We start from the raw sequence: 57,671 nt of genomic DNA on the forward strand, positions 1-57,671 counted from the left end.
ACACAATCTTCAGCACAAACAGCAGAGCAACTACGACGACGCACGGACTAAGGTCACGCAGACGCCCGGTGCCGATTTTCATTACGCAGTAGGAGATAAAGCCCAACGCGATACCTTCGGTAATCGAGAAGCTGAACGGCATCATCACCGCGGTAATAAACGCCGGAACAGATTCAGTGAGATCCTGCCATTTCACGCGAGCAAGACTTGAAGTCATCAGTACGCCAACGTAAATCAACGCCCCCGCCGCGGCGTAGCCAGGCACCATTCCCGCCAGCGGAGATAAGAAAATAACCAGCAGGAACAGCAGGCCGACAACCACTGCCGTCAGACCGGTACGTCCGCCAACGGAAACGCCGGAAGAGGACTCAATATACGCAGTAACGGAAGAAGTACCGATAAACGAACCTGTTACCGAGGAGATACTGTCAACATACAGTGCCTGCTTCATGCGCGGGAATTTACCTTTCTCATCCGCCAGCCCGGCTTTATCGGTTACACCAATCAACGTCCCCGAAGAGTCAAACAAGTTGACCAGCATGAAAGAGAAAATTACTCCTGCCAGGCCCAGGTTGAATGACCCGGCTAAATCTACATGACCCACAACTGTCATCACGCTCGGCGGCGCAGAGACAATGCCGTTGTAGTGCACGTCTCCCAACATCCAGCCCAGCAACGTCGTCACCACAATGGAAACCAGCACTGCCGCGTGGATATTTCGCGAGGCCAGAATCGCAATGATGAAGAAACCGAGGATCCCCAGCAGCACGCTGTGGGAAGTCAGGTTACCGATACTCACCAGCGTTTCCGGGTTAGCGACAATCACGCCCGCGTTTTTCAACCCCATCATGCCAATGAACAGGCCGATACCGCTGGTAATGCCCACACGCAGACTCACCGGAATGTTGGCAATCATCCAGTAGCGAACGCGGAAAATCGTCAGCAGCAGTAGCCCCATCGCGCCCCAGAAGATTGCACCCATCCCGACTTGCCACGGCAGCCCCATAGCCTGCACGACAACAAAAGCGAAGAACGCATTGAGGCCCATTGCCGGGGCAAGCGCAACGGGCAGGTTTGCAAACACCCCCATCAGGATGCTGCCAAATGCAGCAATCAGACAGGTCGTGACGAAGACGGCGCTGGTGTCCATGCCAGCGACGCCCAGAATTTGCGGGTTAACAAAAACGATGTAAACCATCGTCAGGAAGGTGGTAAAACCAGCGATCACTTCGGTCCGTGCCGTCGTGCCATGTTCGCGTAGTTTAAACACGCGTTCCAGCATCCCCTGACCAGAAGTCTGGGTAGTGTGTTGTTGACTCATTATCTATTTCCGAACAAGGAGGGAAAATCCGTCGCTATCGTATACCAAAATGAGACAATAGGGACGTTTGAAGATAACTTTTTTTCATTGTATTTGCTTATACGGCAACGATTGCGTCACGCAAATCAGCATGACGAAAACGTTAAACTAACGATAAAGGAAAGACATGTCACAGATAGAAGCAGTATTTTTCGACTGCGACGGTACGCTGGTCGATAGCGAGATCATTTGCTCTCGCGCCTATGTCACGATGTTCAAAGAATTCGGTATTAGCGTCTCCTTTGAAGAGATTTTCACCCGCTTTAAAGGCGTAAAGCTCTACGAAATTATTGAAATCATCAGTAAAGAACAGGGCGTAGAAATGGTCCGTGCTGATGCCGAACGCGTTTATCGCGCAGAGGTAGCGCGTCTGTTTGATACAGAACTGGAGATGATTGCGGGAGCAAATGATTTGCTGGAAAGCGTAAAAGTGCCGATGTGCGTCGTCTCAAACGGTCCGGTTAACAAAATGCAGCATTCACTTGGCAAACTCAACATGCTGCACTACTTCCCGGAAAAACTGTTCAGCGGCTACGACATTCAGCGTTGGAAACCTGATCCAGCATTAATGTTCCATGCTGCGAAAGCAATGAATGTGAATGTTGAAAACTGCATTCTGGTCGATGACTCAGTTGCCGGTGCACAATCTGGTATCGACGCAGGTATGGAAGTGTTCTACTTCTGCGCCGACCCGCACAATAAGCCGATCGTTCATCCGAAAGTCACTACCTTTACCGATTTGGCGCAGTTGCCTGCGCTCTGGAAGGCGCGGGGCTGGGATATTACCACATAACGTTTCTCTCTCCCTTCACTTACCCGCTTAATCTGGCGTTCAAAGGTAAGCAAAGGGAGTTTGACATCACGCATTGTATTTTGCGTTTTCAGGGCCGTAGGAGTTTTGGTCGCTATCATTCGAAAACAGACTTTTTAAATTAACCGTCACGCTCTATTTTGTTTTTAATTTCCACGAGCAGACAGGACGTTTTATGACTCATAACACCAGACCGTTACCCATTTTCAAATATCATCCGCAACCACTGGAAACAGGTGCATTTAAGCAGGATAAGACCGTAGAGTGCGATTGCTGTGAACAAGAAACATCTGTTTATTACTCCAGCCCGTTTTATTGCGTTGATGAAATTGAATATCTCTGCCCCTGGTGCATTGCGGACGGTTCTGCGGCAGAAAAGTTTGCAGGTAGTTTTCAGGATGATACAAGCATCGAAGGCGTTGAATTTGAGTATGATGAAGAGGACGAATTTGCCGGTATTAAGGACACATATCCTGCTGAAATGCTGAAAGAGTTGGTTGAACGCACGCCTGGCTATCATGGATGGCAGCAGGAATTCTGGCTGGCACATTGTGGCGATTTCTGTGCTTTTATCGGCTATGTGGGCTGGGATGAGATAAAAAACCGCCTTGATGAATTCGCCAACCTTGAAGAAAATTGTGAAAATTTCGGAATTAGAAGCTTGGATCTGGCGAAATGCCTGCAAAACGGCGGCCATTGTCAGGGTTATCTCTTCCGCTGTCTCCACTGCGGCAAGCTGAGACTATGGGGAGATTTTTCGTAAGACTATAAAGCCCGGTAAATATACTGGACACATTGCCGGATGCGGCGTAACGCCTTATCCGGCCTACGATTCGCGTTACTCTTTCGGATCTTTCCCCGCCAGCAGCTTATCCAGCTCATCACCACCAACGTGACGGAAATCCTGTCCCTTCACGTAGTAGAAAATGTATTCGCAGATATTCTGGCAGCGGTCGCCGATACGTTCGATAGAGCGCGCACAGAACAGCGCGGTAAGTACGCTCGGAATGGTCCGTGAATCTTCCATCATGTAGGTCATCAACTGACGAACAATCCCTTCGTACTCCTGATCGACTTTTTTATCTTCACGATAGATTCGTACGGCTTCGTCAATGTCCATGCGCGCGAACGCATCCAGCACGTCGTGCAGCATCTGAATAGTATGACGGCCCAGCGACTCCAGACTTACCAGCAATGGCTGATGCTGCTGGGAGAATTTCTCCAGCGCAGTACGGCAGATTTTATCCGCCACGTCACCAATACGCTCCAGCTCGGCAATGGTTTTACTGATTACCATCACCAGACGCAGGTCGCTCGCCGTCGGCTGACGTTTAGCGATAATGCGCACGCAGGCTTCATCGATCGCCACTTCCATCATGTTGACGTTTTTGTCGCCTTCGATGACTCGCTTCGCCAGCTCACTGTCCTGGTTATGCATCGCGGTGATGGCATCAGAAAGCTGCTGCTCCACCATGCCGCCCATGGTCATCACCTGCGTGCGGATGCTTTCCAGTTCGGCGTTGAACTGGCCGGAAATATGTTTATTAAGATTGAGACTGTCCATAACGCACTCCTGAATCAACCGTAACGACCGGTGATGTAGTCTTCTGTTTGTTTCTTCGCGGGCTTGGTGAACAGATCGTCCGTGTTGCTGAACTCAATCAACTCGCCCAGGTACATAAACGCCGTGTGATCGGAACAACGCGCAGCTTGCTGCATGTTGTGGGTGACGATCACCACGGTGTAATCCTGCTTCAGTTCGGTAATCAGCTCTTCAATACGCCCGGTAGATATAGGGTCGAGCGCCGAACACGGTTCGTCAAGCAGCAACACTTCCGGGCGAATGGCGATACCACGCGCAATACACAGACGCTGTTGCTGCCCCCCAGAGAGAGAGTAACCACTCTGGTGCAATTTATCTTTGGTTTCGTTCCACAATGCGGCTTTGGTCAATGCCCACTGCACGCGCTCGTCCATATCAGCACGGGAGAGTTTCTCAAACAGACGCACGCCAAAAGCGATGTTGTCATAGATGGACATCGGGAACGGCGTCGGTTTCTGGAACACCATGCCTACTTTCGCACGCAGCAGGGCGATATCCTGAGTGTTGGTCAGAATATTGTCGCCATCGAGCAAAATTTCACCTTCCGCACGCTGCTCTGGATACAGTTCAAACATTTTGTTGAAAGTACGCAGCAGCGTCGATTTACCGCAGCCGGACGGCCCGATAAACGCCGTAACCTGGTTTTTGGCGATATCCAGGTTGATGTTTTTCAGGGCATGGAATTTGCCGTAGTAGAAGTTCAAATTACGAACCTGAATTTTACTCGGGGCAGTTTCAACCATACTCATTGCAATCTTTTCCTCATCGTGCCTGATGCACTTCGCGAATCAGGCTTACCGTAGGCCGGATAAGACGTTCACGCCACATCCGGCAAAGTGTTAACCGTGTTTCTTCTTGGCAAAAACAACGCGCGCCAGAATGTTCAGCAGCAGGACGCACAGGGTAATAATCAACACCCCGGCCCAGGCCAGTTGCTGCCATTCCGCAAACGGGCTCATCGCAAACTTAAAGATCGTCACCGGCAGGTTGGCGATCGGCTGCATCATGTCCGTGCTCCAGAACTGGTTGGAAAGCGCGGTAAACAGCAGTGGCGCGGTTTCACCAGCAATACGGGCAATCGCCAGCAGGATACCAGTCATAATCCCGGACACCGACGCTTTCAGCGTAATCGCGGAGATCATCTTCCATTTCGGCGTGCCCAGCGCATAAGCCGCTTCACGCAGGCTGTCCGGCACCAGTTTCAGCATGTTCTCGGTGGTGCGGATAACAATCGGCACCTGCAACAGCGCCAGCGCAATCACGCCCGCCCAACCGGAGAAGTGCTCCATCTGCGCCACCACGATGGTGTAGACAAACAGACCAACCACAATCGACGGCGCGGAGAGCAAAATGTCGTTAATGAAGCGAATCACTTCTGCCAGCCAGGATTTACGGCCATATTCCGCCAGATAAATCCCCGCCATAATGCCCAGCGGCGTACCGAATACGGTGGCCCACAAAATTAACAGACCGCTACCCGCCAGGGCGTTCGCCAGACCACCGCCTTCTGTATTGGGCGGTGGTGTCATTTCGGTGAATAGCGCCAGCGACATACCGTCAATACCGCGGGTGATGGTGGACATTAAAATCCAGATCAGCCAGAACAGGCCGAAGGCCATCGTCGCCATTGAGAGCGTCAACGCAATACGGTTTTTGAGGCGGCGACGCGCTTGCATTTTGCGGCGGGATTCCGCCAGCGCCGCAGTGGTTTGCATTTCAACCATAGCCATTAGCGTGCCCCCTCATTCTTAGCCAGGCGCATAATCATCAACTTCGATGCGGCGAGGACGATGAAGGTAATCACAAACAGGATCAGACCCAGTTCCATCAGAGCAGCCACGTGCAGACCAGATTCTGCCTCGGCAAATTCGTTCGCCAGCGCAGAGGTGATACTGTTGCCCGGCATGTACAGCGAGGCGCTGTCGAGCTGGTAGGTGTTACCGATGATAAAGGTCACCGCCATGGTTTCACCGAGCGCGCGCCCCAGACCCAGCATAATGCCGCCGATAACGCCATTTTTGGTGAACGGAAGAACGATACGCCAGATAACTTCCCAGGTGGTGCAGCCAATACCGTAGGCCGACTCTTTCATCATCACCGGGGTTTGTTCGAATACATCGCGCATTACCGCCGCAATGTACGGAATGATCATGATGGCGAGGATCACGCCTGCCGCAAGGATACCGATGCCAAAGGCCGGGCCGGAGAACAGCGCGCCGACAATCGGGATATTCGACATGATATTGCCGACCGGCTCCTGGAAGTAAACGGCGAACAGCGGCGCAAAGATAAACAGGCCCCACATGCCGTACACGATACTTGGAATGGCTGCCAGCAGTTCAATGGCGATACCCAGCGGGCGCTTCAACCAGCCTGGCGCAAGCTCAGTCAGGAACAGGGCGATGCCGAAACTCACCGGAACGGCAATCAACAGCGCAATAAACGAGGTCACCAGCGTACCGTAGATTGGCACCAGCGCCCCGTAAATATCGTTCGGCGCATCCCACTCTTTGGTCCACAGGAAAGCCAGACCAAATTTCTGAATGCTCGGCCAGGAGGAGATGATCAGAGAGACAATAATGCCACCCAACATCAATAGCACAATCAGCGCCGCCAGTTTTACCAGCACGCTGAAAATTATGTCGCCCTTTTTACCCGGTGGGTTAAAAGCAGGCTTGGTTGCAGCCATAAGTTACTCTTCAGTTAAACGCGTTTACAAAGTCATTTTGTAATGCCGGATGCGGCGTTAACGCCTTATCCGGCCAGGTGTTTTATTAGTACAGCGGCTTACCGCTACTGTCTTTAATATTGGTCTTCCACGCAGCGCGAACCTGTTCAACGACGCTCTCCGGCAGGCTGGCATAATCCAGGTCGTTCGCCTGTTTAGCCCCGGTTTTGTACGCCCAGTCGAAGAACTTCAGCACTTCTACGCCCTGCTCTGGTTTCTTCTGATCTTTGTGGACCAGAATGAACGTGGTAGAGGTGATAGGCCACGCATCTTCGCCTTTCTGGTTAGTCAGATCCTGAGCAAATGTTTTGCTCCAGTCTGCGCCTTTTGCCGCATTCGCGAAGTTTTCTTCAGTCGGGGCGACAGGTTTACCATCAGCGGAGATCAGTTTGGTGTAGGCGAGATTGTTCTGCTTGGCGTAAGCATATTCAACGTAACCAATCGCCCCAGGCAGACGCTGAACAAACGCAGCGATACCATCGTTACCTTTACCACCCAGTCCCGTCGGCCAGTTTACGGTAGAGCCAGAACCGACTTTGTTTTTCCACTCTTCGTTCACTTTTGCCAGATAGCTGGTGAAGACGAAGGATGTACCGGAGCCATCAGCGCGGCGCACCACAGCAATGTTCTGTGAAGGCAGTTTCAGACCCGGGTTCAATTTGACGATAGCTTCATCATCCCACTTTTTGATTTTACCCAGATAGATATCGCCGAGGGTTTTACCATCCAGCACCAGTTCACCAGATTTCAGACCCGGCAGATTAACCGCCAGCACCACGCCGCCAATCACGGTCGGGAACTGGAACAGACCTTCCTGGGCCAGTTTTTCGTCAGACAGTGGCGCATCAGACGCACCAAAATCTACGGTGTTAGCGATAATCTGTTTTACGCCACCGGAAGAACCGATACCCTGGTAGTTAACTTTATTACCGGTTTCTTTCTGGTAAGTGTCAGCCCATTTGGCATACACCGGCGCAGGGAATGTTGCACCTGCGCCTGTCAGGCTCGCTTCTGCAAAAACAGAGAAAGCGCTCATCGATAAGGTCGCGGCGACAACAGTTGCGACGGTGGTACGCATAACTTTCATAATGTCTCCTGGGAGGATTCATAAAGCATTGTTTGTTGGCTACGAGAAGCAAAATAGGACAAACAGGTGACAGTTATATGTAAGGTTTATGACAGTTTTATGACACGAAAGAAAACTCTTTTCACCTTGTGAAAAATCAATAAGTTAGAAGTGAAAGTAACAATAGCCTGGCAGAAAAATTTTCTTTCTGTGACAGTTTAAAAATAGCTGAAGATGAGAGAGGGGATAGAAAAATGCCCTGCGAAAGCAGGGCATCAGATTGTTGACAAAGCGCGCGTTGTTCATGCCGGATGCGGCGTGAACGCCTTATCCGGCCTACAAAATCGTACAAATTCAATATATTGCAGTAACCTCGTAGGCCTGATAAGCGTAGCACATCAGACAGTTTTGCGTTTGTCAGCAGTCACATGCCCCGCTTACGCAGGGCATCTGTTAATTACTCAACCGTAACCGATTTCGCCAGGTTACGCGGCTGATCAACGTCGGTGCCTTTAATCAGCGCGACGTGGTAAGCCAGTAGCTGCAGCGGAACGGTGTAGAAGATCGGTGCAATCACCTCTTCCACATGCGGCATCTCGATGATGTGCATGTTATCGCTGCTGACAAAACCAGCGTCCTGATCGGCGAAGACATACAACTGACCGCCACGCGCACGAACTTCTTCAATGTTGGATTTCAGTTTTTCCAACAGTTCGTTATTCGGTGCAACAACGATAACCGGCATATCGGCGTCAATCAACGCCAGCGGACCGTGTTTCAGTTCACCCGCAGCGTAGGCTTCAGCATGAATGTAAGAGATCTCTTTCAGCTTCAATGCGCCTTCCAGCGCGATGGGGTACTGATCGCCACGGCCCAGGAACAGCGCGTGATGTTTGTCAGAGAAATCTTCCGCCAGGGCTTCGATACGTTTGTCCTGAGACAGCATCTGCTCAATACGGTTTGGCAGCGCCTGCAGACCGTGAACAATATCGTGCTCAATAGAAGCATCGAGGCCTTTCAGACGAGACAGTTTCGCCACCAGCATCAACAGTACGGTGAGCTGGGTAGTGAACGCTTTGGTCGATGCCACACCGATTTCCGTGCCAGCATTGGTCATCAGCGCCAGATCGGATTCACGTACCAGAGAGGAACCAGGCACGTTACAGATAGCCAGCGAGCCCAGATATCCCAGTTCTTTCGACAGACGCAGACCTGCCAGGGTATCCGCCGTTTCGCCAGACTGTGACAGAGTGATCATCAGGCTATTGCGGCGTACAGCGGATTTGCGATAGCGGAATTCAGAAGCGATTTCAACATCGCATGGAATGCCCGCCAGCGATTCAAACCAGTAGCGGGACACCATACCGGAGTTGTACGAAGTACCGCAGGCGAGGATCTGAATATGCTCAACCTTCGACAACAACTCGTCTGCTTTCGGGCCCAGCTCGCTAAAATCCACCTGACCGTGATTGATACGCCCGGTAAGGGTGTTTTTGATCGCGTTCGGCTGTTCATAGATCTCTTTCTGCATATAGTGGCGATAGATACCTTTATCACCTGCGTCATATTGCAGATTAGATTCGACATCCTGACGTTTCACTTCCGCGCCAGATTTATCGAAGATGTTTACCGAACGACGAGTAATTTCCGCAATATCGCCCTCTTCAAGGAAGATAAAGCGACGGGTCACTGGCAACAGCGCCAGCTGGTCAGAAGCGATAAAGTTTTCGCCCATACCGAGACCAATCACCAGCGGGCTACCAGAACGTGCCGCCAGCAGGGTATCCGGGTGGCGGGAGTCCATGATTACCGTACCGTACGCGCCACGCAGTTGCGGGATGGCACGCAGAACAGCTTCACGTAGAGTGCCGCCCTGTTTCAGTTCCCAGTTCACCAGGTGTGCAATTACTTCGGTGTCGGTTTCAGAAACGAAGGTATAACCACGCGCTTTTAACTCTTCACGCAGTGGTTCATGGTTTTCGATGATGCCGTTATGCACCACCACAATGTGTTCAGAAACATGCGGATGCGCATTCGCTTCTGAAGGTTCGCCGTGGGTCGCCCAGCGAGTGTGAGCAATACCGGTGCCGCCATGCAAAGGATGTTCTTCCGCGGCCTGGGCCAGCATCTGTACTTTACCGAGGCGACGCAAACGAGTCATATGACCTTCTGCATCAACCACTGCCAGACCAGCGGAATCATAACCGCGGTATTCCAGACGACGTAAACCTTCAAGAAGGATTTCAGCTACATCACGTTGCGCTATCGCGCCAACAATTCCACACATATTTTTTGATTCCGATTGATATCGTTGTCGGTCAACCTGTATGCCCGTTTTTTCGGGCGCCCCGAGCCTTGTAGAGAGTGGGGTTATTTTTATCGTTACTGCCTGTAGGTGGGAGATTATGTTATCTCCTCATCCCGAAAAGATCGGATTACCCGATCTCAATTACTTTTTCTTAACCGGACGACGCCAGCCTTCTTTTTGTGCCTGCGGCACACGGCTGATTGCCAGGGCATTTTCACCGACATTGCGCGTGACGGTGGTGCCAGCGGCAATCGTTGCGCCTTTACCCACCGTTACCGGAGCAACCAGTTGTGTATCAGAACCGACAAACACATCGTCGCCGATAATGGTCTTAAATTTGTTCGCGCCGTCGTAGTTGCAGGTAATGGTACCCGCGCCAATGTTAACGTTATCACCAATTTCAGCATCGCCCAGGTAAGTCAGATGACCGGCTTTAGAGCCTTTACCCAAACGCGCTTTTTTCATCTCAACGAAGTTACCGACGTGTGCGCCCTCCAGTAACTCAGCGCCAGGACGCAGACGGGCAAACGGGCCAATAGTACAGGCCGCCGCCAGATTCGCATCTTCCACGACGGTATATGGGCTAATTTCGCAATCATCGCCAATCACGCTGTTTTTAATCACGCAACCGGTGCCGATTTTCACACGATTGCCGAGAGTGACATTGCCTTCGATGATAACGTTAGTATCAATTTCAACATCACGCCCGTGAGTAAGCGAACCACGCAGATCAAAACGCGCCGGATCGCGCAGCATAACACCAGCCAGTAGCAGTTTTTCAGCCTGCTCAGACTGGTAAACGCGCTCCAGACGAGAGAGCTGCAGGCGGTTATTCACGCCTTCAACTTCGCTTAAACGTTGCGGATGAACAGCAACAATTTCACGCCCTTCCTGATACGCCAACGCAATAATGTCGGTGATGTAGTATTCGCCCTGCGCGTTATTGTTGGTCAACTTCGCCAGCCAGCGTTTCATATCCGCACCGTTGGCGATCAGAATACCGGTGTTGATCTCCTGAATCTGACGCTGCTCGTCGGTGGCATCTTTATGCTCAACAATGCCGGTAACTTTGCCGTTTTCACGCGTGATGCGACCATAGCCGGTCGGATCGTCGAGTTTCACCGTCAGAAGACCAATACCGCCCTGTGGTTTAGCGTCACGCAGGCGCTGGAGTGTTTCGACAGAGATCAGCGGCACATCGCCATAGAGCATTAAAATGTCTTCATCATCGGCAAAGAAAGGCGCGGCTTGCTGCATTGCATGGCCAGTACCCAATTGCTCTGCCTGAAGCACCCAGTTCAGGTTGTCATCTTTTAGCGTCTGTTTAAGCAGATCGCCGCCGTGGCCGTACACCAGGTGAACATGCGCTGCACCTAATTCATTCGCAGCATCAATGACATGCTGCACCATTGCTTTCCCGGCAAGGGTGTGCAGCACTTTCGGAAGATCGGAATACATGCGAGTGCCTTTGCCCGCGGCAAGGATCACTACGCTCATAGCATTATTCAACATACGCGTCCTGACTGTAATTTGAGAACGAATTTAAACCGCTTCACATTGAAAAAACTACATTTTTTTCATCGTGAAATGGACAGGGGATAAATTGTTCAATACTGGATTATCCCCGCCTGCAAAAGAGCCATTTTCGGCTATCGCCACGCCTTTTGTCTTCAGAAAAATAAGGCACGGCCTTCATTTAAGCGTCAGGCTGATGTTTTTGCTCTTATTTCGATCAATGAATAAACGGGAAAACCAGCGAATGATTTCGCTGGTTTATACAGACAGGTTTAATTGCGAGACATGAAAATACGCAGGACATACCAGAACATGGTAGCGATAGAAGCAAAGAGATGTAGCGCCGCGCCTGCCGGACGATCGGTGGGGTAATGATGAATAATGTTGGATGTGTCATACAGCACGAACCCGGCACACAACAGCACCATTGCCGCAGAGAACCAGACGCCCAGTGAGAAACCACAAATGATGCTGGCAATAATAGCCCCGAAAGCGATAAAGCCCGCCATAGTTAAAAAAGAGCGCATGAAAGAGAAATCTTTTTTGGTCGTAAAGGCTGTAAATGTCAAGCCGCCCACCAGCAGCCCTGTGGTAATGCTCGCCGCACCAATAATTGCCGGGTCAATATATACAGCCAGTCTCAACAAGGGAGCAAATATTAACGCTTCCGCTAAAACGTAAATCCCCAGACCAAGTAACTGCGTCCGATTCGACTCCACATTATCCGCCAGACGAGTCGCCAGCATGCTGACCACAATGAAAGCGCCAAGAACCACCAGCCAGCCAAACTGACCTCCATTCATCAAGATCCTGAGCAGCATTTTGCTGATACCGCTAAACAGGAATAATGCACTCAGGAAGATGAATCCCACTACCGCGCCAGCAAGATGCAGATAGGCCCGGCGGATAAAGGTGGCGCGATCGGTTATCTCAACCGGTTGGATCCATTCAAAAGATGGTTTAAAAGACATGTTTATGATCCCTCATATAATTACAACAAAAATAGTAACAAGAGGGACAATATCACTATGCAGAAAGGGAGACAATTAACGACCAGAAAAGACACTAATCTTTTGAAAATTGATAAAAAATTTATATATTTTTGCGTGATTCATCATTAAAAAAGCCAGCCTGTTTCCAGACTGGCTTTTGTGTTTTTCAAGCCGGTGTTACATCGCTTTTTTAGTCAACTCGATAACGCGCAACTGCGCGATCGCTTTGGCCAGTTCCGCAGACGCCTGAGCGTAATCTACGTCGCCGTGAGAGCTGTTAATGTGCTCTTCCGCTTTGCGTTTCGCTTCCATGGCTCGCGCTTCGTCGAGATCCTGGCCGCGAATTGCAGTGTCGGCCAGAACGGTCACGTTGCCGGGCTGCACTTCAAGAATGCCGCCAGACAGATAGATAAACTCTTCGTGACCGTGCTGTTTCACGATGCGAATCATACCAGGCTTAATGGCGGTGAGCAGCGGCGCGTGGCCCGGATAAATTCCCAGTTCACCTTCGCTACCCGTTACCTGGATTTTCTCGACCAGACCAGAGAACATTTGTTGCTCTGCGCTGACGACGTCCAGGTGGTAAGTCATTGCCATATCACCCTCCGATTAAGGCGTTAAAGTTTTTTGGCTTTTTCCACAGCTTCTTCGATGGAACCGACCATGTAGAACGCCTGCTCCGGCAGGTGATCGTATTCGCCTTCCATGATGCCTTTAAAGCCACGGATGGTGTCTTTCAGGGAGACGTATTTACCCGGAGAACCGGTGAATACTTCTGCCACGAAGAACGGCTGGGACAGGAAGCGCTGGATCTTACGAGCGCGTGCTACCACCAGTTTGTCTTCTTCAGACAGTTCATCCATACCCAGGATGGCGATGATATCTTTCAGTTCCTGATAACGTTGCAGGATGGACTGTACACCACGCGCGGTGTCGTAGTGTTCCTGACCAACCACCAGCGGGTCCAGCTGACGGCTGGTGGAGTCCAGCGGGTCAACGGCCGGGTAGATACCCAGAGACGCGATCTGACGGCTCAGTACCACGGTTGCGTCAAGGTGCGCAAAGGTGGTTGCCGGAGACGGGTCAGTCAAGTCATCCGCAGGTACGTATACCGCCTGTACGGAGGTGATAGAACCGGTTTTGGTGGAGGTGATACGTTCCTGCAGAACGCCCATCTCTTCCGCCAGGGTCGGCTGATAACCTACCGCTGAAGGCATACGACCCAGCAGTGCGGATACTTCCGTACCGGCCAGGGTGTAACGATAGATGTTGTCAACGAACAGCAGAACGTCACGACCTTCGTCACGGAATTTCTCAGCCATGGTCAGGCCGGTCAGAGCAACGCGCAGACGGTTTCCCGGCGGCTCGTTCATCTGGCCATACACCAGGGATACTTTGTCGATAACGTTGGAGTCGGTCATTTCGTGGTAGAAGTCGTTACCCTCACGAGTACGTTCACCTACGCCCGCAAACACTGAATAACCGGAGTGCTCGATCGCGATGTTACGAATAAGCTCCATCATGTTTACGGTTTTACCTACACCCGCACCACCGAACAGACCGACTTTACCGCCCTTAGCGAACGGACACATCAGGTCGATAACTTTGATACCGGTTTCCAGCAGTTCCTGAGAGTTTGACAGCTCTTCGTAGGAAGGTGCTGCGCGGTGAATCGCCCAACGCTCTTCTTCACCGATTTCGCCTTTCATGTCGACCGGTTCGCCCAGTACGTTCATGATACGGCCCAGAGTCGCTTTACCTACCGGGACTTCGATCGGGTGTTCGAGGTCTTTTACATCCAGACCGCGACGCAGACCGTCGGAGGAACCCATTGCGATGGTACGCACGATACCGCCGCCGAGCTGCTGCTGAACTTCCAGCACCAGACGCTCATTACCATTTTGCACCTCAAGAGCATCGTACACGCGCGGTACGGCATCCTGAGGGAATTCGACGTCAACTACGGCGCCGATTACCTGGACAATCTTTCCAGTAGCCATCTTAAATCCTCTACGAAATAACCTGTTTAAACCGCGGCGGCCCCCGAGACGATCTCGGTGAGTTCCTGAGTAATGCTGGCCTGACGAGCTTTGTTGTATACCAACTGCAGCTCTTTAATCAGGCTGCCGCCATTGTCGGTCGCGGCTTTCATCGCCACCATACGGGCGGCCTGCTCGCTGGCCAGGTTTTCAACCACGCCCTGATAAACCTGAGATTCGACATAACGACGCAGCAGGGTATCCAGCAACGCCTTCGGATCGGGTTCGTACAGGTAATCCCAGGATTTATGCTTCAGATCATCATCATCTGACGCCGGTAACGGCAGCAGCTGGCTGATGGTCGGAACCTGAGACATGGTGTTAATAAATTTGTTGCTGACAATGTAAAGCTTGTCCAGACGGCCTTCGTCGTAGGCCTGCAACATCACTTTTACCGGACCGATCAGTTCGGACAGGGAAGGGTTATCCCCCATGCCGGTGACCTGGGCAACAACATTGCCGCCCACGGAGTTGAAGAACGACACGCCTTTCGAGCCGATCATTGCGAGGTCGCATTGAACGCCTTTGTCGGTCCAGGTCTTCATTTCCGCCAACAGTTTTTTGAACAGATTAATGTTCAAACCACCGCACAAACCACGGTCGGTCGACACCACCAGGTAGCCCACGCGTTTAACGTCGCGTTCTTCCAGGTAAGGGTGCTTATATTCCAGATTACCGTGTGCAAGGTGACCAATCACTTTGCGCATGGTCTCTGCATAAGGACGGCTGGCCGCCATGCGATCCTGCGATTTACGCATTTTGGAAGCGGCGACCATCTCCATCGCTTTAGTGATCTTTTGCGTGTTCTGGACGCTTGCGATCTTACTACGTATCTCTTTTGCGCCGGCCATGAGCTTCTCCTCAATGCCTTGCGGCCTGCCCTAAGGCAAGCCGCCAGACGTTACCAGGATTGGGTTGCTTTGAAGGAATCGAGGATGCCTTTCAGCTTGCCTTCGATTTCGTCGTTGTAGCCACCGGTCTGGTTGATCTCTTGCATCAACGGAGCGTGATCACGGTCGACGTAAGCCAGCAGAGCGGCTTCGAAGCTGCCGATTTTCGACAGTTCAACATCCGCCAGGTAGCCACGTTCTGCTGCGAACAGAACCAGAGACTGTTGCGCAACGGACATCGGCGCATACTGTTTCTGTTTCAGCAGTTCGGTCACTTTCTGACCGTGGTCAAGCTGCTTACGCGTTGCATCGTCAAGGTCGGATGCAAACTGAGAGAACGCTGCCAGTTCACGATACTGCGCCAGCGCGGTACGGATACCACCGGACAGTTTTTTCATGATCTTGGTCTGTGCTGCACCACCAACACGGGATACGGAAATACCCGGGTTAACCGCAGGACGAATACCGGCGTTGAACAGGTTGGTTTCAAGGAAGATCTGACCATCGGTAATGGAGATTACGTTGGTCGGAACGAACGCAGAAACGTCACCCGCCTGAGTTTCGATAATCGGCAGCGCGGTCAGAGAACCGGTTTTCCCTTTCACTTCACCTTTGGTGAAGGCTTCAACGTATTCGGCGTTAACACGCGCAGCACGCTCCAGCAGACGAGAGTGGAGGTAGAATACGTCGCCCGGGAATGCTTCACGTCCTGGCGGACGACGGAGCAGCAGGGAGATCTGACGGTAAGCAACAGCCTGTTTAGACAGGTCATCGTAAATGATCAGCGCATCTTCACCGCGGTCACGGAAGTATTCGCCCATTGCGCAACCAGCGTACGGTGCCAGGTATTGCAGTGCAGCGGATTCAGACGCGGTTGCTACCACAACGATGGTGTTAGCCAGTGCGCCGTGCTCTTCCAGTTTACGTACCACATTAGAAATGGTGGACGCTTTCTGGCCGATAGCGACATAGATACATTTGATACCGGAATCGCGCTGATTGATGATGGCATCGATAGCCAGTGCGGTTTTACCGGTCTGACGGTCACCGATGATCAATTCACGCTGACCACGACCGATTGGGATCATGGAGTCAACGGCTTTATAACCGGTCTGTACCGGCTGATCTACGGACTGACGTTCGATAACGCCCGGAGCGATAGCTTCTACAGCAGAGAAGCCGTCGTGATCCAGCGGACCCTTACCGTCGATTGGCGCACCCAGCGTGTTAACCACACGGCCCAGCAGGCCTCGGCCAACCGGAACTTCCAGGATACGGCCAGTACACTTAACTTTCATGCCTTCGGCAAGGTCAGCGTACGGACCCATAACGACCGCACCTACAGAGTCGCGCTCAAGGTTCAGTGCGATAGCATAACGGTTACCCGGCAGGGAGATCATTTCACCCTGCATACAATCGGCCAGGCCGTGGATGCGGATAACACCGTCACTTACAGAAACAATAGTACCTTCGTTGTGAGCTTCACTCACAACATTGAACTGAGCAATGCGCTGCTTGATCAGTTCGCTGATTTCGGTGGAATTCAGTTGCATGCTCCAGTCCCCTTAAGACTGCAAGACGTCTGCAAGGCGCTCAAGACGACCGCGTACGCTGCCATCAATGACCATATCACCCGCCCGGATGATAACGCCTGCCATTACAGACTTATCGATTTTGCAATTCAGCTTAACTTTGCGTGACAGACGTTTTTCCATCGCAGCAGAAATTTTCGCGAGCTGTTGTTCACTTAGCGCGGTAGCAGAAATGACGTCTACCTCGGCGGTAGCCTCACTCGCGGCGCGTAGGTGAATAAACTGTTCCAGAACTTCCGGAAGCACTTTCAGACGACCATTTTCAGCCATCACCCGAATCAGGTTCTGACCGTGTTCGTCCAGTTGCTCACCACAGACTGCGATAAACGACTCGGCGAGCGTTTCTGGCGCCAGTGCGCCAGAGAGAAGCTCTGCCATTTGTTCGTTTTTGGTTACCTCGGCGGCAAACGCCAGCATGTCCTGCCAGCGCTCTACACTTTGGTGTTCGACGGCAAAGTCAAAAGCTGCTTTGGCGTAGGGGCGAGCTACCGTAATAAATTCAGACATCAGCCCCTCCCTCCTTACAGTTCAGCGACAAGTTTATCCACGATGTCGCTGTTAGCAGCTTCATCCACGGAACGTTCGATGATCTTCTCGGCGCCAGCAACAGCCAGGATAGCAACTTGCTTACGCAGCTCTTCACGGGCACGTTTACGCTCGGCTTCAATTTCCGCCTGCGCCTGGGCCACGATTTTAGTACGTTCCTGTTCTGCTTCAGCTTTTGCTTCGTCCAGAATCTGAGAGCGACGTTTGTTCGCCTGCTCAATGATTACCTGGGCTTCAGCTTTCGCTTTTTTCAGCTGGTCGGTCGCGTTGGCCTGTGCAAGGTCCAAATCCTTTTTAGCTCGTTCAGCAGAAGCAAGACCGTCAGCAATTTCTTTTTGACGTTTTTCGATGGCAGCCATTAATGGCGGCCATACATACTTCATGCAGAACAGAACGAACAGGACAAACGCGATGGCCTGGCCGAGGATTGTTGCGTTAAGATTCACAGCACAATGCCTCTATTTAGTTAACGTTCTGATATTGCTCTTTAAATAAAAGCAACGCTTACTACGCGACAGCGAACATCACGTACAGACCCAGACCTACAGCGATCATCGGGATAGCATCCACCAGACCCATAACGATAAAGAACTGAGTACGCAGCAGAGGAATCAGATCAGGTTGACGCGCTGCGCCTTCCAGGAATTTACCCCCGAGGATGCCGATACCGATCGCAGCACCGATTGCCGCCAGACCCATCATCACAGCGGCAGCCATGTACAGCAGATCCATATTCAGGTTTTCCATGACAGTCTCCAGTTTGTTTCAGTTAAAACGTAGTAGTGTTGGTAAATTAATGCTCTTCAGACGCCATCGACAGATAGACAATCGTCAGAACCATGAAGATGAAGGCTTGCAGCGTAATAATCAGGATGTGGAAAATGGCCCACGGCACATTCAGAACCCACTGTGACCACCACGGCAACAGACCAGCAATCAGAATGAAAATCAGCTCACCCGCGTACATGTTACCGAACAGTCGCAAACCGAGTGAAACAGGTTTGGACAGCAGGCTTACCCCTTCAAGGATTAAGTTGACAGGGATGAACGCCCAGTGATTGAACGGCTGCAGCGTCAACTCTTTCGTGAAGCCGCCGATGCCTTTCATTTTGATGCTGTAGAACAGAATCAGGATAAATACGCCCAGTGCCATAGACAGCGTTACGTTCACGTCAGCAGACGGAACCACACGCAGTGCCGGCAGCCCCAGTACATGCTCAGCAATGTACGGCAGCAGATCGATAGGCAGTAAATCCATCAGGTTCATCAGGAATACCCAGACGAAAATCGTCAGGGCCAGCGGAGCAATCAGCTTGCTTTTGCCATGGTACATATCTTTCACGCTACCATTAACAAAGCCGATTACCAGCTCAATCGCGGTCTGAAACTTACCCGGTACGCCGCTGGTCGCCTTTCTGGCTACGCTACGGAATAAAACCAGGAACAACAGACCCAGCACCACCGAGAAGAACATGGAGTCAATATTAATTGTCCAGAAGGTGGCTGGGGGGTTATGCGGATCCACCAGCGAGAATGTACGCAGGTCCAGCTGAAGGTTGTTCAGGTGGTGTCCTATGTAATCCTGCGGCGTCATATTTTCTGAAGCCATGATGCCTTTTACCCTTTGTTGTTAATTACAGCCGGCGCCAGTATCTGAACCACCAGCACCAAAACCCACGTAACGATCAGCGGCAAGAATACCGCCTTCAAAACAGCCAACGCCACCACAAGTAAAACCAACATCGCCAAAACTTTGCAAGCTTCGCCGAAAGCGAATGTCCAGGCCACCCGGCCTTTCGCTGGTGTATGCGCCTGGTGACGCCAGGCAAATATCATAAACAAAACATTAGGCAGAAAGACTGCCAGGCCTCCGCTTAACGCAGAGACGCCCCAGAAGGGGTCTTTGAGGCTGAACAGCAATCCACTTGCTATCGCCGCCAGTAACTGAACGAGCAGAAGCTTCCGAGCAACGTTTCGACTCAAGAGCGACACAGGCATCACGTTTTTCACTCCTGCTCCCTTCGAGGTATGCCGCGTGTCGTATAAAACTTTCTTTAAGGCTTAGAGTCAAGCATCAAAAAGCGGTCAAATTATACGGTGCGCCCCGGTGATTTCAAACAATAAGTAGCCAAAAGGTGAATAAATGTTTAAATATTTTTCCAGTGTATACAATTGCGACTTTTCGGCTAACCGTGATGGATCATAGAAAACTGTAAATAACGTGGAAACACTGGCAATAAAGCGTGCTTCAGATCACATATCGAGCATGTTCGCGCGTAGCATATTTATTTACTTGGCAAATGGTGCCATTGCAAGTTTCTGATATTTCAGTCTAAAAATAGACACTGTTTTTATAAATGACATTTACACAACAAAAACCACCCATTGACATTCTTAATAGTACCTTAACAGTCAATTATGGTTCTTAGCGCCAATTTTTAGCAGACTGATATTTTCACCGGAAACTCATTTCCTGTTTACCCAAAAAAGCCACGTTACTTCGTTGATGTAAAAAAGTGAACGTGGCGTTAAATGTTACCAGTTATATCAGTAAAAAACCTGTCTGTTGTTAACAGACTAACCAGCAAAATTTTTATGATTTTTTTGATAAAAATTAAATTTTATTTGGTTTAATCACCACCAGGTGGCGTTCACCGTCCAGAGCGGGAACCTGAAGTTTAATCACTGATTCGACCTGATATTCTGCTGGCAACAGCGCAATTTCATCTTCCGGCATTTGGCCTTTCAGCGCATAGAAACGGCCCTTCTCGCCCGGAAGATGGTGACACCAACTCACCATATCGTTCAATGAAGCAAAAGCCCGGCTAATTACGCCATCAAACGGCGGCTCTGATGGGAACTCTTCAACCCGGCTTTGTACCGGCGCAATATTCTCCAGCTTAAGTTCATGTTGAACCTGACGAAGGAAACGCACGCGTTTACCGAGACTATCCAGCAGCGTGAAATGGGCTTCAGGACGCACAATGGAAAGCGGTATGCCAGGCAACCCCGGTCCGGTACCGACATCGATAAAACGTTCACCTTGTAGATACGGCGCCACGACAATGCTGTCGAGAATATGGCGTACCAGCATCTCGTTAGGATCGCGTACCGAGGTCAGGTTGTACGCCTTATTCCATTTATGCAGCATATTCACATAGGCAATAAGCTGGTTTTTCTGGTGATCGGTAAGCGAAATTCCTGCGTCTTTCAGCAGAGATGAGAGTTTATTGAGCACGGTGATTACCTGTTCTTGATGCGTTGCCTGATAAGCACTTACTTATCAGGCATTTTTTAATGCGTTATGCGCTACGACGCAGCATACCTTGTTTTTTCAGCCATACCAGCAGAATGGAGATAGCAGCAGGCGTGATGCCGGAAATACGCGAAGCCTGACCGATAGAAGCAGGTTTGTGATCATTAAGTTTGGCGATCACTTCGTTAGACAAACCGGAAACCTGACGATAATCCAGCGTCGCAGGCAGTAGCGTGTTCTCGTTTCGCTGCTGCTTTTCGATCTCATCTTGCTGACGAGCAATATAACCTTCGTATTTCACCTGAATCTCAACCTGCTCCGCCGCCTGCTCATCTCTTAACGCAGGAGCAAACGGTACCAGGCTGGTTAATTTTTCATAGGTCATTTCCGGGCGGCGCAGCAGATCTTCACCGCTGGCTTCACGGGAAAGCGGTGTCGTCAGGTGAGCATTCACTTCGGCTGCGGCTTCTGCTGATGGCGTCACCCAGGTTGACTTCAGACGCTGACGCTCACGCTCAATGTTCTCAAGTTTCTCATTAAATCGCGCCCAACGTTCGTCATCAACCAGACCCAGCTCGCGACCCATTTCAGTCAGACGCAGGTCGGCGTTATCTTCGCGCAGCATCAGGCGATATTCCGCACGCGAGGTAAACATACGATACGGTTCTTTCGTCCCAAGAGTACAAAGGTCGTCCACCAGTACGCCGAGGTAAGCCTGGGAACGCGCCGGCGCCCAACCTTCTTTATCAGCAGACAAGCGGGCGGCGTTCAGGCCAGCCAGCAAACCTTGTGCAGCAGCTTCTTCATAACCGGTAGTGCCGTTAATCTGACCTGCAAAGAACAAGCCTTCGATAAACTTACTCTCCAGCGTCGGTTTCAGATCACGCGGGTCGAAGAAATCATACTCAATGGCATAACCCGGACGCACAATCTTCGCGTTTTCCATTCCCTTCATGGAACGGACGATTTGCATCTGCACATCGAACGGCAGGCTGGTGGAGATACCATTTGGATATATTTCGTTAGAGGTCAACCCTTCCGGCTCGAGGAAGATTTGATGTTGATTTCTGTCAGCGAAACGCATGACTTTATCTTCGATCGATGGACAGTAACGAGGACCAACACCTTCGATCACGCCAGCATACATCGGGCTACGATCGAGGTTACTGCGGATCACGTCATGGGTTTTCTCGTTGGTATAAGTGATATAGCACGGTACCTGTTGCGGATGTTGCGCTACATTGCCCATGAACGAAAACACTGGCATTGGATTATCGCCATGCTGTTGCGCAAGCACGCTAAAGTCGATAGTACGAGCATCAATGCGCGGTGGTGTACCGGTTTTCAGACGACCAACGCGCAGCGGCAGTTCGCGTAAACGACGAGAGAGCGGAATGGACGGCGGATCGCCAGCACGGCCTCCGCTGTAGTTATCCAGACCGATATGAATTTTACCGTCAAGGAAAGTCCCGACAGTAAGCACAACCGCTTTGGCTCGGAATTTCAGCCCCATCTGGGTAACAGCGCCAACCACACGATCATTTTCGACAATCAGATCTTCGACCGCCTGTTGGAAGATCATCAGGTTCGGCTGGTTCTCCAGTGCTGTGCGTACTGCCTGGCGATACAGTACACGATCTGCTTGTGCCCGAGTGGCGCGAACCGCCGGGCCTTTGCTGGCGTTTAGTATCCTAAACTGAATACCTGCCTGATCGATTGCTTTCGCCATCAAACCGCCGAGCGCATCCACTTCTTTTACCAGATGTCCCTTCCCAATACCGCCGATCGCCGGGTTGCAGCTCATCTGCCCCAGAGTGTCGATATTGTGTGTCAAAAGCAGAGTCTGTTGACCCATACGCGCCGCAGCCATCGCGGCCTCGGTGCCTGCATGACCCCCGCCAATGATGATGACGTCAAAAGGATCCGGATAAAACATGGTGATTGCCTCGCATAACGCGGTATGAAAATGGATTGAAGCCCGGGCCGTGGATTCTACTCAACTTTGTCGGCTTGAGAAAGACCCGGGATCCTGGGTATTAAAAAGAAGATCTTTTTATTTAGAGATCTGTTCTATTGTGATCTCTTATTAGGATCGCAGTACCCTGTGGATAACAAGGATCTGACTTTTAAGATCAACAACCTGGTAAGGATCATTAGCTGTGAATGATCGGTGATCCTGGTCCGTATAAGCTGGGATCAGAATGAGGGGTTATGCACAACTCAAAAACTGAACAGACGTTGTTCTTTGGATAACTACCGGTTGATCCAAGCTTCCTACCAGAGTTATCCACATGCGATCGCACGATCTGTATACTTATTTGAGTAAATTAATCCACGATCCCAGCCATTCTTCTGCCGGATCTTCCGGAATGTCATGATCAAGGATGTTGATCTTCAGTGTTTCACCTATCTGTTTCGCACCTGCATTTTTGAGTTCAGCGTCAAGTTTATCGATCGCTCCACAAAAAGTGTCGTATTCGCGACTGCCAATGCCGATTGCGCCAAAGCGTACTGCAGAAAGATCGGGATTCTGTTCCTGCAACGCTTTATAGAAAGGAGAAAGGTTGTCTGGAATATCTCCGGCACCGTGGGTAGAACTGATAACCAACCAGATCCCGGCGGCAGATAACTCTTCTAGTAGCGGGCCATGTAGCGTTTCGGTGGTAAAACCTGCCTCTTCCAGCTTTTCAGCCAGGTGTTCTGCTACATATTCGGCACCGCCGAGGGTGCTGCCGCTGATAAGAGTGATATCCGCCATAAACCGCCACCTTATATTAAGAGTGGCGTATTGTACGCTGTGAACGCGCTGGGATCTACCTGTGGAAAAGTATGGGATTAAAAAAGCCGATCATGGCTTGATAGTACGCATGATTGGGTTCTGCAGAACGATCAGAGTCTCGGTGGATTGAATTTCATCAATTGTTTGGATCTTGTTGATAAGTACATGCTGAAGGGCGTCGATTGAGCGACACATTACTTTAATAAAGATGCTGTAGTGGCCGGTGGTGTAATAGGCTTCGGTAACTTCATCGAGGCTTTCCAGTTTTGCCAGTGCGGAAGGATAGTCTTTGGCGCTCTTTAATATAATGCCGATAAAGCAACCTACGTCGTAACCGAGTTGTTTAGGGCTAACATCAATACGCGCGCCGGTAATGATCCCCGCCTGCTTCATTTTCTCTACACGAACGTGAATGGTTCCAGGGCTTACGCCGAATTGTTTCGCCAGTTCAGCGTAAGCAGTACGCGCATTGCCCATCAATGCTTCCAGGATACCGCGATCCAGATTGTCGATTTGATAATTTTCCATAGGATTTTCTTATGTATATTGATGATTCTTTCTATTTTAGCTTTGTTTTTTGATGAATCAAAAGTAAGTAAAGCTTTTTATTGAATGGTTATTGCGTATGAGCCATTTTTTGTTGCTTAATCATAAGCAACAGGACGCAGGAGTATAAAAAATGAAAACCGCTTACATTGCCAAACAACGTCAAATTAGCTTCGTGAAATCTCACTTTTCTCGCCAACTGGAAGAACGCTTAGGGCTGATTGAAGTCCAGGCGCCAATCCTTAGTCGTGTAGGAGATGGCACGCAGGATAACTTGTCAGGCTGTGAAAAAGCGGTGCAGGTAAAAGTGAAAGCGCTGCCTGATGCCCAGTTCGAAGTGGTTCATTCACTGGCGAAGTGGAAACGTCAGACCTTAGGGCAACACGACTTCAGCGCGGGCGAAGGGCTGTACACGCATATGAAAGCCCTTCGCCCCGATGAAGACCGTCTTTCCCCGCTGCACTCGGTCTATGTTGACCAGTGGGACTGGGAACGCGTAATGGGCGACGATGAGCGTCAATTTTCCACCTTGAAAAGCACGGTAGAGGCGATCTGGGCGGGAATTAAAGCAACCGAAGCTGCTGTTAGCGAAGAGTTTGGTCTGGCGCCGTTCTTGCCGGATCAGATCCACTTCGTACACAGCCAGGAGTTACTGTCTCGTTACCCGGGTCTTGATGCCAAAGGGCGTGAACGTGCAATTGCAAAAGATCTTGGCGCGGTATTCCTTGTCGGGATTGGCGGCAAGTTGAGTGATGGTCACCGTCACGATGTGCGTGCACCGGATTATGATGACTGGAGCACCCCTTCTGAGCTGGGGTATGCGGGTCTGAACGGCGATATTCTGGTCTGGAACCCGGTACTGGAAGATGCGTTTGAGCTTTCTTCAATGGGGATTCGCGTGGATGCCGACACGCTGAAACATCAACTGGCGCTGACCGGTGACGAAGATCGCCTGGAGCTGGAGTGGCATCAGGCGCTGTTGCGCGGTGAAATGCCGCAGACTATCGGCGGTGGGATCGGCCAGTCTCGTTTAACCATGCTACTGCTGCAACTGCCGCATATCGGCCAGGTTCAGTGCGGTGTCTGGCCAACGCAGGTCCGTGAAAGCGTTCCTTCCCTGCTGTAATTTTATCGCCGCCAGCGTCTGAGCAGGCGGCTACGTATCCCGGTATCAAAGCGCCAGATATGATCGAAAATGCGCATGATGCCGGGTTTGCCGTGCGCCGACATAGCTACAGCATGAAAGCGATGCTGATGTACCCGCTGCAACTCTTTCACTTTACTCATCACGTCGTCAGGCAATCGCTGGGCGATAAAATCAGAAATCACTACCGCATCGGCGTCAAACCATTCCCGACTTTGTAAGCGTTCCATTATGGCGCGAAAACAACTGGCAAGATCGGTGCCGCCACGAAACTGCTGACTTAAAAAACGGATCGCTTGTTCGATGCCTTGCGGGCCTGATAGTTCATAACGGACTATTTCGGTGGAAAATAACATAATAAAGCAGCGACGATTTTCAGCGAGGGCAATGCGCATTAGCGCCAGACAAAACGCCTTCGCACATTGTTCGTTAAAGCCGCCCATTGAGCCGGATGTATCGACACAGACGATAAACGGCCCGCGCGGCTGTTCGTCGTAATCTTTATGAACCACCGGACGTTCAATAACTTTCTCGCGCCATGATTCACCATGCAGGCGATAGGTGAGCAACTGCTTTTCCACCAGCCGACGGTAAAATTCATATTCCAGTTCGGTGATCCCCAGCGTCGCCAGTTCTGGCGGAAGTAACCGTAAAATATCATCGCTTTGTTGCAGGCCATCAACCTGTTCAGGGACGGTCGCCGGTTCGCGCACCATTGTACGGAAGGTTTCCATTTGTGCGTCATTACGCGGTATCGATTTTGCCTCCCGCGAGCGACCGAGTTGTTCTGCCAGACGTTTCAGTTCCGGCTGTTCGTTAAGAAATTCACCATATTTCACAATCAACTGATAGTCGCCGCGTTTGAGTTGTCCGGCACTCATATCCCACAGGCGACCGGCTGCGGTGTTGTTTTCTGCCAGAACCGGTTCAAGCTGGCCGCTTAGCGTCATTCGTTCCTGAACTTCGCTCAACAGTTGTTCGCGCTCTTCTTCTAACAACTGCTGATTTAAGGCCGTTGCTTGCACGATCAGGTTTAAGCGCCAACGCTGGAGAAAAAGTGTGTGTAATGCTGGAGTGATAGTGCTGTTAGTATCAACCAACTGCTGGGCTTGCCCGGCCCAGGGAGAGTGCAGGCGATGCAGTAAGCCCAGAATCTGCGGTAGTTGCACAATAAACTGCGGTGTGGAAAGAAGCTGGCTTTGTTGATAGCACATCACCTCTTCGGTGAGCTCTGCTGGGACGGTTGCGTCCTTCAGACGACGACGCAACGTCTCACGCCAGCGGGGAATATCATCCGTAATTGCCGCCTTCAGCCGCGGGAATTTTTCGAAAAAGACCACTAGCTGTGGTGAGGCCAGCAACGCGATGATCATATCTTCGAGCAATCCTTCTTCGCTGACGGCCAGCATTACATTGAGTGTATCCAGGTTCAGCATTATTGTAGCGCCTGGCGAATCTGGGTGCCGACATCCTGTAGGCTGGCTTCGATACGGCCTAACCAGTCATTATGGATAAACAGACATTTTTGTTGATCGTTGAACAGGGCGCGTTGCTTATGCCAGTCGCTTTCAAGTTCTTCCAGTTGTTGTTTGATTTCGTCCGGTAGACCTTCCGCGGATGTGCCGGGTAGCGCCAGCGTACTCCCCTGTAAACTCACATCACGTACAACAAGATGCTGGGCGCTATCTACTTCCATATTCAGCTTCTGGGCAAATCCGATACCATTTAATTTGCCGCGAATCTCGCCGCCTTTGTTCAGCCACTGTTCCAGCGCGCTGCGCTCAAAAGCGATATGTACGACTTCCATATCATGCAGTTTTAGCGGTTTTTGCAGTAGCAGGGTCAGAGTGGGCGCCGTAACGTCGACAGGAAGTTGATACTGCGGACGACGACTGAATATGCCGCCCAGACGAATTACCGTAAAGGCTGTTTTATCTCTTTGTTGCTGCTGGAGTTGCAGGTGGCGCTGTACAATCGCACCCAGCCGCGTCAACATGCCTTGTTGCTGCCATGCGTGACCGGTCATCAATACGTCAATTTGTTGTTGAATCAAATTCAGGCTTTGGGCGTCATACCACAGGCAATCTTTCAGCAAGATGAGATCAACCGGGGCAACCGCATTACGATCGCTAAAAAAGGCGCTGGCTTGTAGTAAACGGATCGCTTTTTTCCAGCGACGATCGGAAATGTAAGGGGCATCCGGCAATTTATCCAGTTGCTGGCGCAGCATAAAAATCAGCTCAAATACATGATCGGGCAGCGTAATTTCACTAATCTCTTTTTGCCAGCGTTCATACTCTTCGTCCGTAACTTGCAATGCAGGTGGAACCGGATTGTCGTTTTCATCCTGTTGGCCAGTCAGCATGGAGCGGAAATTCGCTTTATCCTGCACTTTATCTAACCACAGACGAATCAGCATACGGTCATACAATGCTTCCAGGCTGCTGTCTGCTTCTGGCAGTTCGTTGGAAGCAGCCATCAGCAGGCGCATAGGAATTTTTTCAACATGGGCGCCATTGCGGAAGTGACGTTCATTAATGGCTGTCAGAAGAGTGTTAAGTATCGCCGGACCCGCTTTCCAGATCTCATCAAGAAAGACGATTTCCGCTTCCGGCAGGTATCCGCAGGTTAAACGCTCATAGCGACCTTCATCTTTTAATGCCTGAATAGAAAGCGGACCAAAAACTTCTTCCGGGGTGGAGAAACGGGTCATCAGATATTCAAAAGCGCGCGCATTCTGGAAAGCGAATTTTAAACGCCGGGCAATCAGACTTTTTGCAATACCTGGCGGGCCGAGCAGGAACACGCTTTCGCCGCTTAATGCCGCTAATAAACACAGGCGGATGGCGTGGCTACGTTCATAAAGTCCCTTTTCCAGCGCACTGCTTAGACGGGAAATTCTTTCCGCTAATAAATGAGGGTGAGCCATAATGAAGTTGTGTCCTTTCGCCAAAAGTTCTGTGTAAACTGCGAGTATAGACGTTTCTTGTTGGTGGCTAAAAGAGTCTCAAAGGAGGGCTATTTTTCTTTGAGCCAGGTTAATGTGCCCGCATTTAGGTGTACGATTTTGCTATTAATCGTGCATACTGTGCGCTTTTTTGTGGGCCAAGGGACTACGCACACATTTCATATTTCAACGAAAGACTAGTCTATGAGCACTGATAATAAGCAATCGTTGCCCGCGATAACCCTCGCGGCGATTGGAGTTGTCTACGGCGATATTGGTACCAGCCCTCTATATACGCTTCGTGAATGTTTGTCCGGTCAGTTTGGTTTTGGCGTTGAACGCGATGCCGTGTTTGGCTTTTTATCGCTGATCTTCTGGCTGCTAATCTTTGTGGTTTCCATTAAATATCTCACCTTCGTCATGCGTGCGGATAATGCCGGAGAAGGGGGAATTCTGACGTTGATGTCGCTTGCCGGGCGTAATACATCGGCGCGAACGACCTCATTGTTGGTGATTATGGGGTTAATTGGCGGCAGTTTTTTCTACGGTGAAGTCGTCATAACACCCGCTATTTCGGTGATGTCCGCTATCGAAGGTCTGGAAATCATCGCCCCGCAACTGGATACCTGGATAGTTCCCCTCTCAATTATCGTTCTCACTTTACTGTTTATGATTCAAAAACATGGCACCGCCATGGTTGGTAAGCTGTTTGCGCCGATCATGCTGACCTGGTTTTTGATTCTGGCAGGGCTGGGCTTGCGCGGTATTATTGCCAATCCAGAAGTGCTGCATGCCTTAAACCCAATGTGGGCGGTTCATTTCTTCCTTGAGTATAAAACCGTCTCTTTCATTGCATTAGGTGCGGTAGTGCTGTCAATCACCGGCGTTGAGGCGTTGTATGCGGATATGGGGCACTTTGGCAAGTTTCCGATTCGCCTGGCGTGGTTCACCGTTGTATTACCGTCTTTAACGCTCAACTACTTCGGGCAGGGGGCGCTGCTGTTAAAGAATCCAGAAGCAATTAAGAATCCCTTCTTCCTGCTGGCGCCGGACTGGGCGCTGATCCCGCTGCTGATTATCGCCGCACTGGCGACAGTAATTGCCTCGCAGGCGGTGATTTCTGGTGTTTTTTCGCTCACGCGTCAGGCGGTACGTCTGGGATATTTGTCGCCCATGCGCATTATTCACACTTCAGAGAGAGAGTCCGGGCAAATCTATATTCCGTTTATTAACTGGTTGCTTTATGCCGCTGTCGTTATTGTGATTGTCAGCTTTAAGCACTCCAGCAACCTGGCGGCGGCGTACGGGATTGCGGTGACCGGAACAATGGTTCTGACCTCTATTCTTTCGACCACCGTGGCGCGCCACAATTGGCACTGGAATAAGTACTTTGTCGCGCTGATCCTGATTGCCTTCCTGTGTGTGGATATTCCACTGTTTACCGCTAACCTCGATAAACTGCTCTCCGGTGGCTGGTTGCCTCTGAGTCTCGGGACGGTGATGTTTATCGTGATGACTACCTGGAAGAGTGAGCGTTTCCGCCTGCTGCGACGGATGCACGAACATGGCAACTCTCTGGAAGCGATGATTGCTTCGCTGGAGAAATCACCGCCCGTTCGCGTGCCCGGGACCGCGGTGTATATGTCGCGTGCAATCAACGTTATTCCCTTTGCGCTGATGCATAACCTGAAACATAACAAGGTATTGCATGAGCGGGTTATTCTGTTAACTCTGCGCACCGAAGACGCGCCATATGTCCATAACGTCCGTCGGGTACAGATTGAACAGCTTTCGCCGACCTTCTGGCGTGTGGTGGCAAGTTACGGTTGGCGAGAGACGCCAAATGTGGAAGAAGTCTTCCATCGCTGTGGCCTGGAAGGGTTAAGTTGCCGAATGATGGAAACTTCCTTCTTTATGTCACATGAATCTCTCATCCTCGGTAAACGACCGTGGTACTTACGTCTGCGCGGCAAACTGTATCTGCTGCTGCAACGTAATGCACTGCGCGCGCCGGATCAGTTTGAAATTCCACCAAACCGGGTTATTGAACTGGGTACTCAAGTAGAGATTTAACCCTAAACGCCTCCTTTTTTCATAAAAGGAGGCGTTTTTATTTTCATGTTTACTCACGATGTAAAACGTTTCGATGTTGATCACATTTCTGTAACGTCGCGATAGTTTTTCCTGTTCAGTCAGGATTAAACTGCGGGTCAGCGAAACGTTTCGCTGATGGAGAAAAAAATGAAAAAAGGCGTCGTTCTTAATTCTGACATTTCGTCGGCGATCTCCCGTCTGGGGCATACCGATACGCTGGTGGTGTGTGATGCGGGTTTACCCATCCCTAAAAATACAACACGTATCGATATGGCATTAACCCAGGGCGTACCTTCTTTTATGCAGGTGCTGGGCGTTGTGACAAGCGAAATGCAGGTCGAGGCAGCCATTATCGCGGAAGAGATCAAACAACATAATCCGCAACTCCACGAAACGTTGCTCACTCACCTTGAGCAGCTGCAAAAACACCAGGGAAATACCATTGAAATTCGTTACACCACGCATGAACAATTCAAACAACAAACCGCAGAAAGTCAGGCGGTAATTCGCAGCGGAGAATGTTCTCCGTATGCGAATATCATTCTCTGTGCTGGCGTGACGTTCTGAGGCCGTCATGGAAGCGTTACTACAGCTTATAGGTATCGATAAAGCGTTCCCGGGCGTAAAAGCCCTCTCGGGCGCCGCGTTAAATGTCTATCCGGGGCGTGTAATGGCGCTGGTGGGCGAAAACGGCGCGGGTAAATCCACCATGATGAAAGTGCTTACGGGTATCTATACTCGCGATGCCGGTACGCTTTTATGGTTGGGTAAAGAGACCACCTTTAATGGACCTAAATCCTCTCAGGAAGCTGGGATCGGCATTATCCACCAGGAACTGAACTTAATCCCACAGTTGACCATTGCGGAAAACATTTTTCTTGGTCGTGAGTTTGTCAATCGCTTTGGCAAAATTGACTGGAAAACCATGTATGCCGAAGCGGATAAACTGTTAGCCAAACTTAACCTGCGCTTTAAAAGCGACAAGCTGGTGGGCGATCTTTCCATCGGTGATCAGCAGATGGTTGAAATCGCCAAAGTGCTGAGCTTTGAGTCGAAAGTCATCATTATGGATGAACCGACTGATGCGCTGACCGATACCGAAACTGAATCCTTGTTCCGCGTCATCCGCGAGTTGAAATCGCAAGGCCGCGGTATTGTCTATATCTCCCACCGCATGAAAGAAATTTTCGAGATTTGCGATGACGTTACCGTTTTCCGTGACGGGCAATTTATTGCTGAGCGCGAAGTGGCATCACTGACCGAAGATTCGCTGATTGAGATGATGGTGGGCCGCAAGCTGGAAGATCAGTATCCACATCTGGACAAAGCGCCGGGAGATATCCGCCTGAAAGTCGATAATCTCTGCGGACCTGGCGTTAACGATGTCTCTTTTACCTTACGCAAAGGCGAAATTCTTGGCGTCTCTGGTTTGATGGGCGCTGGGCGTACCGAACTGATGAAAGTGCTCTACGGCGCACTGCCGCGCACCAGCGGTTACGTCACCCTGGATGGGCATGAAGTCGTTACCCGTTCACCGCAGGATGGCCTGGCGAATGGCATTGTGTATATCTCCGAAGACCGTAAACGTGATGGTTTAGTGCTGGGCATGTCAGTAAAAGAGAACATGTCGCTGACTGCGCTGCGTTACTTCAGCCGTACTGGCGGCAGTCTGAAGCATACTGATGAACAGCAGGCGGTGAGTGATTTTATTCGCCTGTTCAATGTAAAAACACCGTCGATGGAACAGGCGATTGGTCTGCTCTCTGGCGGTAATCAGCAAAAAGTGGCTATTGCCCGCGGTCTGATGACACGCCCAAAAGTATTGATCCTTGATGAGCCTACCCGCGGCGTGGATGTCGGTGCGAAAAAAGAAATTTATCAACTGATTAACCAGTTCAAAGCCGATGGTTTGAGCATCATTCTGGTGTCATCGGAGATGCCTGAAGTATTAGGCATGAGCGATCGCATCATCGTTATGCATGAAGGGCATCTCAGCGGGGAATTTACTCGTGAGCAGGCCACCCAGGAAGTGTTAATGGCTGCCGCTGTGGGCAAGCTAAATCGCGTGAATCAGGAGTAAAAAAATGACAACCCAGACTGCCTCTGGTCGCCGTTATTTCACGAAAGCGTGGCTGATGGAGCAGAAATCGCTTATCGCTCTGCTGGTGCTGATCGCGATTGTCTCGACGTTAAGCCCAAACTTTTTCACCATCAATAACTTATTCAATATTCTCCAGCAAACCTCGGTGAACGCCATTATGGCGGTCGGGATGACGCTGGTGATCCTGACGTCAGGAATAGACTTGTCCGTCGGTTCTCTGTTGGCGCTGACCGGCGCAGTGGCTGCATCTATCGTCGGCATTGAAGTCAACGCGCTGGTGGCTGTTGCTGCGGCGTTGGCATTAGGGGCTGCAATTGGCGCGGTAACCGGAGTGATTGTGGCGAAAGGCCGTGTTCAGGCATTTATCGCTACCCTCGTGATGATGTTGTTACTGCGCGGCGTAACGATGGTTTACACCAACGGTAGCCCGGTAAACACCGGCTTTACCGAGAATGCCGACCTGTTTGGCTGGTTTGGTATTGGTCGTCCGCTGGGCGTACCGACGCCAGTGTGGATTATGGGGATTGTCTTCCTCGCAGCCTGGTACATGCTGCATCACACGCGTCTGGGGCGTTACATCTACGCGTTGGGCGGTAACGAAGCCGCAACGCGCCTTTCTGGTATCAACGTCAATAAAATCAAAATCATCGTCTATTCTCTTTGTGGTCTGCTGGCGTCACTGGCCGGGATCATTGAAGTGGCGCGTCTTTCCTCTGCGCAACCGACGGCGGGGACGGGCTATGAACTGGATGCTATTGCGGCGGTGGTTCTGGGCGGTACAAGTCTGGCGGGCGGTAAAGGTCGCATTGTTGGGACGTTGATCGGCGCATTAATTCTTGGCTTCCTTAATAATGGTTTGAATTTGTTAGGTGTTTCCTCCTATTACCAGATGATCGTCAAAGCGGTGGTGATTTTGCTGGCGGTGCTGGTAGACAACAAAAAACAGTAATAACGACTACAGGACATCTTGAATATGAACATGAAAAAACTGGCTACCCTGGTTTCCGCTGTTGCGCTAAGCGCCACCGTCAGTGCGAATGCGATGGCAAAAGACACCATCGCGCTGGTGGTTTCCACGCTTAATAACCCGTTCTTTGTTTCCCTGAAAGATGGCGCGCAGAAAGAGGCGGATAAACTCGGCTATAACCTGGTGGTGTTGGACTCCCAGAATAACCCGGCAAAAGAACTGGCGAACGTGCAGGATTTAACCGTTCGCGGCACCAAAATTCTGTTGATTAACCCGACGGATTCTGACGCAGTGGGTAATGCTGTGAAGATGGCTAACCAGGCGAACATCCCGGTTATCACTCTTGACCGCCAGGCCACGAAAGGTGAAGTCGTGAGCCACATTGCTTCCGATAACGTACTGGGCGGTAAAATTGCGGGCGATTACATCGCGAAAAAAGCAGGTGAAGGTGCCAAAGTTATCGAACTGCAAGGTATTGCCGGAACATCCGCGGCTCGTGAACGCGGCGAAGGCTTCCAGCAGGCCGTTGCTGCTCACAAATTTAACGTCCTTGCCAGCCAGCCGGCAGATTTCGACCGCACCAAAGGTTTGAACGTGATGCAGAATTTGCTGACCGCTCATCCAGATGTGCAGGCTGTATTTGCACAGAACGATGAAATGGCGCTGGGCGCACTGCGCGCACTGCAAACTGCCGGTAAATCGGATGTGATGGTTGTCGGATTTGACGGTACACCCGATGGCGAAAAAGCGGTGAATGATGGCAAACTGGCAGCGACTATCGCTCAGCTACCCGATCAGATTGGCGCGAAAGGCGTCGAAACCGCCGATAAAGTGCTGAAAGGCGAGAAAGTTCAGGCTAAATATCCGGTTGAGCTGAAACTGGTTGTTAAGCAGTAGTCTTGAATCAGGCGTTATGAACTGATGGTGACACCAATACGTCATCGATAGATGAACGTGTAATATAAAGAAAAGCAGGGCACGCGCCACCCTAATCCGGTGGCGCATTTTATGGACATTCCAAATATGCAAAACGCAGGCAGCCTCGTCGTTCTTGGCAGCATTAATGCTGACCATATCCTTAATCTTCAATCTTTTCCTACTCCTGGCGAAACCGTAACCGGTCACCACTATCAAGTCGCATTTGGCGGCAAAGGCGCGAACCAGGCTGTGGCTGCAGGGCGTAGCGGTGCGAATATCGCGTTTATCGCCTGCACGGGCGATGACAGCATCGGCGAGAGCGTACGTCAGCAACTCGCTACTGATAACATCGATATTTCTCCGATAAGTGTGATCAAAGGTGAATCAACGGGCGTGGCGCTGATTTTTGTTAATGGCGAAGGAGAGAATGTCATTGGTATTCATGCCGGCGCCAACGCGGCCCTTTCCCCGACGCTGGTGGAAGCGCAACGTGAACGCATTGCCAACGCGTCGGCATTATTAATGCAACTGGAATCACCACTCGAAAGTGTGATGGCAGCGGCGAAAATAGCCCATCAAAATAAGACTATCGTTGCGCTTAACCCCGCTCCGGCTCGTGAACTTCCTGACGAACTGTTGACGCTGGTGGACATTATTACGCCAAACGAAACGGAAGCCGAAAAACTCACCGGGATTCGTGTTGAAAATGATGAAGATGCGGCGAAGGCGGCACAGGTTCTGCATGATAAAGGTATCCATACCGTACTGATTACCTTAGGAAGTCGTGGCGTGTGGGCTAGCGTGAATGGCGAAGGTCAGCGCGTTCCCGGATTCCGGGTTCAGGCTGTCGATACCATTGCTGCCGGAGATACTTTTAATGGTGCGTTAATCACGGCATTGCTGGAAGAAAAAACACTGGCAGAGGCGATTCGTTTTGCTCATGCTGCTGCTGCGATTGCCGTGACGCGGACAGGCGCACAACCTTCTGTACCATGGCGGGAAGAGATCGATGCGTTTTTAGACAGGCAGAGGTGACGATTGGCTACGATGAAGGATGTTGCTCGCCTGGCGGGTGTTTCCACTTCAACGGTTTCTCACGTCATCAATAAAGATCGCTTCGTCAGTGAAGCGATTACCGCCAAAGTGGAAATGGCGATTAAAGAACTCAATTACGCGCCTTCAGCACTGGCGCGTAGCCTCAAACTTAATCAGACACGAACTATTGGCATGTTGATTACTGCCAGTACCAATCCTTTCTACTCTGAACTGGTCCGTGGCGTTGAACGCAGTTGCTTTGAACGTGGCTACAGTCTTGTCCTTTGTAATACTGAAGGCGATGAGCAGCGAATGAATCGCAATCTGGAAACGTTGATGCAAAAGCGTGTTGATGGCTTGCTGTTACTCTGCACCGAAACACACCAGCCTTCGCGCGAAATCATGCAACGTTATCCGACAGTCCCTACTGTGATGATGGACTGGGCGCCCTTTGATGGCGATAGCGATCTCATTCAGGATAATTCCTTGCTGGGCGGAGACTTAGCAACTCAACATCTTATTGACAGAGGCTATACTCGCATCGCCTGCATTACGGGGCCGCTGGATAAAACACCTGCGCGTTTACGGTTAGAAGGTTATCGTACGGCAATGAAACGCGCCGGACTGGAGATTCCAGTCGGCTATGAAGTCACTGGCGATTTCGAGTTCAATGGTGGATTTGAAGCAATGCAAGCATTGCTATCACACTCGCAGCGTCCACAGGCGGTTTTTACCGGAAACGATGCCATGGCCGTTGGCGTGTATCAGGCGTTATATCAGTCGGGGTTACGTATCCCACAGGATATTGCGGTGATTGGTTATGACGATATTGAACTGGCAAGTTTTATGACGCCGCCGCTCACGACTATCCATCAACCCAAAGATGAACTGGGGGAGCTGGCGATTGATGTATTAATCCATCGGATGGCTCAGCCGACATTGCAGCAACAACGGTTACAACTTACTCCGGTTCTGATGGCGCGTGGCTCGGCTTAGATTTGCGCTGTCTTTTAATTAAATTATTACCATCCGTTGCTTTCAGAAGCATGAATATTGCTGCGGAAGCAACAGTAATAATCCCCATCGTGATGAACGTATAGTGGAATTGTTCAACAGTCGTTGTGCTTTCCATCCCTTCATAAACGCGCAGAACGGCCGCACTAACAGCAACGCCTAAACTAATCGACAGTTGTTGTGTGACCGCCAGAACGCTGTTACCACTGCTGGCATTATCATCCGTCAAATCGGCAAGCGTAATGGTGTTCATGGCGGTGAATTGCGTCGACATGGCCATCCCTAAAATGAACAACGGCAGAATCAACATCCATATTGCCATCGACGGAGATTGCAAAGAGAACTGGGCTATCATCAGTCCAATAATCACCGTGATCCCCACTAGCGTATGGCGATAACCCAGACGCCGTAAAATCTGTGTAACCATCGATTTCGCAATAATGGAACCTAACGCCGTTGGCGCCATCATACAGCCGGCAATAAATGCCTGATAGCCAAAACCAACCTGTAACATCAATGGCATCAGAAACGGAACACAGCCAGTCCCCAGACGGGTTGCGATATTACCTACGATACCAATTGAGAAAGTACGAGTTTTAAACAGTTCTAATGAAATTAATGGGGTTGGCGTTCGGCGAGCATGAAGAATATAAAGAAGCAGTAACCCTATGCTGACGACAATCACTGTCAAGGCAATCCAACTGGCGACAATCTTTTCCCCGAACAGCTCTATTCCGCTTGAGAAGAGAACAAGGCTAAAACCAAAGAGTAAGAAACCGCTGATATCAAACTTACGTCGTGCGGTGGTGAAGTTGGGCATATGTTTGCGGGCATAGAGAAGACCCGCAATACCAATGGGGATATTGATTAAGAAGATCCAGTGCCATGTCGCCCAGGTAACCAGTACCCCGCCAAGAACTGGCCCTAAAATAGGCCCCACCAGACCGGGCATAGCGACAAAATTCAATACTGGGAGAAGTTCATTGCGGGGATAAGCACGCAGTAGAGTCAGGCGAGCGACTGGCATCATCATTGCGCCGCCTACTCCTTGAATAACACGAAAGACAACCAATTGTGGCAGCGAGTTAGAAAGTGCGCAGGCCAGAGAACCTACGGTGAACAGACTCACGGCAATGGTGAAAACACGGCGCGTGCCAAAGCGATCGGCCAACCATCCACTTACCGGAATAAGCATTGCTACAGTCAGCGTATAACTGATGATGGCCGATTGCATGGCAAGAGGTGAACGATTGAGACTATGAGCGATAGCGGGTAAGGCGGTATTCAGAATGGTGGCATCAAGAGCCTGCATAAAGAAGGCCATTGCCGCAATCCACGGTAATCCCGCCATACTGCGCTTTTTTCTCTCGCTCATTCAATGTTCCGTTAGGTTGTATTACTTCTCGGAGGTGAGTAAAAGCCTCTGACACGCTTTGAAAGCCGCGTCGCCGTCACTTTGGATTATTGCATCGACAATCGCCTGATGCTGATCCAGTTTTATCACGGTGTTGCTGGTTATCGACGTAAAGTAAGTGTGATAAACCGAATGAAATAGTGAGGCGAAAGAAGTCAAAAATGGATTGGCGCTCATTTTATAAATGTGTTCATGCCAGGCCATATCGATCTCAATCCAACGTTCCCGGCGGAAATGTTCTTTTAACGCCGCCATCTCGGCCATTAACGTATTGAGATGCGCCTTCTGTTCTGCGGTGCCAATCGTTGCAGCCAGTAAACAGGCTTGCGGCTCCAGACAGATACGCATAACCAGAAAGTGATCAATGACCTGATGAAAGTTATCTTCCGTCATCCACCAGGTGAGCAATTCCTGATCAAGAAAGTTCCAGTTGGATTGAGGCATTACGCGGGTGCCAATTCGTGGACGTGGCAAAACCATTCCTTTTGCTGTCAACGTCTTGACCGCTTCCCGCACTGCGGTACGACTCACTCCAAATTGTTCACCCAGCTCTATTTCACCGGGCAGAATAGTGCCGGGTGCATATTCACCTTTTAAGATCCGTTGCGCCAGCTTCTCAGCCAGAACATACGAAAGGTTTTTCTGTGCAGCTAACTGTTGTGCGCTTAAAGGCATTACTTATCTTCCTTTTTCTTTTTATTCCTCCTTAGTATGCCATCAGGAATTGTGATTGCGGTTGCAAAAACGGCAAATTGCTTGTTTTATGGCACATTAACGAGTGTTTTGATGAAAAAACGCGCGGTTGGAAAATTATTTTAAATTTCCTCTTGTCAGGCCGGAATAACTCCCTATAATGCGCCACCACTGACACGGAACAACGGCAAACACGCCGCCGGGTCAGCAGGATTCTCCTGAGAGTCCTGACAGAGAAAAGCAAAAAATGCTTGACTCTGTAGCGGGAAAGTGTATTATGCACACCCCGCGCCGCTGAGAAAAAGCGAAGCGGCACTGCTCTTTAACAATTTATCAGACAATCTGTGTGGGCACTCGAAGATACGGATTCTTAACGTCTTCGGACGAAAATGAATACCAAGTCTCAGGAGTGAACACGTAATTCATTACGAAGTTTAATTCTTTGAGCATCAAACTTTTAAATTGAAGAGTTTGATCATGGCTCAGATTGAACGCTGGCGGCAGGCCTAACACATGCAAGTCGAACGGTAACAGGAAGAAGCTTGCTTCTTTGCTGACGAGTGGCGGACGGGTGAGTAATGTCTGGGAAACTGCCCGATGGAGGGGGATAACTACTGGAAACGGTAGCTAATACCGCATAACGTCGCAAGACCAAAGAGGGGGACCTTCGGGCCTCTTGCCATCGGATGTGCCCAGATGGGATTAGCTTGTTGGTGAGGTAACGGCTCACCAAGGCGACGATCCCTAGCTGGTCTGAGAGGATGACCAGCCACACTGGAACTGAGACACGGTCCAGACTCCTACGGGAGGCAGCAGTGGGGAATATTGCACAATGGGCGCAAGCCTGATGCAGCCATGCCGCGTGTATGAAGAAGGCCTTCGGGTTGTAAAGTACTTTCAGCGGGGAGGAAGGGAGTAAAGTTAATACCTTTGCTCATTGACGTTACCCGCAGAAGAAGCACCGGCTAACTCCGTGCCAGCAGCCGCGGTAATACGGAGGGTGCAAGCGTTAATCGGAATTACTGGGCGTAAAGCGCACGCAGGCGGTTGATTAAGTCAGATGTGAAATCCCCGGGCTCAACCTGGGAACTGCATCTGATACTGGTCAGCTTGAGTCTCGTAGAGGGGGGTAGAATTCCAGGTGTAGCGGTGAAATGCGTAGAGATCTGGAGGAATACCGGTGGCGAAGGCGGCCCCCTGGACGAAGACTGACGCTCAGGTGCGAAAGCGTGGGGAGCAAACAGGATTAGATACCCTGGTAGTCCACGCCGTAAACGATGTCGACTTGGAGGTTGTGCCCTTGAGGCGTGGCTTCCGGAGCTAACGCGTTAAGTCGACCGCCTGGGGAGTACGGCCGCAAGGTTAAAACTCAAATGAATTGACGGGGGCCCGCACAAGCGGTGGAGCATGTGGTTTAATTCGATGCAACGCGAAGAACCTTACCTGGTCTTGACATCCACGGAAGTTTTCAGAGATGAGAATGTGCCTTCGGGAACCGTGAGACAGGTGCTGCATGGCTGTCGTCAGCTCGTGTTGTGAAATGTTGGGTTAAGTCCCGCAACGAGCGCAACCCTTATCCTTTGTTGCCAGCGGTTAGGCCGGGAACTCAAAGGAGACTGCCAGTGATAAACTGGAGGAAGGTGGGGATGACGTCAAGTCATCATGGCCCTTACGACCAGGGCTACACACGTGCTACAATGGCGCATACAAAGAGAAGCGACCTCGCGAGAGCAAGCGGACCTCATAAAGTGCGTCGTAGTCCGGATTGGAGTCTGCAACTCGACTCCATGAAGTCGGAATCGCTAGTAATCGTGGATCAGAATGCCACGGTGAATACGTTCCCGGGCCTTGTACACACCGCCCGTCACACCATGGGAGTGGGTTGCAAAAGAAGTAGGTAGCTTAACCTTCGGGAGGGCGCTTACCACTTTGTGATTCATGACTGGGGTGAAGTCGTAACAAGGTAACCGTAGGGGAACCTGCGGTTGGATCACCTCCTTACCTGAAAGAACTGTACTTTGCAGTGCTCACACAGATTGTCTGATGAAAATGAGCAGTAAAACCTCTACAGGCTTGTAGCTCAGGTGGTTAGAGCGCACCCCTGATAAGGGTGAGGTCGGTGGTTCAAGTCCACTCAGGCCTACCAAATTTGCACGGCAAATTTGAAGAGGTTTTAACTACATGTTATGGGGCTATAGCTCAGCTGGGAGAGCGCCTGCTTTGCACGCAGGAGGTCTGCGGTTCGATCCCGCATAGCTCCACCATCTCTGTAGTGATTAAACAAAAAATACTTCAGAGTGTACCTGCAAAGGTTCACTGCGAAGTTTTGCTCTTTAAAAATCTGGATCAAGCTGAAAATTGAAACACTGAATAGTCGAAAGATTATTCGTGAGTCTCTCAAATTTTCGCAACACGATGATGAATCGAAAGAAACATCTTCGGGTTGTGAGGTTAAGCGACTAAGCGTACACGGTGGATGCCCTGGCAGTCAGAGGCGATGAAGGACGTGCTAATCTGCGAAAAGCGTCGGTAAGGTGATATGAACCGTTATAACCGGCGATGTCCGAATGGGGAAACCCAGTGTGTTCCGACACACTATCATTAACTGAATCCATAGGTTAATGAGGCGAACCGGGGGAACTGAAACATCTAAGTACCCCGAGGAAAAGAAATCAACCGAGATTCCCCCAGTAGCGGCGAGCGAACGGGGAGGAGCCCAGAGCCTGAATCAGTGTGTGTGTTAGTGGAAGCGTCTGGAAAGGCGCGCGATACAGGGTGACAGCCCCGTACACAAAAATGCACATGCTGTGAGCTCGAAGAGTAGGGCGGGACACGTGGTATCCTGTCTGAATATGGGGGGACCATCCTCCAAGGCTAAATACTCCTGACTGACCGATAGTGAACCAGTACCGTGAGGGAAAGGCGAAAAGAACCCCGGCGAGGGGAGTGAAAAAGAACCTGAAACCGTGTACGTACAAGCAGTGGGAGCCTCTTAATGGGGTGACTGCGTACCTTTTGTATAATGGGTCAGCGACTTATATTCTGTAGCAAGGTTAACCGAATAGGGGAGCCGGAGGGAAACCGAGTCTTAACTGGGCGTTAAGTTGCAGGGTATAGACCCGAAACCCGGTGATCTAGCCATGGGCAGGTTGAAGGTTGGGTAACACTAACTGGAGGACCGAACCGACTAATGTTGAAAAATTAGCGGATGACTTGTGGCTGGGGGTGAAAGGCCAATCAAACCGGGAGATAGCTGGTTCTCCCCGAAAGCTATTTAGGTAGCGCCTCGTGAATTCATCTCCGGGGGTAGAGCACTGTTTCGGCAAGGGGGTCATCCCGACTTACCAACCCGATGCAAACTGCGAATACCGGAGAATGTTATCACGGGAGACACACGGCGGGTGCTAACGTCCGTCGTGAAGAGGGAAACAACCCAGACCGCCAGCTAAGGTCCCAAAGTCATGGTTAAGTGGGAAACGATGTGGGAAGGCCCAGACAGCCAGGATGTTGGCTTAGAAGCAGCCATCATTTAAAGAAAGCGTAATAGCTCACTGGTCGAGTCGGCCTGCGCGGAAGATGTAACGGGGCTAAACCATGCACCGAAGCTGCGGCAGCGACGCTGATGCGTTGTTGGGTAGGGGAGCGTTCTGTAAGCCTGTGAAGGTGTGCTGTGAGGCATGCTGGAGGTATCAGAAGTGCGAATGCTGACATAAGTAACGATAAAGCGGGTGAAAAGCCCGCTCGCCGGAAGACCAAGGGTTCCTGTCCAACGTTAATCGGGGCAGGGTGAGTCGACCCCTAAGGCGAGGCCGAAAGGCGTAGTCGATGGGAAACAGGTTAATATTCCTGTACTTGGTGTTACTGCGAAGGGGGGACGGAGAAGGCTATGTTGGCCGGGCGACGGTTGTCCCGGTTTAAGCGTGTAGGCTGGTTTTCCAGGCAAATCCGGAGAATCAAGGCTGAGGCGTGATGACGAGGCACTACGGTGCTGAAGCAACAAATGCCCTGCTTCCAGGAAAAGCCTCTAAGCATCAGGTAGCATCAAATCGTACCCCAAACCGACACAGGTGGTCAGGTAGAGAATACCAAGGCGCTTGAGAGAACTCGGGTGAAGGAACTAGGCAAAATGGTGCCGTAACTTCGGGAGAAGGCACGCTGATGGTAGGTGAAGCGACTTGCTCGTGGAGCTGAAATCAGTCGAAGATACCAGCTGGCTGCAACTGTTTATTAAAAACACAGCACTGTGCAAACACGAAAGTGGACGTATACGGTGTGACGCCTGCCCGGTGCCGGAAGGTTAATTGATGGGGTCAGCGCAAGCGAAGCTCTTGATCGAAGCCCCGGTAAACGGCGGCCGTAACTATAACGGTCCTAAGGTAGCGAAATTCCTTGTCGGGTAAGTTCCGACCTGCACGAATGGCGTAATGATGGCCAGGCTGTCTCCACCCGAGACTCAGTGAAATTGAACTCGCTGTGAAGATGCAGTGTACCCGCGGCAAGACGGAAAGACCCCGTGAACCTTTACTATAGCTTGACACTGAACACTGGTCCTTGATGTGTAGGATAGGTGGGAGGCTTTGAAGTGTGGACGCCAGTCTGCATGGAGCCGTCCTTGAAATACCACCCTTTAATGGCTGGTGTTCTAACGTTGGCCCCTTATCGGGGTTGCGGACAGTGTCTGGTGGGTAGTTTGACTGGGGCGGTCTCCTCCTAAAGAGTAACGGAGGAGCACGAAGGTTGGCTAATCCTGGTCGGACATCAGGAGGTTAGTGCAATGGCATAAGCCAGCTTGACTGCGAGCGTGACGGCGCGAGCAGGTGCGAAAGCAGGTCATAGTGATCCGGTGGTTCTGAATGGAAGGGCCATCGCTCAACGGATAAAAGGTACTCCGGGGATAACAGGCTGATACCGCCCAAGAGTTCATATCGACGGCGGTGTTTGGCACCTCGATGTCGGCTCATCACATCCTGGGGCTGAAGTAGGTCCCAAGGGTATGGCTGTTCGCCATTTAAAGTGGTACGCGAGCTGGGTTTAGAACGTCGTGAGACAGTTCGGTCCCTATCTGCCGTGGGCGCTGGAGAACTGAGGGGGGCTGCTCCTAGTACGAGAGGACCGGAGTGGACGCATCACTGGTGTTCGGGTTGTCATGCCAATGGCACTGCCCGGTAGCTAAATGCGGAAGAGATAAGTGCTGAAAGCATCTAAGCACGAAACTTGCCCCGAGATGAGTTCTCCCTGAGACTTAGAGTCTCCTGAAGGAACGTTGAAGACGACGACGTTGATAGGCCGGGTGTGTAAGCGCAGCGATGCGTTGAGCTAACCGGTACTAATGAACCGTGAGGCTTAACCTTACAACGCCGAAGGTGTTTTGGCGGATGAGAGATTGATAAGTAAGCTTGATAACAGATTAAATTGACATGTCGGAATGAGACGTGTTGATAAAACAGAATTTGCCTGGCGGAGATAGCGCGGTGGTCCCACCTGACCCCATGCCGAACTCAGAAGTGAAACGCCGTAGCGCCGATGGTAGTGTGGGGCTTCCCCATGCGAGAGTAGGGAACTGCCAGGCATCAAATTTAGCAGTAAGCCGGTCATAAAACTGGTGGTTGTAAAAGAATTCGGTGGAGCGGTAGTTCAGTCGGTTAGAATACCTGCCTGTCACGCAGGGGGTCGCGGGTTCGAGTCCCGTCCGTTCCGCCACCCTAATTAGGGGCGTAGTTCAATTGGTAGAGCACCGGTCTCCAAAACCGGGTGTTGGGAGTTCGAGTCTCTCCGCCCCTGCCAGAAATCATCCTTAGCGAAAGCTAAGGATTTTTTTTGTTTGTATATCCCCTAAAATTAACCTTCCCGGCATCCTTGCCTGATATTCTGATTAATACACTTCATCCAGAACATTAATTTTCAATAGATCGCGGATCAATGCGTGTTTATCGCTATTTTGCAGCCAGATAGCATAGAGGGGGCGAGAAAGCGTTGTACTATCAACAACAGTGTGCAGGCCACCTTTTTTACGCGCCCAACTCATAGGCAACCAGGTACAACCATTAAGCATTGTAATCTGTTGCAGTACCAGTTCTGCCGAGCTGGTTGTCAGAACAGGAACTTCATCCGCACCGATCAAGCCTGCCTCATGTTGTTGAAAATCCGGCCCCCATTCCAGACGCAGATAGTTGAGATCGCCTTTTAACTTGGAAGGAGCGCTGGTATAGAGTGCTAAAGTGAAATGCCCCAACAGCTGGCTACTAAATTCGTCCATTTTTGGCGCTTCAGTAGTAATAAGAAGATCAAGCTGGCGTTCGTGCAGCTGTTTTACCAGTGACTGACGTTGGGCGATTCGCGCTTCAAACTGCAAACCTGTATGAGTATCCTGATTTTGGTACAGCCGTCCCAGCCATTGATTAAGCATACACTCCCACAGAGAGGCGCTGGCACCGATAGAAAACTCATTATGCCGTGATGTATGCGCCACCTCCTTACGGGCGGCCTGCCAGGTATTCATGAGAGTTTCTGCGTAAGGCAGAAGCTTCTCTCCGGCAGCAGTTAAACGGATATTGTTTCTGTGGCGGGTGAAAAGATTCACACCCAGTTGATTTTCCAGTTGTCTGATCCGAAAACTTACGGCTGATTGGGTCAGATAGAGCGATTCAGCCGCACGACCAAAGTGACGCGTTCGGCTAACTTCCAGGAAAGTTTTTAACAATTCCGTATCCACATTGCTCTCCGCAAAATTATTTGTCGTTATGATTTAAATGTTTTGTTTTACACTCTGTCAAGCGTAACTAATACTCCGCGCCATAACTAGCTCGGTCAAAGAATTAGGAGCGTGCAGGATGGCGGAAAGCTTTACGACGACTAATCGATATTTCGACAATAAACATTATCCACGTGGATTCTCTCGTCATGGTGATTTCACCATCAAAGAGGCACAACTGCTTGAACGTCATGGTTATGCCTTCAATGAGCTGGATCTCGGCAAACGCGAGCCGGTTACCGAAGAAGAGAAACTCTTCGTCGCAGTATGTCGTGGTGAACGTGAACCAGTGACAGAAGCAGAACGCGTGTGGTCTAAGTATATGGCGCGTATCAAGCGTCCAAAACGTTTTCACACTCTTTCCGGCGGTAAACCGCAGGTTGAAGGTGCTGAAGACTATACGGATTCCGACGATTAATAAAAAAGGGCTGAATGCCCTTTTTTTACGTCAGCAGTTTTTGCAAATGGATGAGCAGGCGGTCGATAGCCCGATAGCTCACCGCCTCCTGTAAATGCTGGCGAGTAATGACGTCAGATTGCTCAATATCAGCAATAGTTCTTGATACCTTCAGTAGTCGTTGCCAGGCACGAATCGATAATCCCAGGTGTATCAACGTTTCCTCCAGCCACTGTGCATCGTTGCTTTTAAGTTTGCAGTATTGGCGTATCTCCGGGCTATCCAGCCTGGCGTTCAGCTTATTCTGCCGCTTAAATTGGCGCTCTCTGGCGGCTATGACGCGTTGTTTAACGGTGGCGCTATTTTCCCCCTGAACTACCGCTTTACTTAAAATACCGGGTGGTGGTAGTGGGATCTCCAGTGAGAGATCGAAGCGGTCGAGAAAGGGACCAGAAAGTCGGTTGAGATAACGTAATGTTTGTTCTGGCGTGCAGCGGTTATGGTTCCCCTGATAATGTCCGGTTGGGCTGGGATTCATCGCCGCGACAAGCTGGAAACGGGCTGGATAAGTTATTTTTGCTCGTGTGCGTGAAAGATGGATCTGTCCTGACTCTATGGGTTCCCGCAAGGCATCCAATGTACGTCGTTCAAATTCAGGGAGTTCATCAAGAAAAAGCACGCCGTTATGCGCCAGCGAAATTTCACCAGGCCCAGGAATTGCGCCACCGCCCACCATCGCAGTTAACGACGCACTGTGATGCGGTGAGCGGAACGGACGCTGCCGCCATTGTTTTTGTACTGATTCAGCATTTACCAGGCTTAATATCGCGGCACTCTCCAGCGCCTCTTCATTGCTTAAATCTGGCAACAGGCCATTAATACGGCTGGCGAGCATTGTTTTACCTGTTCCCGGCGGCCCAATCAGTAAAAGGTTGTGCCCGCCAGCGGCGGTAATTTCCAGTCCTCGCTTTCCTTGTTCCTGGCCGACAACATCACTGAGATCATGTTGTACTATCCAGGATTCAGCATCAGTTGGTTTAGGACGTTCGAGAGCATGTTTACCTTCCAGAAATGCACAGACAGTTTGTAGATGATCAGCTATCAGGCACCCTTCGCCACTAATTAACCCTACTTCAGCTTCGTTATCTTTCGCGACGATAATCTTTCTGCCCGACTTAATGGCTTCAGTTGCACTGGAAATTGCGCCGGGAACGCCACGCAAAGCTCCTGTAAGTGCCAGTTCACCGACTAATTCATATTCATGTAACTTATTGGCTGTAAGCTGTTCAGAGGCCGCCAGCAAAGCAATAGCGATAGGTAAATCATATCGCCCTCCTTCTTTCGGCAGATCGGCAGGTGCAAGGTTAATAGTGATTTTTTTCGCCGGATATTCATATCCGCTATTGATAATGGCGCTGCGTACGCGATCACGCGCTTCCTTTACCGTCGTTTCTGGTAAGCCCACCATTGTTAATCCGGGTAGACCTTTGCTGATATGTACCTCAACAGTGATCGGCGGAGCATTTACTCCCAGAGCTGCGCGAGTATGAACAATTGATAGTGACATAAGTCCTCCTTGAGTCACCATTATGAACACAATCATTCGCTGCTGTAGCCAGCAAAATTACGACTTTTAGCGGCTGATTCCTGTTTATTTTTGCAATCGATATTGAGTTGTATTGGTGATGGAATGATGCTCGCAAAAATGCTGCGGACAAATATTGTGCTGTTTTGTGGAGAACAAGAAACATACGGAAATTGAATTTTTTTCACTCTTCTTTTTTTATATAAAAAACAATGATTTCTATCGAAATTATTATGTGCATCATAAAAATCGGCCAAAAAATATCTTGTGTTATTCGCAAAATCTATGGTACCTCTTTAGACATTCCTTCGAACAAGATGCAAGAAAAGACAAAATGACAGCCCTTCTACGAGTGATTAGCCTGGTCGTGATTAGCGTGGTGGTGATTATTATCCCACCGTGCGGGGCTGCACTTGGACGAGGAAAGGCTTAGAGATCAAGCCTTAACGAACTAAGACCCCCGCACCGAAAGGTCCGGGGGTTTTTTTTGACCTTAAAAACATAACCGAGGAGCAGGCAATGAATAACAGCACAAAATTCTGTTTCTCAAGATTCAGGACGGGGAACTAACTATGAATGGCGCACAGTGGGTGGTACATGCGTTGCGGGCACAGGATGTGAACACCGTTTTCGGTTATCCGGGAGGCGCAATTATGCCGGTTTACGATGCATTGTATGACGGCGGCGTGGAACACTTGCTGTGCCGACATGAGCAGGGCGCGGCAATGGCGGCAATTGGCTATGCCCGTGCTACTGGCAAAACCGGCGTATGTATCGCCACGTCTGGTCCGGGTGCAACCAACCTGATAACCGGGCTTGCGGACGCGCTGTTAGATTCCATCCCTGTCGTTGCCATCACCGGTCAGGTGTCCGCACCGTTCATCGGCACCGACGCATTTCAGGAGGTTGATGTCCTGGGATTGTCGTTAGCCTGTACCAAACACAGCTTCCTGGTACAGTCGCTGGAAGAGTTGCCGCGCATCATGGCTGAAGCATTCGACGTTGCCCGCTCAGGCCGTCCTGGTCCGGTTCTGGTCGATATCCCAAAAGATATCCAGTTAGCCAGCGGCGATCTGGAACCGTGGTTCACCACCGTTGAAAACGAAGTAACTTTTCCACATGCCGAAGTCGAGCAAGCGCGCCAGATGCTGGCAAAAGCGCAAAAGCCGATGCTGTATGTTGGCGGCGGCGTAGGTATGGCGCAGGCAGTTCCGGCTTTGCGTGAATTTCTCGCTGCCACAAAAATGCCTGCCACCTGCACGCTGAAAGGGCTGGGCGCAGTTGAAGCGGATTATCCGTACTATCTGGGGATGCTTGGGATGCACGGCACCAAAGCGGCGAACTTTGCGGTGCAGGAATGTGACCTGCTGATCGCTGTGGGTGCACGTTTTGATGATCGGGTGACCGGCAAACTAAACACCTTCGCACCGCACGCCAGCGTTATCCATATGGATATCGACCCGGCAGAAATGAACAAGCTGCGTCAGGTGCATGTGGAATTACTGGGTGATTTAAATGCTCTGTTACCGGCATTACAACAGCCGTTAAATATCAATGACTGGCAGCAGCACTGCGCGCAGCTGTGTAGTGAACATGCCTGGCGTTACGACCATCCCGGAGACGCTATCTACGCGCCGTTGTTGTTAAAACAACTGTCGGATCGTAAACCTGCGGATTGCGTTGTGACCACAGATGTGGGGCAGCACCAGATGTGGGCCGCGCAGCACATCGCCCACACTCGCCCGGAAAATTTCATCACTTCAAGCGGCTTAGGCACTATGGGTTTTGGTTTACCGGCGGCGGTTGGCGCACAAGTCGCACGACCGAACGATACCGTCGTCTGTATCTCTGGTGACGGCTCTTTCATGATGAATGTGCAAGAGCTGGGCACCGTAAAACGCAAGCAGTTACCGTTGAAAATCGTCTTACTCGATAACCAACGGTTAGGGATGGTTCGACAATGGCAGCAACTGTTTTTCCAGGAACGATATAGCGAAACCACCCTTACCGATAACCCCGATTTCCTCATGTTAGCCAGCGCCTTCGGCATTCCTGGCCAACATATCACCCGTAAAGACCAGGTTGAAGCGGCACTCGACACCATGCTGAACAGTGATGGGCCATACCTGCTTCATGTCTCAATCGACGAATTTGAGAACGTCTGGCCGCTGGTGCCGCCTGGCGCCAGTAATTCAGAAATGTTGGAGAAATTATCATGATGCAACATCAGGTCAATGTATCGGCTCGCTTCAACCCGGAAACCTTAGAACGTGTTTTACGCGTGGTGCGTCATCGTGGTTTCCACGTCTGCTCAATGAATATGGCTGCTACCAGCGATGCACAAAATATAAATATCGAATTGACCGTTGCCAGCCCGCGGTCGGTCGACTTACTGTTTAGTCAGTTAAATAAACTGGTGGACGTCGCACACGTTGCCATCTGCCAGAGCACAACCACATCACAACAAATCCGCGCCTGAGCGCAAAAGGAATATAAAAATGACCACGAAGAAAGCTGATTACATTTGGTTCAATGGAGAGATGGTTCGCTGGGAAGACGCGAAGGTGCATGTGATGTCGCACGCGCTGCACTATGGCACCTCGGTTTTTGAAGGCATCCGTTGCTACGACTCGCACAAAGGACCGGTTGTATTCCGCCATCGTGAGCATATGCAACGTCTGCATGACTCCGCCAAAATCTATCGCTTTCCGGTTTCACAGAGCATTGATGAGCTGATGGACGCTTGTCGTGACGTGATCCGCAAAAACAATCTCACCAGCGCCTATATCCGTCCGCTGATCTTCGTCGGTGATGTTGGCATGGGCGTAAACCCGCCAGCGGGATACACCACCGATGTGATTATCGCCGCTTTCCCGTGGGGGGCGTATCTGGGCGCAGAGGCGCTGGAGCAGGGGATCGATGCGATGGTTTCTTCCTGGAATCGCGCAGCACCGAACACTATCCCAACCGCGGCGAAAGCCGGTGGTAATTACCTCTCTTCCCTGCTGGTGGGTAGCGAAGCGCGTCGCCACGGTTATCAGGAAGGTATCGCGCTGGATGTGAATGGTTACATCTCTGAAGGCGCAGGCGAAAACCTGTTTGAAGTGAAAGACGGCGTGCTGTTCACTCCACCGTTCACCTCATCCGCGCTGCCGGGTATTACCCGTGATGCCATCATCAAACTGGCGAAAGAGCTGGGAATTGAAGTGCGTGAGCAGGTGCTGTCGCGCGAATCCCTGTACCTGGCGGATGAAGTGTTTATGTCCGGTACGGCGGCAGAAATCACGCCAGTGCGCAGTGTAGACGGTATTCAGGTTGGTGAAGGCCGTTGCGGCCCGGTTACCAAACGCATCCAGCAAGCCTTCTTCGGCCTCTTCACTGGCGAAACCGAAGATAAATGGGGCTGGTTAGATCAAGTTAATCAATAAATACAAAAAATGGGACGGCACGCACCGTCCCATTTACGAGACAGACACGGGGAGTAAATCACGTATGCCTAAGTACCGTTCCGCCACCACCACTCATGGCCGTAATATGGCGGGTGCTCGTGCGCTGTGGCGCGCCACCGGAATGACCGACGCCGATTTTGGTAAGCCGATTATCGCCGTCGTGAACTCGTTTACCCAGTTCGTGCCAGGCCACGTTCACCTGCGCGACCTTGGTAAACTGGTTGCTGAGCAAATTGAAGCGGCTGGCGGCGTTGCCAAAGAGTTCAACACCATTGCGGTAGATGATGGGATCGCTATGGGCCACGGGGGGATGCTTTATTCACTGCCATCTCGTGAACTGATCGCTGATTCCGTTGAGTATATGGTCAACGCCCACTGCGCCGACGCCATGGTCTGCATCTCTAACTGCGACAAAATCACCCCGGGGATGCTGATGGCTTCTCTGCGATTAAACATTCCGGTGATCTTTGTTTCCGGCGGCCCGATGGAAGCCGGGAAAACCAAACTGTCCGATCAGATAATCAAACTCGATCTGGTAGATGCGATGATCCAGGGCGCAGACCCGAAAGTTTCTGACTCCCAGAGCGATCAGGTTGAACGTTCCGCCTGTCCGACCTGTGGATCGTGCTCCGGGATGTTCACCGCTAACTCGATGAATTGCCTGACCGAAGCGCTGGGTTTGTCGCAGCCGGGCAACGGTTCATTGCTGGCGACCCATGCCGCTCGTAAACAACTGTTCCTCAATGCCGGTAAACGCATTGTTGAACTGACTAAACGTTACTACGAGCAAAACGACGAAAGTGCACTGCCGCGTAACATCGCCAGTAAGGCGGCATTTGAAAACGCCATGACGCTGGATATCGCGATGGGCGGTTCTACCAATACGGTTCTTCATCTGCTGGCTGCGGCACAAGAAGCGGAAATCGACTTCACCATGAGTGATATCGATAAGCTTTCCCGCAAGGTTCCGCAGTTGTGCAAAGTTGCGCCGAGCACCCAGAAATACCATATGGAAGATGTTCACCGTGCTGGTGGTGTTATCGGTATTCTCGGCGAGCTGGATCGTGCGGGGTTACTGAACCGTGATGTGAAAAACGTACTTGGCCTGACGTTGCCGCAAACGCTGGAACAATACGACGTTATGCTGACCCAGGATGACGCGGTAAAAAATATGTTCCGCGCTGGCCCGGCGGGCATTCGTACTACCCAGGCATTCTCGCAGGATTGCCGTTGGGATTCTCTCGATGACGATCGCGCGAACGGCTGTATCCGCTCTCTGGAACACGCCTACAGCAAAGACGGCGGCCTGGCGGTGCTCTACGGTAATTTCGCAGAAAACGGCTGCATCGTGAAAACCGCGGGCGTCGATGACAGCATCCTTAAGTTCACCGGCCCGGCGAAAGTGTACGAAAGCCAGGACGATGCGGTAGAAGCGATTCTCGGTGGCAAAGTCGTGGCGGGCGATGTCGTCGTTATCCGTTACGAAGGCCCGAAAGGCGGTCCGGGGATGCAGGAAATGCTTTACCCAACCAGCTTCCTGAAATCGATGGGCCTCGGCAAAGCCTGTGCGCTGATCACCGATGGACGCTTCTCCGGCGGCACCTCTGGTCTTTCCATCGGCCACGTCTCGCCGGAAGCGGCAAGCGGCGGCAGCATTGGACTGATTGAAGACGGCGATCTGATCGCCATCGACATTCCGAACCGTAGCATTCAGTTACAGGTAAGCGATGCCGAACTGGCGGCGCGTCGTGAAGCGCAGGAAGCCCGTGGCGACAAAGCCTGGACGCCGAAAAATCGCGAACGTCAGGTCTCCTTTGCGTTGCGCGCCTACGCCAGCCTGGCAACCAGCGCCGACAAAGGTGCGGTGCGCGATAAATCGAAACTGGGGGGTTAATGATGGCTGACTCACAACCTCTCTCCGGCGCCCCGGAAGGCGCCGAATATTTAAGAGCGGTGCTGCGCGCGCCGGTCTACGAAGCGGCGCAGGTTACGCCACTACAGAAAATGGAAAAGCTCTCGTCGCGTCTTGATAACGTGATTCTGGTGAAGCGCGAAGATCGCCAGCCAGTGCACAGCTTCAAGCTGCGCGGCGCATACGCCATGATGGCGGGCCTGACGGAAGAACAAAAAGCGCACGGCGTGATCACCGCTTCTGCGGGCAACCACGCGCAGGGTGTGGCGTTTTCTTCTGCGCGGTTAGGCGTGAAGGCGTTGATCGTCATGCCAACCGCTACCGCCGATATCAAAGTTGATGCGGTACGTGGATTCGGCGGCGAAGTGCTGCTTCATGGCGCGAACTTTGACGAAGCGAAAGCGAAAGCGATCGAACTGTCGCAGCAGCAGGGCTTCACCTGGGTGCCGCCGTTCGATCATCCGATGGTGATCGCCGGGCAAGGCACGCTGGCGCTGGAACTGCTCCAGCAGGACGCCCATCTCGACCGCGTATTTGTACCGGTCGGCGGCGGCGGTCTGGCGGCGGGCGTAGCGGTACTTCTCAAACAACTGATGCCACAAATCAAAGTGATCGCCGTAGAAGCGGAAGATTCCGCCTGCCTGAAAGCGGCGCTGGATGCGGGTCATCCGGTTGATTTGCCGCGTGTAGGGCTGTTTGCCGAAGGTGTTGCGGTAAAACGCATCGGCGATGAAACCTTCCGTTTATGCCAGGAGTATCTCGACGACATCATCACCGTCGATAGCGATGCCATCTGCGCGGCGATGAAAGACCTGTTCGAAGATGTGCGCGCGGTGGCGGAGCCGTCTGGCGCGCTGGCTCTGGCGGGAATGAAAAAATATATCGCCCTGCACAACATTCGCGGTGAGCGGCTGGCGCATGTGCTTTCGGGGGCGAACGTCAATTTCCACGGCCTGCGCTACGTCTCGGAACGCTGCGAACTGGGCGAACAGCGTGAAGCGCTACTGGCGGTGACCATCCCGGAAGAAAAAGGCAGCTTCCTGAAGTTCTGTCAGCTGCTTGGCGGGCGCTCGGTCACCGAGTTCAACTATCGCTTTGCTGACGCCAAAGATGCCTGCATTTTTGTCGGCGTGCGCCTGAGCCGCGGCCTCGAAGAGCGCAAAGAAATTTTGCAGATGCTCAGCGATGGCGGCTACAGCGTGGTTGATCTCTCCGACGATGAAATGGCGAAACTACATGTGCGCTATATGGTCGGCGGGCGTCCATCGCATCCGTTGCAGGAACGCCTCTACAGCTTCGAATTCCCGGAATCACCGGGCGCGTTGCTGCGCTTCCTCAACACGCTGGGTACGCACTGGAATATCTCTTTGTTCCATTATCGCAGTCATGGCACCGATTACGGGCGCGTACTGGCGGCGTTTGAGCTTGGCGATCATGAGCCGGATTTTGAAACCCGGTTGAATGAGCTGGGTTACGATTGCCACGACGAAACCAATAACCCGGCGTTCAGGTTCTTTTTGGCGGGTTAAACACATGGCTCCCTAATGAACGTCTTCATTAGGGAGTTATACTATGTGATGAAATAAAAGGATTTATCGTCATGTTTAAACGCTGGGAAGAGAAAAAAGAGTTACCGGGAATCGATAGCCTGACTTTTGCTAATGGGGCTGTCATCCTTTTAGACTGGCGGGAGTCTTTCGATAATCACACGAAAGAGAAGAAAGCCTGGTGTACTCCTTTGTGTGATACATCCTTCTCCAGCATTGGAAAATACGATTCTGATTGCTGGGTTCCCGTCGATTCCTGGAGCTTTGTTGAGTATAAAGGCGGGAAAATCTACGGCGGCGATGGAGTGATGGGAAACGAGGGATCGTTGGTATATATAGATGCTGATAATAATTTTGTCTGGGGATTCTTTTTTACCCAGACTAACACAATAAGCTTTATTTCTGTTAGCAATGATATTTTGATGGCAATTAACGAACATTCAGAGTTAAAACTGGAAATCAATTTAAATAATTTAACAGAAATTGACGTGGAGGTTGTTATGTTCCCAAACCGTGTTTCGGTTTGAATTTTTTAATCTCTATGTCATTGAACTCGCATAAATTTCATATTTTCATCGAACATAATAGAAAAATTCCCGCTCCCTTTAGCGTTTCGATAGCGTATGGGCTAAATGATATTTCGAGTTATCTGCTACGTGTCGGCGTGTCTGTTTTTGCAAAGGTCGATATTCACCAGAGCACTGGAGAGTTATTGCCACAGCTTCCCGTCGAATAACTGCGTTTTACCACCGATATTTATCACGATCCGCTGTCGACGATTCTTCTCTCCGATTTGCGCGGCGCGGAAGTTTAAGGCGCGTCAATGATGTTCAGGTTTTTTCCAGTACGATAAAATAAGTTGCCGCAGCACGCCATGACGGCGCGCTGCGGGTAGCCAGGCCAGGCTTCCCATCATCCGGTACAGCCAGCGCGGTACGCTGGGGGTGATGAAATCAATATGTACTTCATTTTCCCCGGCTACGATCCGCCGGGCCAGCGCGCACAGTGCATGATGAATATTTTGTGTTGGGGGCTTCGCCAGCGATTTATCGCTCTTGATCATCGCACCACCGCCGATACCCACGCCCCCCTGCCAACAAAAACCGTACTGCGCGCAAAAATGCGCCATGATGCGTAATGCGGTGCGTGTATGTTCGGATTCATAAAAGCCGCACTGCGTAATCGCATAAACCTGCGGCGGAGTCGGGCTGGCAGGGGGCGTTATCTGGTGCATCATCTGTAACAGACTGGCGGGAAGCGCATCGGCATAGACCGGAAAAATAAATAGCAACACATCAGCACGGCAAATTTGTTGATATCCTCCTTCCGTGTGCGCCGCCCCGCGAGAAACGCTGAGCTGAAGCGCATTCATCGTGTGACAGACATATTCCGTCGGTAATAATACCTGCATTTCACTGGCGAGCTTGTCTGTCGCGCTCGCTGTTTTTTTCGGGCTACCGTTGATGATAACGATACGTTTCATACGTTTTCACCCCGTAAAAGTCGGCTAAATCGGGCTGCGTTTTCAGCGTCCAGGATATCGCCGGTAAGGCATAATCCGGCGGCCTTCGGCGCAAAAAAATTGATGGCATTACGTTGTATAAGCTGAAGAAACGTCTCCTGTTCACTCACGTTAACCGCCTGATAGCCAATCACTATCCAGTTCGGGTAGCGGCGATAGCGAGACGCGTGATGCATTTCGCCGTGGAGAGTGGCGAAAAACGGCGAAAGGTGTGGAATGCAGCGATCGATAAACGCTTTCGTATCGACGCTGTAGCCTCCCCAGGTGACGCGCGTTAGCAATATGGCAGTACGGGAGCGGACAAAATTGGCGCTTAATGCATTGGTGCCATCGCGGGTGAGGTGACACTCTCCAGGCGTTTTGATCCAGCATTTAAAGCACCCCGCGCAAGGACGAATATGGCGGGCGTCTAAGACGTCGCTACTGAATGTAATGCCTTCACCTCCAATGAGATGCGCTATTTTTTTGTGAAGGGATTCGGGGCAGGCGGTGTCATAGAGTAAGAGCGTATCCATTGCTTTTTTCCCTGGCTGGCTCATGATGGCGTCAGTATGTGCGCAGTAGTGAAAGTAATACTGTGCGGCAGCGCCACTTTGCAGGGAATGAATATGATGAGTCGCTTCAACGGATTTGCGCAGGAAGGTCTTAATTTTCTTCAACAGGTGCGTATTGAAAATAACAAAACGTGGTTCGACGAGCACCGTTTTATCTATGAGCGCAGCATTCTGGCACCGTTTCGCGCGCTGGTGGACGACTTAGCACCGACCATGCTGGAGATTGATCCGCTTCTGGAATCCCGCGCCACTATTGGTAAAACGCTGTCGCGTATTCACCGCGCCCCCCGTTTCTCGCAGGATAAATCACGTTATCGCAGCCGAATGTGGCTGACCTTCAAATCGTTTGTCTGTTATTTAAATAAATTGTGCGCAAATTTATCCAGCTTCTCAGACTCATAAAATTTCATGCACAGAATCAGTACATTATTACCGTCTTTGGCGCTATCGGGGTAGAGAGACATGGTTAACTTGTCAAAACCCTTCGTCTCTTTGGCGACAAATTTCCGTAAAGCATTCCACTTTCCAGCATTATCTAAAGCATATCTCTCAACCAGAAATGAGTGGTCATGACCCGGGGCGAAAAAGGCATCCGCTGGCGTGCGTTCGCGATAATGAGACGTTAAACACTCCTTCAGCGCCAGGTACTTCACATCCGGGACAGAGATTCCTTTCTGTTTAGCCTGCACGCCATAACTGACGACTAACATCAGGGATAACAGCAGCATCCTTGTTTTCATTAGGCTTTCCTTTGTTAATTCGGCAAAATCTTCCAGAACGCCTCAATCAGCGGCTCATGCAGCCGCTTTTTCTGCGCACAGACGCCCAGTTCAAAAGGTGTTTTCTCATCGCTGCGCTCCAGAATCATCACGCGGTTACGCACCGGTTCCGGGCTGTTTTCCAGCACCACTTCCGGCAGCAGCGCCACGCCACAGCCGAGCGCCACCATTGATACCATCGCTTCATGTCCGCCGACTGTGGCGTAAATCAGCGGGTTGCTGATTTTGTTGCGTCGAAACCACAATTCGATGCGGCGGCGTACCGGTCCCTGATCGGCCATGATAAACGGCACTGTTGACCAGTCGGGCTTTTCAACGGATACCTGGTTACGCACCGGGCAGGGCAGCGCAGGCGCAATCAACACCACCGCCAGATTCTCCAGCATCGAAAATGCCACCGCGCCGGGCAATGTCTCTGGCTTACCGGCAATCGCCAAATCTGCTTCGCCCGTGACCACCTTTTCCATTGCATCCGCCGCATCTCCGGTAGTGAGCTTAATCTCCACCGATGGATGCTCGGCGCGGAAGCGGTCGAGAATCGGTGGCAGATGGCTGTAAGCGGCAGTCACCGAGCAGAAAATATGTAGCTCGCCAGAGAGCGACGGCCCTTGTTGGTCGATAGTGTGGCGCAACTGCTGGTACTGCAATAACGTTTGTTGGGCGAAAACGCGCAGTTCTTCCCCCGCTTCGGTCAGCGTTACCGTGCGATTATCGCGCACAAACAGCGGCTGGCCGAGATCTTCTTCCAGGCGCTGAATCTGTCGCGAAAGCGTAGACGGGCTGACATGCATCGCCCGCGCGCTGCGGCCAAAATGGC

At 51.1% G+C, this 57,671-nt stretch carries 51 protein-coding genes, 4 tRNA genes, 3 rRNA genes and 1 pseudogene (2 of these 59 running past the window's edge); 27 read left to right on the top strand and 32 right to left on the bottom strand.

Translation table 11 applies throughout. The annotated features are described in order from the left end of the window. Positions 1–1,321: the 5' portion of an adenine permease AdeP gene (gene adeP, locus PS053_RS14300; RefSeq protein WP_010343090.1), read on the bottom strand. The gene continues 17 nt to the left of window position 1, outside the view; 1,321 of the gene's 1,338 nt are visible here — the first part of the coding sequence; it begins with the start codon at positions 1,319–1,321; the stop codon falls past the left edge of the window. 166 nt (positions 1,322–1,487) lie between these two features. Between adeP and yieH the strand changes: the two genes are divergently transcribed. Both yieH and cbrC read left to right on the top strand, forming a co-directional pair. Continuing rightward, positions 1,488–2,153 carry a 6-phosphogluconate phosphatase gene (yieH, locus tag PS053_RS14305; protein WP_000078036.1) on the top strand — a complete coding sequence of 222 codons (666 nt, stop codon included), beginning with the start codon at positions 1,488–1,490 and terminating at the stop codon, positions 2,151–2,153. A 193-nt stretch (positions 2,154–2,346) separates the two neighbouring features. Beyond that, a complete protein-coding gene (cbrC, locus tag PS053_RS14310) occupies positions 2,347–2,934 on the top strand; it encodes a PF03691 family colicin E2 tolerance protein CbrC (protein ID WP_256879375.1) in 588 nt (195 codons plus the stop codon). A gap of 75 nt (positions 2,935–3,009) precedes the next feature. On the opposite strand, the gene phoU is transcribed toward cbrC, so the two are convergent. The 21 genes from phoU to asnC all read right to left on the bottom strand — a co-directional run bounded on the left by phoU (position 3,010) and on the right by asnC (position 24,013). Continuing rightward, on the bottom strand, positions 3,010–3,735 hold the full coding sequence (gene phoU / locus PS053_RS14315) for a phosphate signaling complex protein PhoU (protein ID WP_059219182.1): 726 nt from the start codon (positions 3,733–3,735) through the stop codon (positions 3,010–3,012). A 14-nt stretch (positions 3,736–3,749) separates the two neighbouring features. Further along, positions 3,750–4,523, bottom strand: a complete 774-nt coding sequence (pstB, locus tag PS053_RS14320; protein WP_000063126.1) for a phosphate ABC transporter ATP-binding protein PstB — start codon at positions 4,521–4,523, stop codon at positions 3,750–3,752. A gap of 90 nt (positions 4,524–4,613) precedes the next feature. Then, a complete protein-coding gene (pstA, locus tag PS053_RS14325; protein ID WP_001251990.1) occupies positions 4,614–5,504 on the bottom strand; it encodes a phosphate ABC transporter permease PstA in 891 nt (296 codons plus the stop codon). Further along, positions 5,504–6,463, bottom strand: a complete 960-nt coding sequence (gene pstC / locus PS053_RS14330) for a phosphate ABC transporter permease PstC (protein ID WP_000741621.1) — start codon at positions 6,461–6,463, stop codon at positions 5,504–5,506. Before pstC ends, pstA begins: the two co-directional genes overlap by 1 nt. Positions 6,464–6,548: 85 nt before the next feature. Beyond that, the gene (pstS, locus tag PS053_RS14335) at positions 6,549–7,589 is read right to left on the bottom strand and encodes a phosphate ABC transporter substrate-binding protein PstS (protein WP_000867169.1); all 1,041 of its coding nucleotides are present in this window, start codon (positions 7,587–7,589) and stop codon (positions 6,549–6,551) included. A gap of 436 nt (positions 7,590–8,025) precedes the next feature. Next, the gene (glmS, locus tag PS053_RS14340) at positions 8,026–9,855 is read right to left on the bottom strand and encodes a glutamine--fructose-6-phosphate transaminase (isomerizing) (RefSeq protein WP_256879376.1); all 1,830 of its coding nucleotides are present in this window, start codon (positions 9,853–9,855) and stop codon (positions 8,026–8,028) included. Positions 9,856–10,017: 162 nt separating this feature from the next. Beyond that, positions 10,018–11,388, bottom strand: coding sequence for a bifunctional UDP-N-acetylglucosamine diphosphorylase/glucosamine-1-phosphate N-acetyltransferase GlmU (gene glmU / locus PS053_RS14345; protein WP_000933755.1), 1,371 nt, complete (start codon positions 11,386–11,388; stop codon positions 10,018–10,020). A 275-nt stretch (positions 11,389–11,663) separates the two neighbouring features. Further along, positions 11,664–12,362, bottom strand: a complete 699-nt coding sequence (locus PS053_RS14350) for a Bax inhibitor-1/YccA family protein (protein ID WP_000008705.1) — start codon at positions 12,360–12,362, stop codon at positions 11,664–11,666. Between the two features lie 198 nt (positions 12,363–12,560). Continuing rightward, complete coding sequence (locus PS053_RS14355) at positions 12,561–12,980, bottom strand: F0F1 ATP synthase subunit epsilon (RefSeq protein ID WP_001251963.1); 420 nt, start codon at positions 12,978–12,980, stop codon at positions 12,561–12,563. Positions 12,981–13,000: 20 nt separating this feature from the next. Further along, positions 13,001–14,383 carry a F0F1 ATP synthase subunit beta gene (gene atpD / locus PS053_RS14360; RefSeq protein WP_000190506.1) on the bottom strand — a complete coding sequence of 461 codons (1,383 nt, stop codon included), beginning with the start codon at positions 14,381–14,383 and terminating at the stop codon, positions 13,001–13,003. 26 nt (positions 14,384–14,409) lie between these two features. Continuing rightward, positions 14,410–15,273 carry a F0F1 ATP synthase subunit gamma gene (atpG, locus tag PS053_RS14365; RefSeq protein ID WP_000896501.1) on the bottom strand — a complete coding sequence of 288 codons (864 nt, stop codon included), beginning with the start codon at positions 15,271–15,273 and terminating at the stop codon, positions 14,410–14,412. A 50-nt stretch (positions 15,274–15,323) separates the two neighbouring features. Then, the gene (gene atpA / locus PS053_RS14370) at positions 15,324–16,865 is read right to left on the bottom strand and encodes a F0F1 ATP synthase subunit alpha (protein WP_001176745.1); all 1,542 of its coding nucleotides are present in this window, start codon (positions 16,863–16,865) and stop codon (positions 15,324–15,326) included. Positions 16,866–16,877: 12 nt separating this feature from the next. Further along, complete coding sequence (gene atpH / locus PS053_RS14375) at positions 16,878–17,411, bottom strand: F0F1 ATP synthase subunit delta (protein ID WP_025238028.1); 534 nt, start codon at positions 17,409–17,411, stop codon at positions 16,878–16,880. Between the two features lie 14 nt (positions 17,412–17,425). After that, positions 17,426–17,896 (bottom strand): F0F1 ATP synthase subunit B, encoded by a 471-nt coding sequence (atpF, locus tag PS053_RS14380; RefSeq protein WP_001052221.1) that lies wholly within the window; start codon positions 17,894–17,896, stop codon positions 17,426–17,428. Positions 17,897–17,957: 61 nt separating this feature from the next. Beyond that, the gene (gene atpE / locus PS053_RS14385; RefSeq protein WP_000429386.1) at positions 17,958–18,197 is read right to left on the bottom strand and encodes a F0F1 ATP synthase subunit C; all 240 of its coding nucleotides are present in this window, start codon (positions 18,195–18,197) and stop codon (positions 17,958–17,960) included. A gap of 46 nt (positions 18,198–18,243) precedes the next feature. Further along, entirely contained in the window at positions 18,244–19,059 is an 816-nt protein-coding gene (atpB, locus tag PS053_RS14390) for a F0F1 ATP synthase subunit A (RefSeq protein ID WP_000135619.1), read from the bottom strand. Positions 19,060–19,067: 8 nt separating this feature from the next. Beyond that, complete coding sequence (gene atpI / locus PS053_RS14395; protein WP_024164882.1) at positions 19,068–19,448, bottom strand: F0F1 ATP synthase subunit I; 381 nt, start codon at positions 19,446–19,448, stop codon at positions 19,068–19,070. Positions 19,449–20,064: 616 nt separating this feature from the next. After that, complete coding sequence (gene rsmG / locus PS053_RS14400; RefSeq protein WP_000932855.1) at positions 20,065–20,688, bottom strand: 16S rRNA (guanine(527)-N(7))-methyltransferase RsmG; 624 nt, start codon at positions 20,686–20,688, stop codon at positions 20,065–20,067. Positions 20,689–20,752: 64 nt separating this feature from the next. Next, a complete protein-coding gene (gene mnmG, locus PS053_RS14405) occupies positions 20,753–22,642 on the bottom strand; it encodes a tRNA uridine-5-carboxymethylaminomethyl(34) synthesis enzyme MnmG (protein WP_000499805.1) in 1,890 nt (629 codons plus the stop codon). Positions 22,643–23,020: 378 nt separating this feature from the next. Then, on the bottom strand, positions 23,021–23,464 hold the full coding sequence (mioC, locus tag PS053_RS14410; RefSeq protein WP_000763752.1) for an FMN-binding protein MioC: 444 nt from the start codon (positions 23,462–23,464) through the stop codon (positions 23,021–23,023). A 90-nt stretch (positions 23,465–23,554) separates the two neighbouring features. After that, the gene (gene asnC / locus PS053_RS14415) at positions 23,555–24,013 is read right to left on the bottom strand and encodes a transcriptional regulator AsnC (RefSeq protein ID WP_000433019.1); all 459 of its coding nucleotides are present in this window, start codon (positions 24,011–24,013) and stop codon (positions 23,555–23,557) included. Between the two features lie 151 nt (positions 24,014–24,164). On the opposite strand from asnC, the gene asnA reads away from it, so the two are divergent. Further along, the gene (asnA, locus tag PS053_RS14420) at positions 24,165–25,157 is read left to right on the top strand and encodes an aspartate--ammonia ligase (protein ID WP_059215346.1); all 993 of its coding nucleotides are present in this window, start codon (positions 24,165–24,167) and stop codon (positions 25,155–25,157) included. 2 nt (positions 25,158–25,159) lie between these two features. Here the strand turns inward: asnA and viaA are convergent, their stop codons facing one another. After that, positions 25,160–26,611 carry an ATPase RavA stimulator ViaA gene (gene viaA / locus PS053_RS14425; RefSeq protein ID WP_000933178.1) on the bottom strand — a complete coding sequence of 484 codons (1,452 nt, stop codon included), beginning with the start codon at positions 26,609–26,611 and terminating at the stop codon, positions 25,160–25,162. Then, complete coding sequence (gene ravA / locus PS053_RS14430; RefSeq protein WP_000940972.1) at positions 26,611–28,104, bottom strand: ATPase RavA; 1,494 nt, start codon at positions 28,102–28,104, stop codon at positions 26,611–26,613. The genes viaA and ravA overlap by 1 nt, the downstream gene beginning before the upstream one ends. 222 nt (positions 28,105–28,326) lie before the next feature. On the opposite strand from ravA, the gene kup reads away from it, so the two are divergent. The 7 genes from kup to rbsR all read left to right on the top strand — a co-directional run bounded on the left by kup (position 28,327) and on the right by rbsR (position 36,233). Then, positions 28,327–30,195 (top strand): low affinity potassium transporter Kup, encoded by a 1,869-nt coding sequence (gene kup / locus PS053_RS14435; RefSeq protein ID WP_059217659.1) that lies wholly within the window; start codon positions 28,327–28,329, stop codon positions 30,193–30,195. A 168-nt stretch (positions 30,196–30,363) separates the two neighbouring features. Then, positions 30,364–30,783 (top strand): D-ribose pyranase, encoded by a 420-nt coding sequence (rbsD, locus tag PS053_RS14440; RefSeq protein WP_024164881.1) that lies wholly within the window; start codon positions 30,364–30,366, stop codon positions 30,781–30,783. A gap of 7 nt (positions 30,784–30,790) precedes the next feature. Continuing rightward, on the top strand, positions 30,791–32,296 hold the full coding sequence (gene rbsA, locus PS053_RS14445; RefSeq protein WP_000387741.1) for a ribose ABC transporter ATP-binding protein RbsA: 1,506 nt from the start codon (positions 30,791–30,793) through the stop codon (positions 32,294–32,296). Between the two features lie 4 nt (positions 32,297–32,300). After that, positions 32,301–33,266, top strand: coding sequence for a ribose ABC transporter permease (rbsC, locus tag PS053_RS14450; RefSeq protein WP_000211827.1), 966 nt, complete (start codon positions 32,301–32,303; stop codon positions 33,264–33,266). Positions 33,267–33,290: 24 nt separating this feature from the next. Further along, positions 33,291–34,181, top strand: coding sequence for a ribose ABC transporter substrate-binding protein RbsB (gene rbsB, locus PS053_RS14455; protein ID WP_001056274.1), 891 nt, complete (start codon positions 33,291–33,293; stop codon positions 34,179–34,181). A gap of 126 nt (positions 34,182–34,307) precedes the next feature. Then, positions 34,308–35,237: a ribokinase gene (gene rbsK, locus PS053_RS14460; RefSeq protein WP_059258692.1), complete on the top strand. Its 930-nt coding sequence runs from the start codon at positions 34,308–34,310 to the stop codon at positions 35,235–35,237. Positions 35,238–35,240: 3 nt separating this feature from the next. Then, positions 35,241–36,233: a ribose operon transcriptional repressor RbsR gene (gene rbsR, locus PS053_RS14465; RefSeq protein ID WP_000224484.1), complete on the top strand. Its 993-nt coding sequence runs from the start codon at positions 35,241–35,243 to the stop codon at positions 36,231–36,233. On the opposite strand, the gene mdtD is transcribed toward rbsR, so the two are convergent. Both mdtD and PS053_RS14475 read right to left on the bottom strand, forming a co-directional pair. Further along, positions 36,199–37,626 (bottom strand): multidrug transporter subunit MdtD, encoded by a 1,428-nt coding sequence (mdtD, locus tag PS053_RS14470; protein WP_256879377.1) that lies wholly within the window; start codon positions 37,624–37,626, stop codon positions 36,199–36,201. The two genes, rbsR and mdtD, sit on opposite strands and share 35 nt — an antisense overlap. A 21-nt stretch (positions 37,627–37,647) precedes the next feature. Further along, a complete protein-coding gene (locus tag PS053_RS14475; RefSeq protein ID WP_001131154.1) occupies positions 37,648–38,340 on the bottom strand; it encodes a FadR/GntR family transcriptional regulator in 693 nt (230 codons plus the stop codon). Positions 38,341–38,817: 477 nt separating this feature from the next. Here PS053_RS14475 and PS053_RS14480 point away from each other — a divergent pair. From PS053_RS14480 to PS053_RS14510, 7 genes are all read left to right on the top strand, one after another. After that, positions 38,818–40,359 (top strand): 16S ribosomal RNA (locus PS053_RS14480). Between the two features lie 68 nt (positions 40,360–40,427). Then, positions 40,428–40,504, top strand: a tRNA-Ile gene (locus tag PS053_RS14485). 42 nt (positions 40,505–40,546) lie between these two features. After that, positions 40,547–40,622: transfer RNA gene (locus PS053_RS14490), tRNA-Ala, on the top strand. Positions 40,623–40,807: 185 nt separating this feature from the next. Continuing rightward, a 23S ribosomal RNA gene (locus PS053_RS14495) occupies positions 40,808–43,709 on the top strand. Between the two features lie 102 nt (positions 43,710–43,811). Next, a 5S ribosomal RNA gene (gene rrf, locus PS053_RS14500) occupies positions 43,812–43,927 on the top strand. Together the 16S, 23S and 5S rRNA genes with 4 tRNA genes alongside form the textbook arrangement of a ribosomal RNA operon. A gap of 54 nt (positions 43,928–43,981) precedes the next feature. Next, positions 43,982–44,058, top strand: a tRNA-Asp gene (locus tag PS053_RS14505). Positions 44,059–44,066: 8 nt separating this feature from the next. Further along, positions 44,067–44,142 (top strand) — tRNA-Trp (locus PS053_RS14510). An 88-nt stretch (positions 44,143–44,230) separates the two neighbouring features. Here PS053_RS14510 and hdfR read toward each other — a convergent pair. Further along, complete coding sequence (gene hdfR, locus PS053_RS14515) at positions 44,231–45,070, bottom strand: HTH-type transcriptional regulator HdfR (RefSeq protein WP_000379227.1); 840 nt, start codon at positions 45,068–45,070, stop codon at positions 44,231–44,233. Between the two features lie 118 nt (positions 45,071–45,188). Here hdfR and maoP point away from each other — a divergent pair, with 118 nt between their 5' ends. Beyond that, complete coding sequence (gene maoP, locus PS053_RS14520; protein WP_000840999.1) at positions 45,189–45,527, top strand: macrodomain Ori organization protein MaoP; 339 nt, start codon at positions 45,189–45,191, stop codon at positions 45,525–45,527. Between the two features lie 25 nt (positions 45,528–45,552). On the opposite strand, the gene PS053_RS14525 is transcribed toward maoP, so the two are convergent. Beyond that, positions 45,553–47,073, bottom strand: a complete 1,521-nt coding sequence (locus PS053_RS14525; RefSeq protein ID WP_059242158.1) for a YifB family Mg chelatase-like AAA ATPase — start codon at positions 47,071–47,073, stop codon at positions 45,553–45,555. A gap of 352 nt (positions 47,074–47,425) precedes the next feature. On the opposite strand from PS053_RS14525, the gene ilvL reads away from it, so the two are divergent. From ilvL to PS053_RS14565, 8 genes are all read left to right on the top strand, one after another. Beyond that, entirely contained in the window at positions 47,426–47,524 is a 99-nt protein-coding gene (gene ilvL, locus PS053_RS14530) for an ilv operon leader peptide (protein ID WP_001311244.1), read from the top strand. 86 nt (positions 47,525–47,610) lie between these two features. Beyond that, positions 47,611–47,661, top strand: coding sequence for a peptide IlvX (ilvX, locus tag PS053_RS14535; RefSeq protein WP_001387183.1), 51 nt, complete (start codon positions 47,611–47,613; stop codon positions 47,659–47,661). Positions 47,662–47,663: 2 nt separating this feature from the next. Then, complete coding sequence (gene ilvG, locus PS053_RS14540; RefSeq protein ID WP_149476909.1) at positions 47,664–49,310, top strand: acetolactate synthase 2 catalytic subunit; 1,647 nt, start codon at positions 47,664–47,666, stop codon at positions 49,308–49,310. Beyond that, on the top strand, positions 49,307–49,570 hold the full coding sequence (gene ilvM / locus PS053_RS14545) for an acetolactate synthase 2 small subunit (RefSeq protein ID WP_137647056.1): 264 nt from the start codon (positions 49,307–49,309) through the stop codon (positions 49,568–49,570). Before ilvG ends, ilvM begins: the two co-directional genes overlap by 4 nt. 19 nt (positions 49,571–49,589) lie before the next feature. Further along, positions 49,590–50,519 (top strand): branched-chain-amino-acid transaminase, encoded by a 930-nt coding sequence (gene ilvE, locus PS053_RS14550; RefSeq protein WP_059271523.1) that lies wholly within the window; start codon positions 49,590–49,592, stop codon positions 50,517–50,519. A 64-nt stretch (positions 50,520–50,583) separates the two neighbouring features. Further along, entirely contained in the window at positions 50,584–52,434 is a 1,851-nt protein-coding gene (gene ilvD, locus PS053_RS14555; protein WP_256879348.1) for a dihydroxy-acid dehydratase, read from the top strand. 2 nt (positions 52,435–52,436) lie between these two features. Next, entirely contained in the window at positions 52,437–53,981 is a 1,545-nt protein-coding gene (gene ilvA / locus PS053_RS14560; RefSeq protein WP_072248126.1) for a threonine ammonia-lyase, biosynthetic, read from the top strand. Positions 53,982–54,052: 71 nt separating this feature from the next. Next, positions 54,053–54,526, top strand: coding sequence for a hypothetical protein (locus PS053_RS14565; protein ID WP_256879347.1), 474 nt, complete (start codon positions 54,053–54,055; stop codon positions 54,524–54,526). 293 nt (positions 54,527–54,819) lie between these two features. Here PS053_RS14565 and PS053_RS14570 read toward each other — a convergent pair whose 3' ends face one another. Together PS053_RS14570 and PS053_RS14575 are read right to left on the bottom strand one after the other, a co-directional pair. Then, positions 54,820–55,482: an NADPH-dependent FMN reductase family protein gene (locus PS053_RS14570; RefSeq protein WP_273774134.1), complete on the bottom strand. Its 663-nt coding sequence runs from the start codon at positions 55,480–55,482 to the stop codon at positions 54,820–54,822. Beyond that, positions 55,479–56,036: a flavodoxin family protein gene (locus tag PS053_RS14575; protein ID WP_000380288.1), complete on the bottom strand. Its 558-nt coding sequence runs from the start codon at positions 56,034–56,036 to the stop codon at positions 55,479–55,481. Before PS053_RS14575 ends, PS053_RS14570 begins: the two co-directional genes overlap by 4 nt. Before the next feature lie 93 nt (positions 56,037–56,129). Here PS053_RS14575 and PS053_RS14580 point away from each other — a divergent pair. Continuing rightward, a pseudogene (locus PS053_RS14580) lies at positions 56,130–56,417 on the top strand (DUF2461 family protein); the annotation flags it as partial. Positions 56,418–56,428: 11 nt separating this feature from the next. On the opposite strand, the gene PS053_RS14585 reads toward PS053_RS14580, so the two are convergent. Further along, positions 56,429–56,815 (bottom strand): hypothetical protein, encoded by a 387-nt coding sequence (locus tag PS053_RS14585; RefSeq protein WP_000857652.1) that lies wholly within the window; start codon positions 56,813–56,815, stop codon positions 56,429–56,431. A 14-nt stretch (positions 56,816–56,829) separates the two neighbouring features. After that, positions 56,830–57,671, bottom strand: partial view of an HTH-type transcriptional activator IlvY gene (gene ilvY, locus PS053_RS14590; RefSeq protein ID WP_000365782.1) — the 3' portion only. Its footprint extends 46 nt past the window's final position; only the last 842 of its 888 coding nucleotides appear in the window; its start codon lies off the right edge, out of view; the stop codon is at positions 56,830–56,832.

Source organism: Escherichia albertii, assembly GCF_028622335.1.
GTDB classification, from domain to species: Bacteria; Pseudomonadota; Gammaproteobacteria; order Enterobacterales; family Enterobacteriaceae; genus Escherichia; species Escherichia albertii.

Coding starts and splice junctions, on each gene's coding strand:
- yieH (WP_000078036.1), top strand. CDS start 1,488: ATGTCACAGATAGAAGCAGTATTTTTCGACTGCGACGGTACGCTGGTC.
- cbrC (WP_256879375.1), top strand. CDS start 2,347: ATGACTCATAACACCAGACCGTTACCCATTTTCAAATATCATCCGCAA.
- phoU (WP_059219182.1), bottom strand. CDS start 3,735: ATGGACAGTCTCAATCTTAATAAACATATTTCCGGCCAGTTCAACGCC.
- pstB (WP_000063126.1), bottom strand. CDS start 4,523: ATGAGTATGGTTGAAACTGCCCCGAGTAAAATTCAGGTTCGTAATTTG.
- pstA (WP_001251990.1), bottom strand. CDS start 5,504: ATGGCTATGGTTGAAATGCAAACCACTGCGGCGCTGGCGGAATCCCGC.
- pstC (WP_000741621.1), bottom strand. CDS start 6,463: ATGGCTGCAACCAAGCCTGCTTTTAACCCACCGGGTAAAAAGGGCGAC.
- pstS (WP_000867169.1), bottom strand. CDS start 7,589: ATGAAAGTTATGCGTACCACCGTCGCAACTGTTGTCGCCGCGACCTTA.
- glmS (WP_256879376.1), bottom strand. CDS start 9,855: ATGTGTGGAATTGTTGGCGCGATAGCGCAACGTGATGTAGCTGAAATC.
- glmU (WP_000933755.1), bottom strand. CDS start 11,388: ATGTTGAATAATGCTATGAGCGTAGTGATCCTTGCCGCGGGCAAAGGC.
- PS053_RS14350 (WP_000008705.1), bottom strand. CDS start 12,362: ATGTCTTTTAAACCATCTTTTGAATGGATCCAACCGGTTGAGATAACC.
- PS053_RS14355 (WP_001251963.1), bottom strand. CDS start 12,980: ATGGCAATGACTTACCACCTGGACGTCGTCAGCGCAGAGCAACAAATG.
- atpD (WP_000190506.1), bottom strand. CDS start 14,383: ATGGCTACTGGAAAGATTGTCCAGGTAATCGGCGCCGTAGTTGACGTC.
- atpG (WP_000896501.1), bottom strand. CDS start 15,273: ATGGCCGGCGCAAAAGAGATACGTAGTAAGATCGCAAGCGTCCAGAAC.
- atpA (WP_001176745.1), bottom strand. CDS start 16,865: ATGCAACTGAATTCCACCGAAATCAGCGAACTGATCAAGCAGCGCATT.
- atpH (WP_025238028.1), bottom strand. CDS start 17,411: ATGTCTGAATTTATTACGGTAGCTCGCCCCTACGCCAAAGCAGCTTTT.
- atpE (WP_000429386.1), bottom strand. CDS start 18,197: ATGGAAAACCTGAATATGGATCTGCTGTACATGGCTGCCGCTGTGATG.
- atpB (WP_000135619.1), bottom strand. CDS start 19,059: ATGGCTTCAGAAAATATGACGCCGCAGGATTACATAGGACACCACCTG.
- atpI (WP_024164882.1), bottom strand. CDS start 19,448: ATGCCTGTGTCGCTCTTGAGTCGAAACGTTGCTCGGAAGCTTCTGCTC.
- mnmG (WP_000499805.1), bottom strand. CDS start 22,642: ATGTTTTATCCGGATCCTTTTGACGTCATCATCATTGGCGGGGGTCAT.
- mioC (WP_000763752.1), bottom strand. CDS start 23,464: ATGGCGGATATCACTCTTATCAGCGGCAGCACCCTCGGCGGTGCCGAA.
- asnC (WP_000433019.1), bottom strand. CDS start 24,013: ATGGAAAATTATCAAATCGACAATCTGGATCGCGGTATCCTGGAAGCA.
- asnA (WP_059215346.1), top strand. CDS start 24,165: ATGAAAACCGCTTACATTGCCAAACAACGTCAAATTAGCTTCGTGAAA.
- viaA (WP_000933178.1), bottom strand. CDS start 26,611: ATGCTGAACCTGGATACACTCAATGTAATGCTGGCCGTCAGCGAAGAA.
- ravA (WP_000940972.1), bottom strand. CDS start 28,104: ATGGCTCACCCTCATTTATTAGCGGAAAGAATTTCCCGTCTAAGCAGT.
- kup (WP_059217659.1), top strand. CDS start 28,327: ATGAGCACTGATAATAAGCAATCGTTGCCCGCGATAACCCTCGCGGCG.
- rbsD (WP_024164881.1), top strand. CDS start 30,364: ATGAAAAAAGGCGTCGTTCTTAATTCTGACATTTCGTCGGCGATCTCC.
- rbsA (WP_000387741.1), top strand. CDS start 30,791: ATGGAAGCGTTACTACAGCTTATAGGTATCGATAAAGCGTTCCCGGGC.
- rbsC (WP_000211827.1), top strand. CDS start 32,301: ATGACAACCCAGACTGCCTCTGGTCGCCGTTATTTCACGAAAGCGTGG.
- rbsB (WP_001056274.1), top strand. CDS start 33,291: ATGAACATGAAAAAACTGGCTACCCTGGTTTCCGCTGTTGCGCTAAGC.
- rbsK (WP_059258692.1), top strand. CDS start 34,308: ATGCAAAACGCAGGCAGCCTCGTCGTTCTTGGCAGCATTAATGCTGAC.
- mdtD (WP_256879377.1), bottom strand. CDS start 37,626: ATGAGCGAGAGAAAAAAGCGCAGTATGGCGGGATTACCGTGGATTGCG.
- PS053_RS14475 (WP_001131154.1), bottom strand. CDS start 38,340: ATGCCTTTAAGCGCACAACAGTTAGCTGCACAGAAAAACCTTTCGTAT.
- maoP (WP_000840999.1), top strand. CDS start 45,189: ATGGCGGAAAGCTTTACGACGACTAATCGATATTTCGACAATAAACAT.
- PS053_RS14525 (WP_059242158.1), bottom strand. CDS start 47,073: ATGTCACTATCAATTGTTCATACTCGCGCAGCTCTGGGAGTAAATGCT.
- ilvL (WP_001311244.1), top strand. CDS start 47,426: ATGACAGCCCTTCTACGAGTGATTAGCCTGGTCGTGATTAGCGTGGTG.
- ilvG (WP_149476909.1), top strand. CDS start 47,664: ATGAATGGCGCACAGTGGGTGGTACATGCGTTGCGGGCACAGGATGTG.
- ilvM (WP_137647056.1), top strand. CDS start 49,307: ATGATGCAACATCAGGTCAATGTATCGGCTCGCTTCAACCCGGAAACC.
- ilvE (WP_059271523.1), top strand. CDS start 49,590: ATGACCACGAAGAAAGCTGATTACATTTGGTTCAATGGAGAGATGGTT.
- ilvD (WP_256879348.1), top strand. CDS start 50,584: ATGCCTAAGTACCGTTCCGCCACCACCACTCATGGCCGTAATATGGCG.
- ilvA (WP_072248126.1), top strand. CDS start 52,437: ATGGCTGACTCACAACCTCTCTCCGGCGCCCCGGAAGGCGCCGAATAT.
- PS053_RS14565 (WP_256879347.1), top strand. CDS start 54,053: ATGTTTAAACGCTGGGAAGAGAAAAAAGAGTTACCGGGAATCGATAGC.
- PS053_RS14570 (WP_273774134.1), bottom strand. CDS start 55,482: ATGAAACGTATCGTTATCATCAACGGTAGCCCGAAAAAAACAGCGAGC.
- PS053_RS14575 (WP_000380288.1), bottom strand. CDS start 56,036: ATGGATACGCTCTTACTCTATGACACCGCCTGCCCCGAATCCCTTCAC.
- PS053_RS14585 (WP_000857652.1), bottom strand. CDS start 56,815: ATGAAAACAAGGATGCTGCTGTTATCCCTGATGTTAGTCGTCAGTTAT.